Genomic DNA, 56055 nt, shown 5'->3' with positions numbered 1-56055 from the left:
GTACGGGCGGTGGCCGATGGCGCGCCCGGCCAGTGTGGACCTGACCGGGCGCGACGCCGGCTACCGGTACCTGCGGGCCAGGGGGAACTCGATCGAGGGCGGCACGTCGGAGATCCTGCGCACGATCGTGGCGGAACGGGTCCTCGGACTGCCGGCGGAGCCGCGTCCCGACAAGGGCGTGCCGTGGAAGGACCTGGCGAGATGAGCACCGAGCCCGACCTGTTGTACACCGACGTCGAGGACGCCCTGCGGGCCGCCGTCCGCGGGCTGCTGGCCGACCGGTGCGCGCCCGCCGGGGTACTGGCCTGCTTCGACGGCGACCGCGGGCTGGTCGCCGACCTGTGGCCGCGGCTGAGCGCGGAGCTGGGCCTGTCGGCGTTGCTGGTACCGGAGGCGTACGGCGGCGCGGGAGGTCGCGCCCGGGAGGCGGCGGTCGTCCTGGAGGAGCTCGGCCGGGCCGTCGCGCCGGTTCCCTACCTGACCAGCGCGGTCGTGGGGACCACCGCCCTGCTCGCGTCACCCGCCCCCGCGGCGGGCGACCTCCTGTCCGAACTCGCCGCGGGACGCCGTACCGTCGCGCTGGTCCTGCCGCTGGACGCCGGGCCGGGCGCGGCGCGCTTCGACGTCCGCGCGGAGGACGACGGGCTGCGCGGACGGGTCGCCAACGTGGCCGGCGCGGCGGAGGCGGACGTCCTGCTGGTTCCGGTCAGGACGGCAGAAGGGGTCGAGCTTCGGGCGGTGCCGGCGATGGCCGCGCGCGTCGAGCCCGTGTCGTCGCTCGACATGAGCAGACAATTGGCGGACGTCAGTCTGTCCGGTGTCTCCGGTGACCTGGTCGCCCCGGCCGGAGCGGGCCGGAGCGCGATCGGCGACGCCCTGCTCACGGGGGCCGCGCTGCTCGCCTCCGAACAGCTAGGGCTCGCGCAGCGGTGCCTGGACACGACCGTCGAGTACGTCCGGACGCGGCGTCAGTTCGGCCGGGCGATCGGCGGATTCCAGGCCGTCAAGCATCGTCTCGCCGACCTGTACGTGGAGGTCGAGTCGATGAGGGCGGCGGCCAGGCACGCCGCGACCGCGACCCACGACGCGGAACGCCCGGTGGCGGCCCTGGTGGCGCGGGCCTTCTGCGGGACGGCGGCGGTGCGCGTCGCCGAGGAGGCCGTCCAGTTGCACGGTGGCATCGGCATGACGTGGGAGCACCCGCTGCACCTGTACCTCAAGCGGGCCAAGGCCGATCAGGTCACCTTCGGTACGCCGGGGTCGCTGCACGCCGAGCTCGCGCGCCTGATCGCCCTGCCCGCACCGGCCTGATCGGGCCATACGTTCCACTCACTCCATCCGGAGAGGCTTACCGATGAAACTCACCAACGCGGTGGCGCTCGTCACCGGCGGCGCGTCCGGGCTCGGCCTGGCGACGGTACGGGAGCTGCGTGCCGCCGGTGCCGACGTCGTCATCCTCGATCTGCCGTCGTCGGGCGGCGAAGCCGTCGCCGAGGAGATCGGTTCGCACGTCTGTTTCGTTCCCGGCGACGTCACCGACGAGAAGGACGTGGCCGCCGCGGTCGCCGCCTGCGCCGCCCGCGGGCCGTTGCGGGCGGTGGTGAACTGCGCGGGCATCGGCAACGCGGTCAGAACGGTCGGCGCGCGGGGCGCCTTTCCGCTGAACGAGTTCGCCGCCGTCGTCACCGTCAACCTCGTCGGCACGTTCAACGTCGTCCGCCTCGCCGCCGAACAGATCGCGCGAACCGACGCCGTCGACGGCGAACGCGGGGTGATCGTCAACACCGCGTCGGTGGCCGCCTTCGACGGGCAGGTCGGGCAGGCCGCCTACGCGGCGTCCAAGGCCGGGATCGTCGGCATGACGCTGCCGATCGCCCGCGACCTCGCCACGCACCAGATCAGGGTGGCGACCATCGCGCCCGGCCTGTTCCACACACCCCTGTTCGCCACGGTCTCCGACGAGGCGATCGCCTCGCTGAACGCGCAGACACAACACCCGAGGCGGCTCGGGCGGCCCGCCGAGTTCGCCGCCCTCGCGGGCCACATCATCGCCAACCCGATGATCAACGGCGAGACCATCCGTCTCGACGGCGCGATCCGGATGGCCCCCCGCTGAGCGCCCTGGACCACGAGCCCTAGTACGTGGTCCAGGGCGGCCTCATCGCCTCACGCGGAGTTCGTACCGGACGGGTCCTCTTGGTCCAGCAGCGCGTCGATCATCTCTTGGAGCCGGTCGCGCCCGGTGGTGCCGAGCGCGCCGGAGAGGGCCTTCGCGAGGTTGTCGAAGGGGTCGTCCGTCGGCAGCTCCTTCACCTTCTCGGCCAGTTCGGCCACGCTCCACAGCCCGTCCTTGTGGACGTGGCCGCCGATCGACCAGCCGTGGTTGACCGCGACCGAGCCGCCGCGCACCGACAGTACCTGGCCGGTGAGCGGGCAGTCCGCGGCGGCCAGGTAGGCCGCGACCGGCGCGCTGGTGGCCGGGTGCAGGGGGTCGAACCGGTCCGCCGGCGGGTCCTCGCTCATGCCGGGAACGCCGAGGGTGAGCCTGGTGCGGGCCATGGACGGCGAGAGGCAGTTGACCCGCACCCCGTAGCGGCCGAGTTCGAGGGCCGCCACGATGGTCATCGCCGCGACCCCGGCGTTGCCCGCCGCGTACGAGACCTGCGTGGGCAGCGGGTTGAGCAGCCCGGAGCCGGAGGAGGTGTTGACCACGGCGCGGTCGATGCCGTCTCCCGCGCGGAACCGGTCGCGCCAGTGGCGGGCCGCCCAACGCGTCACCGCGAAGCTGCCCTTCAGCTTGACGGCCACGACATCGTCGAAATCCTCCTCCGACAGGTCGGTCAGCCCCATGTTCCGCTCGATGGTCGCGTTGTTGACCACGACGTGCAGGTCACGGAAGTGCTCAAGGGCCGTCTCCACCATGCGGCGGGCGCCCTCCCAGTCGGCGACGCTGTCGGTGCTGGCCACGGCCTGCCCGCCGCGCGCGGTGATCTCCTCGACCACCCGCGCGGCCACTCCGGCGTCGCCGCCCGTGCCGTCGATCGCCACGCCGGGGTCGTTGACGACGACCTTGGCCCCCTCGGCGGCGAAGAGCAGCGCCTCCTCCCGCCCGATGCCGCGTCCCGCTCCGGTGATGAGGACGATGCGCCCGTCCAGGCTTCCCATGATGGCCACCTCCAATTAGTGCAGTCTGTGTAACGCTACACAGTATGCATTAATGCCTAAGGTGAAGTAAAGCGGTAGTATCGCCGACGTAGGGGAGCGGAGGTCGTCAATGATCCCGGGCCCGCGATCGCTCCAGGGGCAAGGCCGTACCAGAGTCCAGAAACAACGAAAGCCGCGCAATGATCACGACAGCGCGACGTCTGATTCCTGCCAGCGGCGCCGGCGGGCACTCGGCCAGACTCTCGGACCATGAACAATCGACTTGACGGAAAAGTAGCCTTCGTGACCGGCGGAAGCCGGGGCATCGGCGCCGCCGTGGCGCTGCGCCTGACGCAGCAGGGCGCCGATGTGGCCTTCACCTATCACAGCAACGAGCGTCGCGCCGAAGAGGTCGTCGACCAGATCAAGGCGGCGGGGCGGCGCGCCCTGGCCATTCAGGCTGACAGCGCCGACCCGGCGGCCCTGGTCGCGGCCATCGACCGGGTCGCCGGCGAGCTGGGCCGGCTCGACATCCTGGTCAGCAACGCCGGCGCGTTCCCCGTCGCGCCGCTGGAGCAGGTGAGCCTGGACGAGTTCGACCAGACGATCGCGGTCAACGTCCGCGCGCCGTTCGTCGCCGCGCAGGCCGCCGTCCCGCACATGCGGGCCGACGGTCGCATCATCACGATCGGCAGCATGGTCGCCGACCGGGTGGTGTTCCCCGGCTTCTCGCTGTACGCGCTGAGCAAGACCGCGCTCACCGGCCTGACCAAGGCGCTCGGACGGGAGCTGGGCGCGCGCGGCATCACGGTCAACCTGGTGAACCCGGGCCCGACCGACACCGAACTGAACCCCGCCTCCGGCCCCAACGCCGAGACGATCAACGGGTTCACCGCGCTCGGCCGCTACGCCGAACCGGCCGACGTGGCCGCGTCCGTGGCGTTCCTCGCCGGCGAGGAGGGACGCTACATCACCGGCGCGACCCTCACCGTCGACGGCGGATTCGTCATCTGATCGCTCCTTGAACGGCCACGATGCCAGACGTCGGGCATCTTGGCAGGAGTCGGCGGACGCTGTTGTCGCCCCCGATCTCTCCGGAACCATTCGGTCTTACGACATGAGAGCGCTCCGGCACGGCCGTGCGTCCGACGCGTGATCCTTCAGCTCGGTCCAGATCGCCGGCCTGGGGCCTCTGTCGCCTGTGCCCGGGGCAATCGGCGCGTCGGCCATCGCGACCGGGACGGCACCGCGGCCGTCGCGGAGGTCTGGTCCTCACCGTCGGCTTCGGCTGCGTCATCCATCGAGACGGTGCGGCCCGGCCTCGCGCAGCACGATGCCCACGACACGGTTCGCCGCCAGGTATCCGCACTGGCGCGAGTCGTAGGAGCGGTCCGCGTTGTCGCCCAGCACGACCAGGTGACCTTGCGGTACCTGTGTGCCTGGGACGGTGCGCAGCGCGGGCCCACGCCGTTCCCGTTCGCGGTCCTACGCGGTCTTACCGATGGGGATGACCTGCTCCGCCGAGCAGGACGACTTGCCCGGTGCGCAGGGCACCGGCCGAGTCCCGCCGGACGATGAGGCGCTCGCCCGGACGGTACGCCGGCGGCGCCGAGGAGCGCGCCGATCACGCGCCGGAGCTTCGCCAGCCGGTCGCCCCGTATTCCATTGGTCGGTCGGTGAAGTCTGCCCTGTGATGGGCGGGCCTGTCGTCAGCGATGAGCGCACTGCTGTACGCATCTCGCGCACTGTCGTCTCTCGCTTCGGCGTGGCCGGTTCGCGGCAAGGTCACGATCTGCGACTGCTGTGGAAGGTCAGGCTCTTGGCCGATTGATCGAAAAGGCGAATTTGGGTTCAGTTTCACTGGCCGGACCCTTATACATTTCCGTATGGTGAGGTCAAGGCTAGACTTGTCGGCATGCGATTGCGGTCTGCGGCTTTCTCTATCGTGACGTACACGGCGGGAGCGGCTTTGATCTGCGCCGCCGCCCTGGGTTGCTCCGGGGTTCTCTACTCCGCTTCCAGGTGTGCATCTGAAGATTTGGCAATTCTGCCCGTACTGCAATCACAGAGAGTTCTAAGCTCGCATCCTCCGACTGTAAGGGCGGTGAGCTCTCGTGCCGGGTGCGACGGGGACGACGAGTATGTCTTTGCGACAGAACAATACGCCTTCCAGGGGGCGGAGCCCGACGTTATTGCGTTCTACGATCGAGTTGCCGGGGAAGACGGATGGAAGTGGGTCAGGCGAACACAGGCCGCTTGCCTCCGTAAGCGGTTGAACAATGTAACCGCCTATCTGCATGTCTCGGCAATCATCGGTACAGATGGTGATCCTTCGGTCGGTGATTACGCGGTCACCGTGTCGGCGGCGCATGGTGCGGACCCTGATGATGGCGGCGTCATGTGTTAGCAGGCCACCGTCCACCGATACCTCTGCCGCGCTCGCCGAGTGGTGAGAAGCGTCGCGCTGGCGTCCGGGGGGCACGTTTGATGGGATCGCTCTATGAACACACAAGGTCATGACATCGAGGTCACGCCCGTATCGGACCAGGTCGTGGTCCGAGTCGGGGACGTGATCGTCGCGACGTCCTCCCGGCCGGTCCTGCTCACCGAGACGGGCTGTCCGCCGCGCTACTACCTGCCGTCGGCGGACGTGCAGATGGACCTGCTCAGATCGTCGGCGACGACGTCGCACTGCCCGTTCAAGGGCGACGCCACCTATTGGTCGGTTCAGGGCGGTGACGCCGTGGCCGAGGATGTGGTCTGGTCCTACACGGAGCCGTTCCCGAGGGTGAAGGAGATCGCCGGCCTGCTCGCCTTCTGGGGTGAGAAGCCGGGTGTCACGATCGAGGTGAATGGGCAGGCCACGTAGGCGCCACGCGCAGGCTGTCGGCCCGAGGGCGCGGTGTCGTCCCGGCGCTGCCCTCGGTGCCTGACAGGCGGACCCCGGCCGATCGGCCAAGTCGAGATGGGCGGCGGAGCCGTCTCTCGCTTCGCCGTCCGTCGCGGTGTAAACGGTTGCGGCGGTCAGTGCCTGGACGTGACCGACCACCGGTACGGCGCGGCGTGCCGGTCGTCTCACAGGTCGGTGGCGGTGGCGAAGTGGACGACGATGACGGGCGGCATCCGCGTGACGTGGGCCGATCGGTGCCGCAGAGGGCTGTCGTCCGGATGGTGACTGTTGGTAAGGCTGCAGGTCATTCGTTGACAATCGATTGCCATCGCCGCTAGCGTCACATCCTGTAACACAGCACGATGCGAGGAGAAGCCGTGAGCGACATTCCCGAGATCCAGTCCGTCGGGCAGTCGGAGATCATTCACCACGAGGGGTACGACCCGGACATCGTCAGCCCCTTTGTCCCGGCCATTCGCGTCGTGTCGTCGGCGCGGCTGGTCTTCATCTCGGGGGTCACCGGGGCGCCGGTCTACCACGATCACCCGCACCGGCCCGAGGTCTTCGACGCCATTCCCGCGGACGGCGCCGCGCAGGCCCGCACCGCGTTCGAGCACCTGGACCAGGCCCTGCGCGCCGCGGGAGCGGAGCGACGTGACGTGGTGAACCTGATCCGGTTCTTCACCAACGTGGCCGAGGACCAGGACGCCGTGAACCGGATCCAGGCGGAGTGGTTCGGCGGGCACATCCCCACGAGCACCACCGTGGAGGTGACGCGGCTGGCGACGGATCCCCGGCTACGCCTGGAGATCCACGTTGTCGCCGCCGCGCCGCCCGCCTGATCCGCCGCGTCGAGCACGTTGCGTGACCGTGGGCATCGAGAGGTGGACATGAACGCATCTCAGACCTCCGAGAGCACGGGCATGCCGGCCCCGCCGGCCGCCGATGGGACCGGTGCCGCCGGTCGGGGGCCGGCCGGATCGGCGCGCGTCGCGGTTCCGTCGGCCGTGGTGATGACCGTTTTGCTCTTCGCCGGCAGCGCGCTGTTCGTTCCCGGGGTGCTGGCGACGGACTCGCTCCTGTCGATGGCGCCCTTCGCGGCGCTGCTGGCCGTCACGGCCATCGGCCAGATGCTCGTGGTCCAGCAGGGCGGGCTGGATCTTTCGGTCGCGGGCGTCATCTCGATGTCCGCGGTGATCGTGACCAAGTATCCGGACGGAGCCGACTCCCGGCTGCTGCCCGCGCTGCTGCTGGTGGCCCTGCTGGCCCTCGCCGTGGGTCTCGTGCACGGCTACCTGGTCACCGTGGTGGGGGTCACACCGCTGGTGGCGACGTTGGGAGGCAACGCGCTGCTGCTGGGCGGTGTCCAGCACTTCACCAACGGGTCGCCGGGCGCGGTGCCGGCCGGCCTGCAGCGGTTCGCCCTGGCCAAGACGCTCGGGGTGCCCAACACCGTGCTCATCGCGGTGGCGGTCGCGGTGATCGTGGCGGTCGTCGTCCACCGGACCGTGGTCGGGCGGCGGTTCCAGGCGGTCGGCGCGAATCCGGCCGCGGCGCGGGCGGCCGCCGTCTCGCTCATCCGGTACGGCATGGGCACGTACGTCTGCGCCGCGCTCTGCCACGCCGCGGCGGGCGTCCTGCTGGCCGGTTTCATCCGGACACCGGCCCTGAACATCGGCGACGGTTACCTGCTCGCCGGCATCGCCGCGGTGGTGGTCGGCGGCACCGCGCTCGCCGGAGGACGTGGAACGGTCCTCGGCACCGTGCTGGGTGCCCTCTTCCTCACCCAGCTCAATCAGATCGTCCTGTCCCTGGGAGCCGGGACGGCGGTGCAGTACCTGATCCAGGGCCTGATCATCGCGCTCGGCGTGATCCTTTACCGAGTCCGTCGGCGCTCGGCCGCGGCCCGGTCCGGCCGTATCGGCCGGGGCGGACGGCGAGGTGAGCAGGCCGTCCAGGGCCTCATGACTCCCAGGAGGGCAGTCAGATGAACAGATCTCCCGTGCGGAGTGTCCGGCCGCGCACCACGAAGCCGCATGCCACGAAGTCGCGTGCCACGAAGTTGTGCGGCGCGGTGGCCGTCGTGGCGCTCGCCCTGAGCGCCTGCGGCACGAACGGCGCCGGCGGCTCCAGCGCCGGCACCGGCGCTGTCGGCAAGGTCAGGGCGGGCGAGCGCGGCACCGTGGCCGAGCTGAAGACCATGGCGGAGGTGTGCGGCGGCAAACCCGTCACGGTCGCGCACATCGACGGCGCGCAGAACTCCTGGCGCAAGGTCGCCCACGCCGAACTGCTGGACGAGGCCGCCAAGTGTCCCAACATCACCAAGGTCACCTACCACAACGCGCAGGGCGACCCCTCCAAGATGATCTCTGAGATCAACGCGGCGGTGGCGAAGGGCGTCGATGTGATCGTCATCCTGCCGGACTCGGGTGACGCGCTGCTGCCCACTCTGCGCCGGGCCATGCAGCGCGGGGTCGCGGTCGTGCCGTGGGCCGTGGGCGCCCTGGGCGGCACCCCCGGTGTGGACTACGTGGACGCGCCGACCTTCGACGGCGAGGCGATGGGCCGGGCGTGGGCCGAATGGATGGTCAAGCGGCTCGACGGGAAGGGCGACATCGTCTTCCTTGGAGGCACGCCGGGAAACCCGGCGAGCCTGAGCGAGGCCGCGGGCATCAAGCAGGTGCTGGCCCGTCATCCGGGGATGAAGCTGCTCGGTGACGGTCCCATCGACACGAACTGGGACCAGGCGCAGGCCCAGAAGGTGATGTCGGGGCTGCTGTCGAAGCACGCGAAGATCGACGGCGTCATCGCAGACTCGGGGCTGGTCTCCGCGGGGGCGATCCGGGCGTTCGTGAACGCCGGCCGTCCGCTCGTGCCGTGGAGCGCGGGCGACATCAACGAGCTGGCCTGTCTGTACAAGGAGCACAAGCCGAAGCAGGAGAACTTCGAGCTGAGCACCATCTCCTCCTACACGTGGATCATCCGGCTCGCGTTGCGCAAGGGCGTGGCCGCGGCGAGCGGCAAGCCGAACGACGAGCCGTCCGTCATCGAGGTCCCTTTCACGGAGGACTCGACGGCGGGAGGCGACCTGGCGCCGAAGTGCGAGCCGGGCCTGCCGCCGGACGCCACGCTGTCCGCGCAGCTCCCCAAGGAGAAGCTCGCCCAGTTGTTCACCAACGGAGGATGACATGACAGGTGCCGGCCCGGTGCTGCGCCTGAGCGGAGTGACCAAACGCTACCCCGGGGTCGTGGCCCTGCGCTCCGCCGAGCTTGAGGTGTTCCCCGGTGAGGTGCACGCGATCGTCGGCGAGAACGGCGCGGGCAAGTCGACGCTGATGTCGATCGCCGCGGGATCGCTGCTCGCCGACACCGGCACCGTGGAGATCTGTCACCAGGTCATGCGGTCTCCGTCGCCGTCGGCGGCGCAGGAGCTCGGCCTGGCCGTCGTCTACCAGCAGCCCGCTCTGCTGCCCGACCTGACGGTGATGGAGAACCTGGTGTTCGCGATGCTGCCGGCCTGGCGTCCGCCGATGAACCGGGCCGCGGCGTGGGCGCGGGAGCGGCTGGACCTCGTCGGCGCGGACGTTGGCCTGCACGAGCGGATCTCCGGCCTCTCGGTCACCGACCGCCAGCTCGTCGAGATCGCCAAGGCGCTGGCGATGGAACCGCGCGTGCTCATCCTCGACGAGCCGACCGAGGCTCTCGTCGCCGAGGACGTGGAGCGGCTGTTCGAGCAGGTGCGCCGCTTCGCCGCGACGGGCACAGCCATCGTCTACATCTCACACCGCCTCCCCGAGGTGCGGCGCATCGCCGACCGGATCACCGTGCTCCGCGACGGGGAGACGCGCGGGACCTTCCGCATGGCCGACGTGACGGAGGAGGACGTGCTGCGCCTCATCGTGGGCCGTCCGATCGACTCCACCTTTCCCGCCAAGGCGACCGGTCAGGGGACGGATCCGGGCGCGGCGCCGGTCCTGGATCTGCGCGCCGTCTCGGGACCCCGGTTCACCGACGTCGACCTGCGCATACGTCCGGGCGAAGTGGTGGGCCTGGCCGGCATGCCGGGCAACGGGCACCACGACCTCGCCCGGTCTCTCGCGGGGTTGCAGCGCCTCGACGGCGAGGTCTCCGTCCGCGGGGTGCCCGTCCGGCCCACCACGCCCAGGCGCGCCCTCGATGCCGGGATCGTGTACGTTCCCGGCGACCGGCCGCGTGAAGGGCTCTTCAAGACCCTGTCGGTGCGGGAGAACACGGCCGTGCTCACCCTCGCCGACCGGGCTACGGCCGGTTTCGTACGGCAGGGCCGGGAGCGGTCGGCGACGGCGGCGCAGACCGGCGCGCTGGCGGTGAAGGCCCCGTCGCTGGAGACCCCCGCGGGCACGCTCTCCGGCGGTAACCAGCAGAAGGTCGTCCTGGCCCGCTCGCTGCTGGCCCGGCCGCGGCTGCTCATCGCGGAGGAGCCGACCCAGGGCGTGGACGTCGGGACGCGCCTGGAGATCTACCGGATCCTGCGTGAGCTGGCCGACGAGGGCAACGCCGTGCTCGTCGTCTCCTCCGACACGCACGAGCTGCAGGGCCTCTGCGACCGGGTGATGATCTTCTCCAGAGGGCGGGTGTGCGCCGACCTGGAGGCCGCCGGGGTGACGGAGGAGGCGATCACCGGAGCGATCCTGACCGGCTCGCCGTCCAGCGGCGCGGCGGCGCAGGGGACCACCGGTCCGCCCGCCACGCCCGGCTCGCCCGCCAAGCGGTGGTCGCCGTCCATGCCGTGGCTGCGAGGACTGATGAGCGGCGACCACGCCCCGGGCATCGTGCTCGCGTTCGCGGCGTTGCTGCTCGTCGGCATCGCCGCCACGCGGAACGATCAACTGCTGAGCCCGCAGAACTTCGAGGGCCTGCTGTACACGATGAGCGCGCTCATCTTCGTCTCCCTGGGACAGATGATCGCCGTCATGCTGGGCGGGATCGACCTGTCAATCGGCCCGCTGACGGGCTTCCTGGTGGTCATCGCGTCGTTCCTGGCCACTTCAGGCGGTGTCGCCGGTACAGTCACCGCGATCGTCGCCATGATCGTGCTGGCAGGGGGCATCGGGGCGCTGAACGGATCCATGATCCGGCTGGCCGGCATGTCGCCGGTGGTCGCCACGCTGGTCACCTTCATCGTCCTGCAGGGGGTGTCGCTGCTGCTGCGGCCCCTTCCCGGCGGGTTCATCCATGACGGCGTCATCACCGCCCTGCACGCCACCATCGGGTTCGTGCCGTGGGTGTTCGTCGTCGCGGTCGTCGTCGCGGTGGCCGGCGAGTGGGTGCTGCGCCGTACCCGCTGGGGAATGCAGTTGCGCGCGGTGGGCTCCGACGAGCCCGCGGCGCACCGGCTGGCCGCGAAGGTCACGCTGACGCACATCCTCGGGTACGGCGCCTGCTCGGTGCTCGCCGCCCTGGGCGCGGTCGTGCTGATGGGACAGAACGGCATCGGCGACGCGACCGCGGGGCTGACGTACACCTTCAGCAGCATCACCGCGGTCATCCTGGCCGGTGCCAGCATCTACGGCGGCCGGGGTTCCTTCCTCAGCGCCGCCCTGGGCGCGGTGCTGATCGAGGTGACGATCAACGTGAGCGCGTTCCTGGACCTGAACGACGCCTGGCGGCAATGGCTGCTCGGCATCCTGACGCTGGTCGCCGCGGCGGTGTTCTGCGGGTTCAGGGGCGGGCGCCTGGCCGGGAAGGCCGCGGGCACATGAGCGCGAGGGAAGCAACCGGCATCACATCTGACGATCGAACCACGAGGAACAGGTGAACACGATGGATCCCTCTTCGACAGAGACCTCGCCCGCCGGGCGGCGGCACGCCGCCGACGTGGCCGCGGGCCGCGAGCCCGCCGACCTGGTCATCACCGGTGGCCGCATCGTCGACGTCCTGTCGGGCCGCATCTACCGGGGCGATGTGGCGGTGGCGGGCGCCCGGATCGCGGCGGTCGGCGACGTCGCGCACTGCGTCGGCGACGGTACGGCGGAAGTCGACGCCACGGGCCTGTTCGTGCTGCCCGGGTTCATCGACCCGCACTTCCACGTGGGCTTCTCGCAGGTGACCGTCGAACGGCTGGCCGAGTTGCTCGTGCCCATGGGCACCGTCGCGCTGAGCAGTTGCTTCTCCGAGTCCGGCTACATCGCGGGCCGCCGCGCGGTGGAGACACAGCTTGAGAGGGGAGCGGGCACCGGCCTGGACGCCCTGCTCTCGCCCTTCCACGCCGCGGCCCTGGGGCTGGGCGAGTTCGGCTGCCTGAACCGGTTCTCCATCGACGACCTGCGGGCGCTGGTCGAGCACGAGCAGTGCGTCGAGCTGCGTGAGTGGAACGACGACGTGAGCCGGCTGCCGGTACCCGGTCTTGCCGGGGTGTGGGCCGAGGCGCTCAAGCGCGGCAGGGTGATCGCCGGGCATATGGAGGGGTTGTCCGGCCCGGCCGTACAGGCCGCTGTGGCGCAGGGCGTGGCCTCCGACCATGAGGTCACCACGGTGGAGGAGGCGCTGGAGCGCGTCCGGCTCGGCGTGACCGTGCAGCTGCGCGAGGGATCCTCGGCCCAGGACCTGCTCAACGTCCTGCCCGCCATCACCGAGTTCGGCGCCGATCCCTCGATGTTCAGCGCGTGCAGCGACGAGCAGGAACTGCACAGTCTCGCCGAACTCGGGCACCAGGACCACAAGCTGCGCGTGCTGGTTCGCAACGGGGTCGCCCCGGTGGACGCCGTCCGCATGGTGACGCTGAACGCGGCCCGGTCCCTGGGGCTGGAGCGGCACTACGGCGCGGTGCTGCCCGGCCGGCTGGCCTCGCTCGCGCTGGTCGAGGACCTCGCCTCGTTCCGGGTCGTGCGCACGTTCAGCCGCGGCCGGCTCTGCGCGGAGAACGGCGAGTACCTGCTGCCCAGCAGGCTGGAGGACTACCCGGCCGAGTGGAACCACATGGTGCGGCTGGGCCGCGCCCTCACGCGGGACGACTTCCGGCTGCCCGTGGCGGACGGAACCCGGACCCTCAGGGTGATCGGGATCACCCCCGGCTCGCTGCGCACGGACGAGCGGTCGCTCGATCTGCCGGTCCGCGACGGCGGGCCGGTCGCGGACGACGGGCTGGACATCGCCAAGATCGCCGTCGCGGACCGGCACGAGGCGACCGGCCGTCTCGCCACGGCGCTGATCAGCGGGCTCGGCGTACGGCGGGGCGCGATCGCGGCGACCATCAACGCCGGGGTGATGAACCTCATGGTGGTGGGGGTGGACGACGCGGACATGGCGCTCGCGGCCAACCGCTGCGCCGAGCTGGAGGGCGGGATCGTGGTGGTCCGTGACGGCGTGGTGCGGGCCGAGGTGGCGTTGCCGACCTTCGGCATCGTCTCGCACGCGCCCCTCGCCGAGACGCTCGCGAGTTCCCAGCGTGTCGCACAGGCCATCAGGGGCGAGCTCGGCTCGCCGCTGCCCGGTCTGGTGCCCAGTGCGGGATTCGCCTGCCTGGCCGTGAGCATTCCCGGACTCAAGATGACCGAGTACGGGCTGGTGCGGGTCTCACGCGGTGGCCACCGGGAAAGGGTCCCGATCACCGGGTGACCACCCGCACCGATTGAGCAGAACTCTTTTAGCATAGCTCGGCAAACGATTGCACAGAATGGAACAACGATGACCAAGACGACTCCCGAGGCCGCTCTCAGTGTCGGCTGGATCGGCACCGGCCGGATGGGCGCCGCGATGGCCGAGCGCCTGGCGAAGGCGGGCGTGGACCTGGCCGTGTGGAACCGTACGAGCGCCAAGGCCGCTCCGCTCAAGGAGCACGGCGCCACCGTGAGCGAGACCATCGCCGGTCTGCGTGACCGAGACGTGGTGTTCACCATGGTCTCCACCTCCGACGACCTGGAGCGGGTGCTCCTGGGCCAGGACGGCCTGCTCGCCGGCGAACGGCGGCCCGCCATCGTCGTCGACTGCTCGACCGTCGCCACCGACGCCTCCGAGGCGCTGCGGAAGGAGTGCGCGGATCGTGGCGTCGACTTCCTCGCCGCGCCCGTCAGCGGCAACGGCAAGGTCGTCCGGGCCGGCGCCCTCAGCATCGTGGCGTCCGGGCCGGAAGCGACGTACGCCAGGGTCGAGCACCTGCTCGGGTACATCGGCGCGTCGGTCACCTACGTCGGAGAAGGCGACATCGCGCGGCTGGTGAAGATCGCGCACAACCTGCTGCTCGGAGTGGTGACCCAGTCGCTGGCCGAGATCACCGTGCTGGCCGAGAAGGGCGGGGTCTCCCGCCACGCCTTCCTGTCCTTCCTGAACGACAGCGTCATGGGTTCGGTCTTCACCCGCTACAAGTCGCCCGCCTTCGTCAACCTCGACTACACGCCGACCTTCACCCCGATCCTGCTCCGCAAGGACTTCGACCTCGGGCTCGCCGCGGCGCGCCGCCTCGATGTCCCCATGCCCGTCACGGCCGCCACCGCGCAGCTCGTGCAGGCCAGCATCGGCAGCGGCCGGGTGGACGAGGACTTCGCGATCCTGCTCGACCTGCAGGCCGCCGCCTCCGGGATCACGCTCCGGCCGGAAGGCGTGTTCGTGGACGACGGGCTCGGAGCCGCCGATGAGGCGGCCCGGTCATGACCGGGGCACCGCTGCCCGCGCCGGGGCACATGGGAGTCGACTACGAGCAGCGCGTCGACTTCGACCGGCTGCGGCGTCATCGGCTGCAGCGTGCGCTCGCCTCGCTGGAGGCGAGCGAATGCGGGGCCTTCCTGCTGTTCGACTTCTACAACATCCGCTACACCACCCAGACCTGGATCGGCGGGGCCCTCGGCGACAAGATGACCCGTTACGCTCTGCTCACCCGGGGCGGCGAGCCGATGCTGTGGGACTTCGGGTCGGCGGCCCGCCACCACCGGCTGTTCAGCCCGTGGCTCGACCCGGCCAACTGTCACGCCGGGATGCTCGGCCTGAGGGGCGCCATCGCTCCCACGGCGGGCCTCATGCGGGACGCGGTACGCCAGATCAAGGGCCTGCTGGAGGACGCGGGGGTGGCGGACGCCCCCGTGGGCGTGGACATCGTCGAGCCGCCGTTCCTCTTCGAGATGCAGCGCCAGGGGCTGACAGTGGTGGACGCCCAGCAGTCCATGCTCGACGCCAGGCAGATCAAGTCGAGCGACGAGATCATGCTGCTCACCCAGGCCGCGGCGATGGTCGACGGCGTCTACCAGGACATCCTGGAGGCGCTCAAGCCGGGGATCAGGGAGAACGAGATCGTCGCGCTCGCCAGCAAGCGCCTGTACGAGATGGGCTCCGACCAGGTCGAGGCGATCAACGCGGTCAGCGGCGAGCGCTGCAACCCGCACCCGCACAACTTCTCCGATCGCCTGATCAGGCCGGGCGACCAGGCGTTCTTCGACATCATCCACTCCTACAACGGTTACCGGACGTGCTACTACCGGACGTTCGGCGTGGGCAGCGCGACGCCGTCCCAGCGCGACGCCTACACCCGGGCACGGGAGTGGATGGACGCCTCCATCGACGCCGTCAAGCCGGGCGTGAGCACGGCGGACGTGGCGTCCGTGTGGCCGGCGGCCACCGAGTTCGGTTTCGAGAACGAGATGGCCGCCTTCGGCCTCCAGTTCGGCCACGGCCTCGGGCTCGGCCTGCACGAACGGCCGATCATCTCGCGGCTCAACAGCATGCGGGAACCGGTCGAACTGCGGCCCGGGATGGTCTTCGCGCTGGAGACCTACTGCCCCGCCAGTGATGGCTTCTCCGCCGCACGGATCGAGGAGGAGGTCGTCGTCACCGAGGACGGCGCCCGAATTCTCACGCTCTTCCCCGCCCGTGAACTCGTCATCGCCAACCCCTACTGAGCCCGTTGAGCACCGAAAGGCAGATGCCATGGCAGACGACACCCTGACAGCCGGGCTCCACCTGCTTACCGACCTCTATCTCGGTGGCAAGGCCGTACCGGCCGCCGACGGCGCGCGCTTCCCGGTGATTGATCCCGCGACCGGCGAGGTGATCGCCTCGGTCGCGGACGGCGGCATCAGCGACGCGATCGCCGCCGTGGACGCCGCGGAACGCGCCGCGGCGTCCTGGGCGGCGACGTCGCCCCGGAGCCGGGCGGAGATCCTGCGCACGGCTTTCGAGCTGACGGTCGAGCGTGCGTCCGAACTCGCCCGGCTCATCTCCCTGGAGAACGGCAAGTCCCGGGGAGACGCGCTGGCCGAAGTGGCCTACGCCGCGGAGTTCTTCCGCTGGTACTCCGAGGAGGCCGTACGGGGGACCGGCATGGTGACCACCGCTCCTGGTGGGACGAACCGGATCCTGGTGCAGCATCGGCCGGTCGGCATCTGTGTGCTGGTGACCCCGTGGAACTTCCCCGCCGCGATGGCCACCAGGAAGATCGGCCCGGCGCTGGCGGCGGGCTGCACCATGATCCTCAAACCGGCCAGCGACACGCCGCTCACCGCGCTGGCGATCGCCCAGATCCTGGAGGCGGCGGGCGTGCCCGAGGGGGTGGTCGGCGTCCTGCCGAGCCGCCGCTCCGGCCCGGTGGTGTCGGCGATGCTGCACGACCCCCGGGTGCGGAAGCTGTCCTTCACCGGCTCCACCGAGGTCGGTCGCGCGCTGCTGCGCGAGGCCGCGGACCAGGTGGTCAACACGTCGATGGAGCTGGGCGGGAACGCGCCGTTCCTGGTGTTCGCCGACGCCGACCTCGACGCGGCGATCGACGGCGCGATGGTGGCCAAGATGCGCAACGCGGGGGAGGCGTGCACCGCCGCCAACCGGTTCTACGTCGAGTCACCGATCGCCGGCGAGTTCGGCAGACGGCTGGCGAAGCGGATGGCGGAGCTGAGGGTCGGCCCGCCCGCAGCCGAGGACACCGAGGTCGGGCCGCTGGTCAACCGGGACGCGGTCGACAAGGTCGACGACCTGGTGCGCGGCGCCGTCGCCGAGGGCGCCACGGTGCTCACCGGGGGCGGACGGCCCGCCGGCGCGGGCTTCTACTACGAGCCGACCGTGCTGGCGGACGTCCGTCCGGGCGCGGCCATCCTGACCGAGGAGATCTTCGGCCCGGTGGCCCCCATCGTCACGTTCGACGGGGAGGAGGAGGCGATCCGGCTCGCCAACTCGACGGAGTACGGGCTGGCCGCCTACGTCTACACCGGTGACCTGGCCCGGGGGCTGCGCGTGAGCGAGCGGATCGAGTCGGGCATGGTCGCGATCAACCGCGGCCTGGTCAGTGATCCGGCGGCGCCGTTCGGGGGAGTGAAGCAGAGCGGCCTCGGCCGCGAGGGCGGCCACGAGGGCCTGCTGGACTACATGGAGGAACAGTACGTCGCGGTCCAGTGGTGACCTGCCGCCCGGAGTGGTGAAGCCGGCCTGCCCGCCGTCCGGCGGGCAGGCCGTTTCACGGCGTCGGGCCGAACACCTCGGGGTGGCGGGCGAGCTCGACGCGGGTCCGCCGGATGTGCCCGCCGAGGTGCAGTTCCGCGTCGACGGCGTCGCGCCGTTCGATCGCGTCGAGGAGCAGGCGGTGCTCGGCGTTGACCACCCATCGCCGCCCGGATCCGCTCAGGCGCATGAACTCCCTGCGGTAGTGCTGGGTGGCGTTCCACAGCCGGACCACCATCGTGGAGAGCCACTCGACCCGGCATCCGGTGTACGTCAGCAGGTGGAACTCGCGGTCGAGGGCGAGGAACTCGGCGATGCCGGGGTTCGCCTCGATGCGGTCCTGGATCCGGCCGAGCCGGAGAAGGTCGTCATCCGTGAGATGCGGGAGGCTCTCGGCCAGCGCCAGCGGTTCGAGCCGCCGGCGCATCTCGTAGATCACCTGCACCTCGTGCGCGTCCAGACGGAGGACTCTGGCGCCCTTGTGGGCCCGCTGCTCGATGAGCCCTTCGGCCTCCAGGATCCGCAGCGCCTCCCGTACCGGCAGCCTGCTGGCGCCCAGGCGCGCGGCGACGTCCTCCTGCCGGATGCGCTCGCCGGGGGCGATCTCACCGCGGAGGATCGCCTCGCGCAGGTGGTCGGCGACGCGCCGGCTCACCGCGTCGCCGCGGGCGGCGTCGGCGGCCGGGCGTACCGGGTCGTTCATGAACGAGGCGGTCATCCGGCCGCTGTCCGCCGGTCGAAGGCCTTGCCCCCGGGGTAGGACACCAGCTCGAACTGCATGCCCCACGGGGCGAGGAAGTAGATCCAGCGCTGTCCCTCGCTGGGGCCGCGGCTGGTGGTCGGGCCGCTCAGGACCGTCACCCCCTGCTCCCGCAGGTAGGTGATCGCGGTGTCCAGGTCCTCGACGTACAGCGCGACGTGGTGCCCGCCGACGCTGCTGTTCCTCGGCACCGCGCGGTCCTGGTCGGGGGCGGTGTACTGGAAGACCTCGAAGATGGCCTGCTCGCCGCAGCGGAAGAAGTGCAGCCGCTCCATGACGGCGCGCGGGTGGACGTTGAGGTGCTCGGACATCCAGTCGCCTTCGTCCTGGTACGGGCCCAGCGAGTACATGTACTCGCAGCCGAGCACGTCGACGAGGAAGCGACGGGCCTGTTCGAGATCGGGGACCGTGAAGCCGATGTGGTCCACGCGGGTCAGCCCGGGGAGTCCAGCCTTCATCCTTGTGCTCCTCAAAGCGGAATGGATCCAAAACGAGCAGATTGCCGGTTAGTTCGCCTGGATTGTCCATCTCATATCTACAGATTGGATCCATGATGTGCAACACTGGAGCTCGGCAAACGATTGCACGGAGATGACATGACCCAGGATAACCGGCTCGAACCTGCGGCTCCGTGGGTGGAGGTGGTGGCCACCGACGCCGACTGGGACGCCGCCGACCCGGCGCTGCTCACGAACATGCTCAGCCACCTCGTCCTCATCCGGGCCTTCGAGGAATACGTCCTGGAGCTCGCGCGCGACGGGCTGATCCACGGGCCGGCGCACTCCAGCATCGGGCAGGAGGGCGGAGCCGTCGGCTCGGTCCTCGCCCTCACCTCGGCGGACACCGTCAACGGCTCACACCGCGGGCATCACCAGTTCCTGGCCAAGGTGCTCGCACACGTCGCGCCCAAGGGGATCGACCCCACCCTCGACCTCCCCGCCGAGGTGCGCGCCGTACTGCTCCGCGGCCTGGCCGAGATATGCGGCCTCGACCGGGGCTTCAGCCACGGCCGGGGCGGCTCCATGCACCTGCAGTGGAAGGAGGCCGGAGCGATCGGCACGAACGCCATCGTCGGCGGCGGCGTACCGCTCGCCGCCGGATCCGCGTGGGCGCACCGGCAGGCCGGGACCGACGCGGTGGCCGTGACGTACTTCGGCGACGGTGCGATCAACATCGGCTCCACGCTTGAGACCTTCAACCTGGCGGCCGCCTGGCGCCTGCCGCTGTGCTTCTTCGTGGAGAACAACCTGTACGCGGTCTCGACGCACGTGGCGGAGGTGACCGGCGAGCCGAGGCTGTCCGGCCGGGGGCCGGGCTTCGGGATCCCGAGCTGGAAGGTCGACGGCATGGACCCGCTGGCCGTCCACCTCACCATGCTGCGTGCGCTGACCCACCTGCGATCCGGCGGAGGGCCCGCACTGATCGAAGCCGACGTCTACCGCTACTTCCACCAGAACGGCCCGTTCCCCGGGAGCGCCTTCGGCTACCGCTCCAAGGAGGAGGAGAAGGCCTGGCGCGACCGGGATCCGATCAGGCGGGTCGCGTCCCACCTCACCCGCCGCGGCATCCTCACCGAGGAGCAGATCGAGGCGGCGACCGTCCGCGCCGCGAAACTCATGTCGAGCCTGGGGGAGGAGCTCCTCGAACCGTTGCCCGGCGGCAAGCCCGGGCAACGACGGATCAGGCCGCAGGAGTGGCCCGACCCCGCCTTCGCCGACGTCGGGGTGCGGGGCGACCTCAGCGAGTTCGCCGACGCGCCGATCGCGGACCGAGACTCCTTCTCCGGCGCGCTGGCCGAGCAGAGGTTCATCGACGCGGTCGCCGGGGTGATGGCCCGCCGGATGGAGACCGACGAGAGCGTCGTCGTGATGGGGGAGGACGTACACCGCCTCAACGGCGGCACCAACGGCGCCACCCGGGGACTGCCGGAGCGGTTCCCCGGACGTATCCTCGCGACACCGATCAGCGAGAACGCCTTCACCGGGCTCGGCGGCGGCATCGCGCTCGACGGCCGTTTCCTGCCCGTGGTCGAGTTCATGTACGCCGACTTCATGTGGGTCGCCGCCGACCAGCTCTTCAACCAGATCGGCAAGGCCAGGCACATGTTCGGCGGCGACGGCGACGTGCCGTTCGTGCTGCGCAGCAAGGTCGCGATGGGCACCGGCTACGGTTCCCAGCACTCCATGGACCCCGCGGGCGTCTTCGCGACCGCCCCCGGCTGGCGGATCGTCGCGCCCTCCACGCCGTTCGACTACGTCGGTCTGATGAACAGCGCCCTTCGCTGCAAGGACCCCGTGGTCGTGCTCGAACACGTGGACCTCTACACCTCGGTCGGGGAGGGACCGGTCGACGACCTGGACTACTGCATCCCGGTCGGCAAGGCCGCCGTACGGCGCGGCGGATCGAAGCTCACCGTCATCTCCTATCTGGCCATGACCAACCACGTGCTCAACGCGATCGACTCCCTCGGCGACGTCGACGCCGAGGTCATCGACCTGCGCTGGCTGGACCGGGCGAGCATCGACTGGGACACCATCGGCGCGAGCATCAAGAAGACGAACATGGCGCTCATCGCCGAACAGGGCCCCGTGGGCACCTCGTACGGCGGCTGGCTGGCGGACGAGATCAACCGCCGCTTCTTCGACTGGCTGGACCATCCGGTGGAGCGGGTGACGGGCGGCGAGGCGTCCCCGAGCATCTCCAAGGTCCTGGAGCGCGCGGCCATCGCCGGAAGCGAGGAAGTGGCCGCCAAACTCACCGAGATCGCGGGGTACTGACATGGCGAGACTGCTGCACATGCCGGAGGTGGCCGCGAGCGCGGCCGAGGCCGTCCTTGCGAGCTGGCCCGTCGCGGAGAACACCTCCTACGCCGCCCAGGACGTGATCGCCACCATCGAGACCGAGAAGGCCGTGGTGGACGTGGAGGCCGACAGCGACGGCGTCATCCTCAAGGCGCTGGTGCCCGAAGGCGCCCGTGTCGACGTGGGCGCGCCCATCGCGCTCATCGGCACGCCCGGGGAACAGGTGGCGGACCTCGGCGCCCTGCTGATCCGGCTCGGTGTGACGGCTCCCGGGCCACCGGACGCCGCCGCCCCGGACGCGGCGGCCGTCTCCCAGTCACCGGCCGGCGCCGTCCCGGAAGGCACCGTCCTGAAAGGCACCGGGCAGCGGATCTTCACCAGCCCGCTCGCCCGCCGGCTGGCCGCCGAGGCGGGCATCCCCATCGAGGAGATCACCGGCACGGGCCCGCACGGCCGGATCGTCCGAAGGGACGTCGAGGCGGCCGTCGCGGCCCGTCGGCCCCTCGACACACCGGAACCTCCCCGCCCCGCGGTGAGCGCGCCCGCCGCGTCACCGGCTCCAGCTCAGGAGCGGGCGTTCACCGAGGTCCCGCACACGCGCATGCGCCGTGCCATCGCCACGCGCACGGCGGAGAGCAAACGGTCCGTCCCGCACTTCTACCTGCGCGGCACGGCCCGGGCCGACGCCCTGCTGGAGCTGCGCCGCGGGCTCAACGACGACGGCCCGATCCGCGTCTCGGTCAACGACCTGGTGGTCAAGGCCGTGGCCCGTGCGCACACGCTGGTCCCGGCGATGAACGTGATCTGGACCGAGGACGCGGTGCGGTCCTTCTCCTCGGTGGACGTCTCGGTCGCGGTCGCCACCGAACGAGGGCTCGCCACACCTGTGGTGAGGTCGGCCGAACAGTTGAGCGTGTCGTCCATCTCCTCGACCCTGAGGGACTTCGCGGAGCGGGCGAAGAACGGCAGGCTCGGGCAGGCCGAGCTGGAGGGGGGCACGATCACGGTGTCCAACCTCGGGATGTACGGGACGGAAGAGTTCGCCGCGATCATCAACCCGCCGCAGTCGGCCATCCTCGCGGTCGGCGCCGCCCGCCGGGAGCCGGTGGTGGGGATGGACTCGATCGAGGTCGGGACGGTGATGAGGGTGACGCTGTCGGTCGACCACCGGCCCGTGGACGGAGCGGTCGCGGCCGAGTGGATGAAGGCGTTTCTCGCCCTGATCGAGAACCCGCTCCGCATCCTGGCCTGACGCCCGGACGACCCTGTCCGGGAGCCCGGCATCCCCGGGCTCCCGGCTTCCGGCGGCGGTCACAGACCGAACAGACCGGTGCCCGGAAGCGGCGGGGGAGCAGTGGAGTCGCGGATCATCAAGGTGACGGGCAGGGTCACCGTCGAGATCTCCCGCCCGGAATAGATCATGTCGAGGAGCAGCTCGGCGCCCCGCGCCCCCAGCTCGTACTTCGGCACCCGGACCGTGGTGAGGGCAGGCGACAGACGCTCGGCGAAGTCGATGTCGTTGAAGCCGACCACCGAGACCCGCTCGGGGCAGGGAATCCGGTTCTCCTTCAGCGCGTCGAGCGCGCCGAGCGCCAGCAGGTCGTTCCCGGCCACCACGGCCGTGAACGGGTTGCCGCGCTTGAGCAGCTCCCGTAGGCACCGGGTGCCGGCCGCGATGGTGTAGGCCTCCGCCCGCACCACCAGCTCGGAGCGGTGCTGCAGCCCGTACCGGTCCAGTGCCGCTTCGAACGCCTTCAGGCGGGCCTGTCCGGTGCTGGTGTCACCGGGGCCGGCCAGATGCGCGATGCGCTCGTGCCCCAGGGCCACCAGGTGTGCCATCACGTCGGCGATGCCCTGCGAATCGTCGGCGATCACGGCCGAGGCCCGGGCGTCGGCGCTGGTCCGGTTGATCACCACCACGGGGACGCCCTCCTCCGTGATCTCCTTCAGCGCCTGGTCGTCCAGCCGGGCGCTCGCGATCAGGAACCCGTCGACCTGCCGGCTGGTCAGCGCCGCGATCATCCTGCGCTCGCGCTGCGCGTCGTTGTCGGTGTTCGTGATCAGCGCCGTGTATCCGGCCTTCTCCAGGCTGTCCTCGACCCCCCGGACGATGCGCGGGAAGAGGGGGTTGGTGAGGTCGGGAATCAGCGCGCCAACGGTCTGGGTGCGCTGGGTGCGTAACGCGCGGCCGGTGATGTTCACCTCGTAGCCCAGCCGCTGCGCCACCTCGATGATGCGGGCCGCCGTCTCGGCGTTGACGCGTGACCGGGTGGCGGGATTGAGTGCCCGCGACACAGTGCCGACGTGCACGCCGGCTTCCAACGCCACGTCCGCCAACTTCGCCCCAGCCATGCTGCAAACGATAGCACTCCTAAGCAAACGATCTTGCCTCTTCGGGTCGTCCCGCCGGCCGGCTTCGCGACGCCGCCGGGGGTGGTGATCCGCTGGTGCGCGAGGCGGTGTCCGAAGGCTCGGTCGACCGCTGGCTCTTCGTCCGGTACGCCGATCCCGACCCGCACCTGCGGTTGCGCCTGCACGGCGATCCCGGACGCCTGATGGGCGAGGTGCTGCCCGCGCTGCTCGGCGCCGACGCCGCCTTCGCCCACCGGCTCGGCGCCCGCTACCGGCGGGAACGGGCGATGCTGGAGCCACTCCTCGCCTCGGCGGCGGATTCCCCGCCCGGGGCGGCGCCGTACCGGGCACGTTCCGAGGCGTTGCGCCCCATCTGCGATGACCTGACGGCCCGCGCGGCCGCCGACCGGCTCACCCGCCATCCGACGGCTCTCGCCGGCGCGCTGGTGTCCGATGTGGTGCCGGGCAGCCCCGCCGACAAGGCCGGGATCCGGCCCGGTGACGTCATCGTCTCGTTCAATGGCAAGACCATCACCAACGCCAGGGAGCAGAGCGCCGCCCGCATCGGAGTGCTGCGCGCGGGGGCCGCCGTCCCGGCGGCTACCGCAGGCCCGACGGCAGTGTGCGAAGCGTCGAGGTCACCCTGGTCGACGCGCTGTGATCAGCGCCGAAGGGACGGGCACCACCGAGGGGTGGTGCCCGTCGGGGGTCAGGCGGTGGCGAGGATCAGGGCGAAGTCGCCCGTCGGGTCGGTGTAGAGGTGGGCCGGGGTGAAGCCGGCCGCCTCCAGTTCCGCCATCAGCGGGCCTGGGCGGAACTTGGCGCTGATCTCGGTGCGGAGTTCCTCGTCCTGGTCGAATTCGACGTCGAGGTCGAGGGCGGTGACGCGGGCCCGCATCGGGCGGGTGGCGCGGAGCCGCATCTCGATCCAGTCGTCGCCCTCGTCGTAGATCGCGACGTGGTCGAAGGCGTCGGGGTCGAAGTCGGCGTTCAGTTCGCGGTTGAGCACGTGCAGCACGTTGCGGTTGAAGGCGGCCGTGATGCCGGCCGGGTCGTCGTAGGCGGCGATCAGCCGGTCGGTGTCCTTGACCAGGTCGGCGCCGAGGAGCAGGGACTCGCCGGGTTCGAGCGTGGCGCGCAGGCTCTTGAGGAAGACCTCGCGGGCGGCGGGTTCCAGGTTGCCGATGGTGCCGCCGAGGAAGGCGACCATGCGCCTGCCGGTGCGGGGCAGGAGGCCGAGGTGGCGTTCGAAGTCGGCGCACACGGCGTGGACCTCGACGCCGGGGTAGCGGGCGGCCAGCCGGTCGGCGGCCTCGCGCAGGGTCACGGCGTCGACGTCGACCGGCAGGTAGGCCCGGAGGCCGCGGGCGGCCAGCGCGTCGAGCAGCAGGACGGTCTTCTCGCTGGTGCCGGAGCCCAGTTCGACGAGCGTGTCGGCGCCGCTGCGCGCGGCGATGTCGGCCGCGTGCTCGCGCAGGATGGCCAGTTCACGGCGGGTCGGGTAGTACTCGGGCAGGCGGGTGATCTGCGAGAACAGGTCGCTGCCCACGGCGTCGTAGAACCATTTGGGCGGCAGCCACTTGGGGCGGGCGCCCAGCCCGGCGCGGACGTCGTGTTCCAGGGCCTGGCGCAGGTAGCCCGCGTCGAGGTGGTCGGTCAGGCGGACGTGGGAGCCGCCGCCGGTCGTCGAAGTCGTGGGTTCGGGCACGGAGCCTCCTGGGTCGGTGGGTCAGAAGGGCTGGACGCGGACGCCGCCGCCCGTCGCGAGGACGAGGTGGCGGTCGGGCACGGCCTGCCAGGCGGGCCGGTCGTCCAGCGGCTCGCTGGCGATCAGCACGCCGTCGTCGCCGGTGTCGAGGAAGAGCGTGTCTCCCCAGGTGGTGGCGGCGACGGCGGAGCCGTCGGTGGCGAGCAGGTTGAGGCGGGCCTCGGGGTCCTTGGTTCCGGCGTGCGTGACGACCTCGGTGAGCGCGTCGCCGAGCGGCACGCCGTCACGCAGGCGCGCGAAGACGGCGGCGGCCACCCACGCGGCGTCGCAGGTGCTCTCCGCCGAGTCGACGAGCGAGCGGACGGCCTCGCCGCGCACCCGCCCGTTGTGGCTGAGCAGCCACCGGCCGTCGGCGAACGGCGCGGTGGCGCTCTCCTCGACGGGCATGCCGACGGTGGCCGACCGGACGGCGGCCAGCAGGCAACCGGACCGGGCCGCCCCGGCCAGGCCGGGCAGGTTGGCGTCGGTCCAGATCGGGATCGTACGGCGGTAGCGCACCGGCCCCCCGGAGACCGGGTCGTACCAGCCCACCCCGAAACCGTCGGCGTTGATCATGCCGTGCCGCTGCATCCGGGGCGCGTACGACTGCCTGATCAGGCCGTACTCGGGCTCGCCGAGCAGCGTCGTAAGGCTGCGCGGAGGGCCCAGCCAGGCCGCGTGGCGGCACATCAGCCGGCCTCTTCCGGCGCGGCGGAGCGGGCGCAGCGGAAGCCGGTGAAGATCTGCCGCCTGATCGGGTAGTCCCAGTTGCGGAAGGTGGTGCGGACCGCCGCCGGGTCGGCGGCCCAGGAGCCGCCGCGCAGCACGCGGTAGTCGTCGCCGAAGAAGACCTCGCTGTACTCGCGGTAGGGGAAGCTGCGGAAGCCCGGGTAGCCGGTGAAGGACGAGCTCGTCCACTCCCACACCTCGCCGATCATCTGTTCCACGCCGTAGGCGCTGGCGCCCGCCGGGTAGGCGCCGAGCGGCGCGGGCCTGGCGGCGCGGTGGCCGAGGTTGGCCAGGCCGGGGGTCGGGTCGTCGTCGCCCCAGGGGTAACGCCTGGCCCGCCCGGCCACGGGATCCCAGCCGCACGCCTTCTCCCACTCGGCCTCGGTGGGCAGCCGCCCGCCCGCCCAGCGGGCGTAGGCGTCGGCTTCGTACCAGCTCACGTGCTGTACCGGTTCGTCGCCGGGAACCGGCTCGTTGCGGCCAAAGCGGTTGCGCCACCAGGCGCCGCCGTCGCGGGTCCAGAACAGCGGCGCGGTGATGTCGTGCTCGCGCCGCCACCGCCAGCCCGCCGGATGCCACCAGCGCTCGTCGTCGTAGCCGCCGTCGTCGATGAACGCGGTGTAGGCGGCGTTGCCCACCGGCAGCCGGTCGATGAAGAAGGCGGGCACGTCGACCGGATGGCCGGGGCGTTCGTTGTCGTAGGCCCAGGGGAGGGTGCTGGTGCCCATGGTGAACCGGCCGGCGGGGACCAGGACCTCGGCGGGGGCGTCGCGTCGCGGCGTGGCGGGCAGGACGCCCTCGCGGACCAGGCCGGGCCGTCCGGACAGTTGCAGGGTGGCCAGCATCGTCTCGTCGTGCTGGTGCTCGTGCTGGATGACCAGGCCGAAGACGAAACCGGCGTGGTGCAGCGGGTCGGGGGCGGTGAAGTCGAGCGAGTCGAGCACGTCGAGGGTGCGGCCGCGGACGCCCGAGATGTACTGCCTGGCCTCGCCGGGGCCGAGGATCGGCAGGGACGGCCGGTCTCTGCGGGGGTGTTTGAACGCGTCGTAGAGGTCGTCGATCTCGGGGCGCAGCGGCGTGATGCCGCCCGCCTCGCGCAGCACCCACAGTTCCTCGTAGTTGCCCACGTGCGCGAGGTCCCACACCAGTGGCGACATCAGCGCGGAGTGCTGGCGCACCAGCACGTCGTCGTCGGCCTCGGTGTAGGCCAGCGAACGGTCGCGCACCGCGACGAGCTGCGTCGCGATCCGCTCCTTCAGACGATCCGCGTCGAAGTCGTTGTTCATCGTCCTCCTCTTTCCTTTCGCGGGCCGGTCATGCGGGGACGGCGGCCCGTGCTCCGTCGAGCAGGTCGGTGGCCGGGGAGCGGCCGGGGGTGACGTGGCGGTCGGCGAATCCCGCCACCCGCGCGGTCAGCTCCGCGGAGGCGCCCAGCCTGGGCAGCGCCTCCAGGGCCGCGGTGAAACACGCCTCGGCGGCGGCCCGGATCTCCGGGTCGCCCAGCCCGTCGCGGGCCGCCCGGCGCCATTGGGCGCGGCACGGCTCCGCCGCGTCGAGGGCGATGTCGGCGGCCCGGTCGTCGGCGATCAGCGCGTGTGTCACCGCCACGCAGACCGGCCAGTCGGCGGCGTGCTGGGCGTCGAGGTAGCGGATCTCCAGCCAGCCCCTTGGCCGGACCGGCGGGAACACGGTGGTGGCGTGGCAGGCCAGGTCGGCGACCGTCGGCGGCGCGCCGGGGGAGGCCAGCCAGTCGGCGAAGGTCGAGCCGTCGGCGACGGCCTGCGGGCTGCCCCTGCGGAGCATGACCCTGGCGCCGAGCAGGTAGTCGGTCCATGCCCGGACCGGGTCGGCGCCCTCTGAGACGGGCGCGGTGCGGGTGTTGTCCAGGTGCTCCCACACCGCCTGGCGGCCGGACATCCACCCGCAGGGCCGCCCGCCGCTGAGCGGCGAGTTGGCGAACGCCGCCGTCAGCACCGGGCCCAGCCGGTGCGCGCGGTCCCAGCGGATCTCGGGACGCCTCCCGAGATCCAGGTTGACCTGCACGGACGCGGTGCTGCACATCATCAGCGCGCCGTAGGGCACGCCGAAGAACTCCGCCATCGCGTCGTAGCGCGGCTGGTGGAGCTGACGCCTGGCCTGGCGCACCGGGTCGAGCCCGACCTCGCCGAGCACCAGCCCGGCCTCGCCCAGGGCGGCCCTGGCGACCGCGACGTCGGCGCCGATCCGGCCGATCGCCTCGTGGAGTGTGCCCGGGGGGCCGGACAGCTCAAGCTGCCCGCCGGGCTCGAAGGTCACCCGGCTGCCGCCGGGCAGGACGGCGCCGCCGTGCGGCAGCGCCAGCGCGTCGGCCACGCGTGCGATCGGCACGTGCGAGCCGGTGTGCTCCCGGTCGAAGACCAGGAACTCCAACTCGACGCCGATCCGGCCGTCCTCAGTGCCGCCGTCGAAGCAGCGGTGTGCGAATTCCTCGACGTCGGAGGTGTCGTGGAGGGGTATGTCGTCGATAGCGGGAGCCGTCATGCCTTCCCCCTTCGCCCGGTGGTCACGGATCTACAGATCCGCGAACCCGCCCAGCGTTACAGGGGAAGGCGCGGGCGAATCAGCGTCGGCTCAGCGGCGGCGTGATTCGCGGAAGGCGGCGAGCAGCCGCCGCCGGGTACCGGGGGAGAGGTCTTGCCGGGGCGAGGAGGCGGAGAAGTCGTGCAGGGCGCCCACCGTGGCGCGGAACTGGATCAGGTAGCGCGCGCAGCCCTCGCATCCGGCGGTGTGGTCGTCGAAAGCGTGCCGGGTCTCGTCGCCGAGGTCGTCGTCGAGGTACGCGGTGACGCGTTCGACGACCTCCGCACAGCTTAACCGTTTCACGAAAGCGACCGCCTTACCCATCTACGTGTGAACCGCTTCATCTACGACTACCGTCTAATCGTTCCTAGACCAAACCGATTCGTTACCGCCGTATTACATCTAGCGTCTCATCGCGTCGAAGTAGTCTTCCAGTCGCCTGCGCACCGCCGTACGGGCCCGGTGGAGCAGCACCCGCTGGTTGGCGGAGGAGATCTCCAGGATCGAGCAGACCTCATCGGAGCTGCACCCTTCGACGTCACGCAGGATGATCACATTGCGCTGGCGCGCGGGCAGCGTGGCCAGCGCCGCCGCTATCTGGCCGCGGACCTCGGAGGCGAGGACCTCGCCCTCGGGGGCGGGCCAGGCGAGCGGGAAGTCCTTCCAGCTACCGGGGAAGGGGTCGTCGGGGCCCTGGAAGCGCCGGCCGTCGGGGGACGGCTCGCCGTCGCGCTCGAAGGCGCTGCTCCACGGCACGGTGCGGCTCTCCCGCGCCCCGCGCTTCTTGGCCGTGTTGACCAGGATCCGGTACACCCAGGTCTTGACCGAGGACCGGCCCTCGAACCCGTCGATCCCGCGGATCACCGCCAGCCAGGTGTCCTGGACGACCTCCTCGGCCGAGTCGCTGGTGGACACGTATGACCTGGCCAGCCGCAACATGCCGCGCGACCAGGTGTCCAGCAGCGCCGCGAACATCGTTTCGTCCCCGGCCCGCAAGGCAGCCGCGACGATGTCGTCCGGGGGCAACCCCACGATCTCTCCTCCCGGTCGGGACGTATGCAGCCATCATGACACTGCCGTCCGACATTTCCCCGGGCCGGTTCGGGGGATTCGAAGATCGGTGCGGGACTGACCAGGGGGTTGCGGGGTAGCCGGGAGAGGAGCGTCGAGGGATGGGGTGAGGACATGCACGGGCACGACGGCGCAGCCCGGGCGGAGCCGTACGAGCCGTATGACGAGACCGACCTACTGGGGCAGTATCTGCTCCAGATCGGCAGGACGCCCCTGCTGAGCGCGCAGCAGGAGGTGGAGCTGTCCCGGCGGATCGAGGCCGGTCTGTACGCCCGCCACCTGCTGGACGAGGGGGTGCCGGACGGGCCGCGCGCCGAGGAGCTGGAGTCGCTGGTCCGCGACGGCGAGGCCGCCAAGGACCACATGCTGCGCGCCAACCTGCGCCTGGTGGTCTCGACCGCCAAGAAGTACGGGCACCGGGGCTGGCCGATGCTGGACGTCATCCAGGAGGGCAACCTGGGCCTGATCAGGGCGGTGGAGAAGTTCGACTACGCGAAGGGCTTCAAGTTCTCCACCTACGCGATGTGGTGGATCCGCCAGGCCATCGAGCGGGGCCTCGCCGACAAGACCAGGACGGTGCGCCTGCCCGTGCACATCATGGACCGCCTGTCCAAGGTGCATCGGATGGAACGGCAGCTCCTGACCCGCCTGAACCGCGAGCCGACCGACCAGGAGGTGGCCAGGGCGTCGGGGCTGAGCCTGGAGGAACTCCTCGAACTCCGGCGCATCGGCCACGACACGGTCAGCCTGGACACCCCTGTGGGCGACGGCGAGGAGACCCGGGTGGGCGACCTGATCGCCGACACCGAGGTCGTGCCGGTCTCGGACCTCCTGGAGTACCAGGCGCTCGCCGAGGAACTGCGGGCACTGGTGGACACGCTGCCCGAACGCGAGGCGTTCATCGTCAGCCTGCGCTACGGGCTCACCGACGGCAAGACCCACACCTACCAGGAGATCGGCGAACGGCTGGGCCTGACCAGGGAGCGCATCCGGCAGCTCGAACGCCAGGCGCTCCGCTCGCTGCGCTCACCCGAACACGTCCAGCCACTGCTCGACTGGGCGAGCTGACCAGATGGGCTGGCCGGGCCGATCGGATGAGCCGAGGTCTTTGCCGGTCCTTTCGCATAGTCGCCGCGCCTCGGGTACTGGCCGGTAATGCCTCGAATAGCTGCGGAATCCCTGGTCGAGCGGCTCGCCGAGTGGGGAGTCGACACCGTGTTCGGCCTGCCGGGCGACGGCATCAACGGCATCATGGAGGGGCTGCGCCGGCAGCGCGACAAGGTGCGCTTCGTGCTCGTGCACCACGAGGAGGCCGCCGCCTTCATGGCCACCGGCTACGCGAAGTCCACCGGACGCCTCGGGGTGTGCCTGGCCACTTCGGGCCCCGGCGGGGTGCACCTGATGAACGGCCTCTACGACGCCAAGCTCGACCACGTCCCGGTGCTGGCGATCACCGGGATGCAGGAGACCGCAGTGCTGGGCACCGGCTACCAGCAGGAGGTCCATCTCGAACGGCTGTACGCCGACGTGGCCGAGTACAACGAGATGATCGTCAACCCGGTGCAGCTCCCGGCGCTCGTGGACGCCGCCGTGCGGCACGCCTTCGCCCGGCGCGGCGTCGCCCACCTGACCTTGCCCAACGACGTGCAGGTGGCCGACGCCGACGCCGATCCCTGGCGGAACGTCGCCCCGGCGCGGCCGCCGCAGTCCGCGCCCGTCTACCTGTCCCCGCCGGGGCGTCCCCGGCAGGAGGACCTGGAGCGGGCGGCGGCCGTGCTCAACTCCGCCGAGCGGCCCGCGCTCCTCGTCGGCGCGGGCGCGCTGCACGCGCGGGACGAGGTGCTGGCGGTGGCCGAGCGGATGGCGGCCCCGGTGATCAAGACGCTGCCCGGCAAGGCCGTGATCCCGGACGACTCGCCGTACACGACCGGTGGCATCGGGCTGCTCGGCACCAGGCCCAGCGAGGACCTGGTGGACGACGTGGACGTGCTGTTCATGGTGGGGACGAACTTCCCCTACACCAAGCATCTGCCCGAGCCGGGCAAGGCGCGGGTGGTGCAACTGGAGGCCGATCCCACCCGGGCGGGCGCGCGCGTCCCGACCGAGGTGCCGATGGTCGGCGACGCGAAGGAGGGGCTGCGGGCGCTGCTGCCACTGCTCGACGCCCGGCGCGACACCAGCCACCTGGCCAAATATCAGGAGAAGATGGATGCCTGGCAGTCGGACATGCGCGCCATGGAGTCGCCGGACCGCGACCCGGTCGCGCCGCAGTACCTCGTCTCCGTGCTCGACCGGCTCTGCGCCGACGACGCGATCCTGACCTGCGACAGCGGCACCGTGGCCACCTGGGCCGCGCGGCACTGGACGATCCGCGGCGGCCGGGAGTTCTACCTGTCGGGCAACCTGGCCAGCATGGCGCCGGGCCTGCCGTACGCGATCGCCATGCAGTACGCCTTCCCGGGCCGCCAAGTCGTCGCCTTCGTCGGCGACGGCGGGTTCGCCATGCTCATGGCCGAGTTCCTGACCGCCGCCCAGCACGGCCTGCCGGTCAAGGTGGTGGTGAACAACAACAACGCCCTCGGCCAGATCCTCTGGGAGCAGATGGTCCTCGGCTACCCGGAGCACGGCGTGCGCTTCGACGAGCCGTGGTCGGACTTCTCCGGCTGGGCGCGGTCCTGCCGGGGCTTCGGGGCGAAGATCGGCAAGGCCGCCGACGTCGAACGGGCGGTCGCGGAGGCGCTGGCCTTCGACGGCCCCGCCCTGGTGGACGTGGACGTCGATCCCGACGAGCCGCCGATGCCCGGCAAGGTGACCTACGAGCAGGCCAAGCGGTTCGCCCAGGCGTTCCTGAAGGGCCGGCCGCGCCGCGCGTCGATCGCCACGACCCTGTTCAAGGACCGCCTGCGCCGGCTCGGGGACTGACCCGCCGGAAATCCGGTGGCGGGCACCGCCGCCTCGCTGGCACCGTTTGCCGCGGGGGTCGGTCACGGCCGTCGTGCGCGGCGGCGACGCCCCACTGAAGGACCTGCGCGCCCCCGAACGCCTCACCCGGGTGCTGCGGGCCTGCCCGCGCCGAGCCGGGCGGAACTGCTCGCCTCCTCGGCGCGGGGTCAGGCTGACTTGTCGCGGCGCTCGCGCTCCAGGTCGAGCTGGTCGCGGGGCACCAGGGTGGGGTTGACGTTGTCGAGCACGGTGTCCCGGGTGACCACGACCCGCGCGACGTCGTCGCGGCTCGGCACCTCGTACATCACGTTGAGCAGGACCTCCTCGACGATGGCGCGGGTGGCCCTGGCACCCGTACGGCGCAGCAGGGCCTGGTCGGCGATCGCGCCGATCGCGTCCTCGGCGAACTCCAGCTCCACCCCGTCGAGCTCGAACAGCTTCTTGAACTGCTTGATCAGCGCGTTGCGCGGCTCGGTGAGGATGCGCATCAGCGCAGTGCGGTCGAGCGGCTGGAAGGTCGAGATCACCGGCAGCCGGCCGACCAGCTCGGGGATCAGCCCGAACTTCAGCAGGTCCTGCGGCATGACCCCGGCATAGGGATGGCCCTCGCGTTCCTGCCCGGCCCGCAGCGCGGCCCCGAACCCGGCGCCCTTGCGCCCGGAGCGCTGTTCGATGATCTGGTCGAGCCCGGCGAACGCGCCGCCCACGATGAACAGCACGTTGGCCGTGTCGATCTGGATGAACTCCTGGTTGGGGTGCTTGCGCCCGCCCTGCGGAGGCACCGAGGCGGTGGTGCCCTCCAGGATCTTGAGCAGCGCCTGCTGCACGCCCTCGCCGGAGACGTCGCGCGTGATCGACGGGTTCTCGCTCTTGCGGGCGATCTTGTCGATCTCGTCGATGTAGATGATGCCGGTCTCGGCCTTCTTGACGTCGTAGTCGGCCGCCTGGATGAGCTTGAGCAGGATGTTCTCGACGTCCTCGCCGACGTAGCCCGCCTCGGTCAGCGCCGTGGCGTCCACGATCGCGAACGGCACGTCGAGCATCCTGGCGAGGGTTTGGGCGAGGTAGGTCTTGCCGCAGCCGGTCGGCCCGATCAGCAGGATGTTGGACTTGCCGAGCTCCACCGGCTCCTCGCCGGAGGCGTCGCGGCGAGATCTGACGGCCCCGGCGCGGATGCGTTTGTAGTGGTTGTACACCGCGACCGACAGCGCCTTCTTGGCGTCGTCCTGGCCGACGACATAACCCTGCAGGAACTCGTAGATCTCCTTGGGCCGGGGCAGTTCGCGCAGGCCGGTGTCGGGAGACTCCTCAAGCTCCTCCTCGATGAGTTCGTTGCAGAGCTCGACGCATTCGTCACAGATGTAGACGCCACCCGGACCCGCGATGAGCTTGCGGACCTCTTTCTGGCTCTTCCCGCAGAACGTGCACTTCAGCAGGTCGCCGCGGTCACCTATGCGTGCCACTCGGAACGTCTCCTCTATGGGGGTCAGAGGTCACGGGTCGCGCCTGACGACGGCGGGTGCCCGAGTCGGGGGCGCGGTCCCCGCCTTCCGATGGTACGGCGAGCGCGGCTCCGGGGAAGCGACCCGGACGAATCGCGAGCGTCGTTTCGGTCCGCGCTCCGGCCTGGGGCGGGCCGGCACGGAATGGCGTGAGCGGGGGACGCCGCAGGTGACGGCCGCCTGGTTCGTCCTGCGCGTAACGCCGCATTCGGGCCTCCGCGGGTCTCTGGATGTCTGGATCAGATGATGCCATCATCTCGAACGTCCACGGTATGTTTTGCCGTGATATACGGCCACATCGGAATTAGGGAGGACGATGGCCCCGCTCAGCAGGGCCGAGACCCAGGAGCGAACCCGGGCCAGGGTGCTGGCGGCGGCCAGGGCGGAATTCGCCGAACGCGGCTTCAGGGAGGCGCGGATCGACGGCATCGCCGAGCGCGCCCGGCTGACCAGAGGCGCGGTCTACTCCAACTTCCCGGGCAAGCGGGCGCTCTACTTCACGGTGCTGGCCGATCTCGCCGAACGGGCCGCCGTCCCGGCCGCGCCCGCCGCCCCTGCCACGGTCGAGCGGGTCCTCGGCGCCCTCGCGCGCGCCTGGCTCGCCCGGCTGCCCCTGGTCAGCGACGACCGGCAGGAGACCAGGCTCGGCCTGGACCTGATCCCCGAGATCCTCGCCGACGCGCGCACCAGGAAGCCCTTCGCGCAGCTCATGAAGCTGGACGCGATCGTGCTCGGGCTCGCCCTGGAAAGCCTGCGGCCGCCCGGCGGGCCCGGCGGCCGGATGGTGCGGCTGGCCGAGGCCGCGCTCACCACCCTGCACGGCGCGAGCCAGATGGCCGCGGCGGCGCCGGGCTTCGCCGAGCCGTTCGACATCGTCGCCGCCGTCGAGCGGCTCGCCGGGATCGACCTCGGCGACCGGTGGCCGCCCAGGACCATGGTCCCGCCGGTCCTGGCGGTGCGGGAGGCGTGGCGCCCGCCGTCCGCCGACGACGTGCTCCGCGACCGCCCCGCGCGGCTCTCGGATGACGGCGTGGTCGCGTTCCTCGGGCTGCACCGGCTGTCGGCGGCCGAGGAGGCGGTGCGCGCCGCCGCGCCCGGGGCCGGGGTCACCGTGGTCACGGTCACCGGCGATCCGGGCGAACTGGCGCCGCTGGCCCGGCTGGTCCTCGTCTCCCTCCGGGAGCGCCTGCGCCGGGCGGTGCCCGCCAGGGCCTGGCCCGGACTCCAGATCGTGGTCGACGAGCGCGGTACGGTCGCCGCCGCCGCGGGGGTGCACGCGGTCAGCGACGCCACCGAGACCGCCGTCCGCGTCGAGGCGGGACGGATCGTGGCCAGGGCCGAGGGGACCGGGGCCTGTCACGCGGTGGCGTCCGTCACCGGCTGACTCGCACCGGGGAATGACGGGTCCGACGGCTCCGGCGAGTACGCCCGCGCCGATCACCGTAGATCTGCTTCATCACTCACCGAACGCGGCCGAGTTCGACGTCTGGCGCGACTACAGCAGGCGGCTGCGCGAGGACTGCCGCGCCCGTGCTGTCCAGCACGTGGGCGCGGATGCGGCCCGGGTACTGCTCGGCGTACTTCTGCCCCATGAGCGTGCCGTACGAGATGCCGTAGTACGTCCACCTACGAGGGCTGGGGACACGGTATCTACGGAGTCAGCGAGTGCACCACGGCGCCGATCGACCGTTACCCGCTCGCGCTGGCGCCGCCCAGGCACGGCACCAGGTGCGCGGCCGCAGCCGCCGCAGCCGCCGTCGGCCAGGAGCGCCCCGGACCGCAGGCCCGAACCGGCGCCCGCGCTGCTGCCCACCGTTTCGCGCTGGCGGCCCCCGCTTCGCTAGAAGCCCCGGAAGACGACCGATGAACCCGAAGGCGCGGGCCGCATCCGGCGGCCCGCGCCTTCGCGTGAAATCGCCCATATGAATTGGTGGCGTTCCTTTCGCATTGACGTCGCCGGCTCGGCCCTTTAGTATTGTGGTCACCAAGGACGACGACGGCAGGAGCCAGGCGATGAACGGGAAGGCGGAGGTCGAACCGACCCGCTGCACCTGTGCGCCGGATGCCTCGTCCTTCCGAGAGTCCTGTTGTCGCGCCTGACGAGCGCGTTCTTCTCTCTCCTCTTCGTTCACCCCCAGCCTGCGGACCGTTTTCCGCAGGCCCGTGAAAAGGTGCCCAAATAATGGCTGACACGTTTTCTGTTATTCACGGATTTCGCACGCTCATTTGTGACGCGGACGGGCCGGTAATTCGCGACGAGCGCTCGGCCACCGATGTGATGGGCGACGCTTTCGGCCGGCGGGCCGAGGTCGTGGTCGTTCCCGTCCAGCGGCTCACCGACGACTTCTTCGTGCTCCGCACCCGCGTGGCCGGCGAGATCGCCCAGAAGTTCACCAACTACCGGCTGCTGCTGGTGGTCGTGGGCGACATCGCCGGCCACCTCGCGGCCAGCGCGCCGTTGCGTGACTTCGTCCGCGAGACCAACCAGGGCGACCACCTGTGGTTCCTGGAGGACCTTGGGGCGGTGACCGAGCGCCTCGCCGTACGGCGGGCCGCCTGAGCCCGTCCCCGGCCGTGTGCCCGAGTGGTTGAGGGAACCGCCTGCAAAGCGGTGTACACCGGTTCGATTCCGGTCACGGCCTCTGATCGCCACCCACGTCGCCAGGTACTCGAGCAGCGCGACGAGGGCCTGCCGCGGGCTCCCGGCGTGGGTGGCCTCCAGCGGGGCGTCGAAACCGGCGAAACGGACCTGTTCCGAGGACGGCAGGCCGTCGTCGCGCGCGCATCCAGCGGACCGGCTCGCGATTGGCCGCCGACGCGCCGAACCCGTGGCTGAAGCCGCGCGCCATCACCTCGTCGAGGGTGCCCTTGCCCGAGGTGACGTAGTCGTCGACGGTCAGGCCCATCAGGCAGTCGCTCTCGATCGCGATCGCCCGCAGGCCCTCCTGCTCGACGAGCTGCCGGAAGAGGTCGTTGCGCAGGTCGAGCAGGAGGTCTTCGCCGTGGGTGGGCTCGCCCAGGGCGAGCAGGCGCGGCCGGGCCGGGAGCAGTCTCATGACGACGGCGGCCTCGACGGCATGGGCGGTGTCCTTGCAAACCAGGTCGCCGCCGGCGCCCGGACAGCCGGATTTCACCGCCGGAGGGGGGAGCGCCGCCCGGCGGATTTGTCGGTACGCCCCGTCACCATGATCCACATGACGACGACCACCCCCCGGGCACCAGAACCACGAGACTCCGCTCGCTCCTCTGATTCGTGGGACGAACCACCAGCTCAGCCCGCGTTCCGGGCATCGAAAACTGTCGGTGGCAGAAGAGATGATGAACATATGAGCGAAGCCCCCGCGATCACCGCACTCGCCGACGAGACCGCCTACGCCGAGGCCGTCCGGCTCGCACTTGATGCGTCGGCGGCCTACTACGGCGACGGCACCTCCACTCTCGACGACGACGCCTACGACCGGCTGGTGCGCGGCATCGCGGCCTACGAGGAGGCGCACCCCGACCAGGTGTCGGCCATCTCGCCCACCGGCAAGGTGGCCGGCGGCGCGGTGGTGGGCGACGTTCCGCACACCGTGCCCATGCTGTCGCTCGACAACGTCTTCGGCGCGGGCCAGCTCGCCGACTGGGCGGCCTCGCTGGAGCGCAGGCTGGGCAGGCCGGTCGAGGTGTGGAGCGTCGAGCCCAAGCTCGACGGCCTGGCGGTGTCCGCGCGCTACCGCAGGGGACGGCTGGCCCAGCTCGTCACCAGGGGCGACGGCCTCGCGGGCGAAGACGTCTCGCACGCGATCGGCACCATCGCCGGGCTGCCCGGCGAGCTGGCCGAGCCGCTCACGGTCGAGGTGCGCGGCGAGGTGATGATGACCACCGAGCAGTTCGAGGCCGCGTGCGCCAAACGCGCAGCGCACGACGGCACCACCTTCGCCAACCCGCGCAGCGCCGCGGCGGGCACCCTGCGCGCCCAGGACCGGCCCTACGTCTGCGAGATGACCTTCTTCGCGTACGGCGTGCTGCCCCCGCCCGCCGAGGAGTCGGAGTTCGCCTCCACGCTGCGCGGTCTCCCGCACAGCGAGGCGATGCGGTGGGTCGCCGCCCAGGGCGTGCAGACCACCGCCGCCACCCCGGTCGCCGGAGTCGTCGCCGCCACCCTCGACGAGGTCGTCGTGCGGGTCGAGCACATCGCCGGAGCCCGCGCCGGGCTGGCCTTCGCGATCGACGGCATCGTGGTCCGCTGCGACCTGCCCGCCGACCAGGCGCAGGCGGGGTTCAGCTCACGGGCCCCGCGCTGGGCCGTCGCCTACAAGCTCCCCGCCACCGAGAAGATCACCAAGCTGCTCGCCGTCGAGTGGAACACCGGCCGCACCGGCGTCATCGCGCCCCGGGCCGTGCTCGAACCGGTCGAGCTCGACGGCAGCCTGGTCACCTACGCCACCCTGCACAACGTCGCCGACATCGCCCGCCGCGGCCTGATGCTGGGCGACAGCGTGGTGGTCTACAAGGCGGGCGACGTGATCCCCCGGGTCGAGGCGCCGGTCGTGCACCTGCGCACCGGCGAGGAGCGGCCGATCGAGATCCCCGAGGTCTGCCCGTCCTGCGGCGACGCGATCGACGCCTCCCAGGAGCGGTGGCGCTGCGTGCGGGGCCGCGAGTGCCGGGCGATCGCCTCGATCGGCTACGCGGTCGGCCGCGACACGCTCGACATCGCGGGCCTGGCCGAGAGCCGGATCAAGCAGATGCTCGACACCGGCCTGATCGCCGACTTCGGCGACCTGTTCTACCTCACCAAGGAGCAGTTGCTGGGCCTGGAGCGGATGGGCGAGGTCAGCACCGCCAACCTGCTGGCCGCCATCGAGGAGGCCAAGTCCAAGCCGCTCAGCCGGGTGCTGTGCGCGCTCGGGGTGCGCGGCACCGGCCGCTCGATGAGCAGGCGGATGGCCCAGTACTTCGGCACGATGGACGCGCTGCGCGCGGCCGACGCCGAGGCGATCCAGGAGGTCGAGGGGCTGGGGCCGGAGAAGGCACCGGTCGTGGTGGCCGAACTGGCCGAGCTGGGGCCGCTCATCGACAAGCTGGTGCGGGCCGGGGTCAACATGACCGAGCCCGGTATCACCCCCCGCCCGGAGCGGGCGGCCGAGGCTGACGCGGAGCGCGAATCCGGCACCGAGACCGAGGTCGAGGCCGAAGAGGCGGCGCCTCCCCTGGCGGGCAAGTCCGTCGTGGTCACCGGGGCGATGAGCGGGCCGCTCGCCACCTACTCGCGCAATGAGATGAACGAGCTGGTCGAGCGCGCCGGCGGCCGGGCCTCGTCCAGCGTGTCGGCCCGCACCGACTTCCTGGTCGCCGGTGAGAAGGCGGGCTCCAAGCGGACGAAGGCCGAGAGCCTGGGCGTGCGGATCCTCACCCCTGAGGAGTTCGCCGGCCTGCTGGCCGACCTGCTGTGAGGGTCACGAATCCGGCCCGGCACGCTTCGAGCTGCGCGGCGAATTGTCGCCGAAGGTGCCGTTGTGCTCGGTGTAGAGGGCCAGGGCGAGGGTGAACAGTGTCCACAGGGCCAGGGCCGCGAGCGCGCCGAAGGCGAGCCAGGTGTGCCCGGGCTGCCTACGCCTGGGGGAGGCCCGGAACAGCGCGGTGAAGCCGGTGATCATGCAGACGCCGGAGGTCAGCGCCAGGACGGCGGCCCTGGTGTACTTGCGGTGGCAGGGCCGGTCCCGTTCGACGCCGTAGATCCGGTTGGCCCCGCGCCGCTCATGGTGCGCGTCTGGGGGACGATGATCGTGGATCCCACGGCGAGGATTGTCCCCAAATCACGAAAAAGTAGGAAGTGTTATCCGTGTCATCCGGCTCGGCTCGCCGGTCCCGGCTGATCGGTACGTTGCCAGGGCCACCGTCCTTCCAGCTCGACCTGGAGTGACATGCTCAGGAAGGTCCTGACCGCGACGAGGGCGGCCAGCACGCCGACCCCCTCGAAGGTGGGCTTGACGGCGACCGTCCGGACGATGTCCGCGCCCACCAGGATCTCCAGGCCCAGCAGGATGGACCGGCCCACGCCCTCGCGGTAGGTGCGGTACAGACCGCCGTCGAGCCGGCGGGATCCTGTCGCGCGCACCGCGAACGCGGCCGTGGCGGCGAGCATCCCCACCGCGATGACGACGACGCCCGCGACGTCGAGCGCCCCGCCGACGACCTCGATGACGTGCTTGTGGTCCACTTCGCCCCCGGCCCTGCTCCCCGATTCGTAGGGGTTCATACCCCGATCCTTGGGAGAATTCGGCGGAAGATCCTGTCTAGACTGTTTACTGTTAGGAAACTTTCCTTTATATTTGGGCCACCCCTCAGCCAGAAGGAAGCGTGACATGCGCAAACTGATCACGTTCTTGGCCACGGCGGTGGTCACCGCCGCCACGGTGGTGTTCATCGCGCCACCGGCGTCCGCCCATGGATATGTTTCCAGCCCGCCGAGCCGCCAGGCCAACTGTGCCTCCGGCAAGGTCCGCAACTGCGGCGACATCATCTACGAGCCGCAGAGCGTGGAAGGCCGCAAGGGCCAGCGCAACTGCAGCGCCGGTGACCGCCGGTGGGCCCCGCTGGACGACGACTCCAAGGCATGGCCCGCCGCGAACGTCGGCGACACGGTCAGCTTCAAGTGGTCCATTCCGGTGCGCCACGCCACCAGCACCTGGGAGTACTACGTCGGCGGCACCCGGCTCGCGGTCTTCAACGACGGCGGCAGGCAGCCGTCATCGACGGTCACCCACTCGGTGAGCCTGGGCGGCCGTACCGGCCGGATCAAGCTGCTCGCCATCTGGAACATCGCCGACACGGCCATGGCGTTCTACAGCTGTGTCGACCTCCAGGTCGGCCCTGGTGGACCCGACCCCACTCCCACCCCGACCCCCACGATCTCTCAGACCCCTACCCCCACGCCCACCGTGACCCCGACCTCGGGCCCCGTCACCAACTGGGCGGCGGGCACCTCCTACGCGGCCGGTGACCGCGTCACCTACAACGGCGTCACCTACCGGTGCAGCCAGGCGCACACCGCCATGTCCGGCTGGGAGCCGCCCAACGTACCGGCCCTCTGGCAGCGCCAGTAACCCCACGAACCACCTGACACTCATCACACCGGCGGGGCCGGGCCCGCGACACCCTGGGTCCCCGCCACAGTGATGACACGCGGGCCGGCCTCGTAGAGGCCGGCCCGCGTTCGTTCCCCCGGAAGCGCCGACGTCCAATGCGAGGATCACGGGATCGGGTAGACCATGGTGGGCACGAACGTCTCGTCGGCAACGCTTTCGCCACCGCGCATCGGCAGCAGGATGTCGACCGCGACCTGGGCCATCCGGCTGGTCTCCTGCACGATGGTGGCCCGCAGCGGCGAGGGCCCGGCGTCCACGACGGCGATGGCCTCGTTTGTCCCGTCCACACCGATGATCACGAGATCGTGGTACGAGCCCACGGCCACCGCGTGCCGCCGCACCGCGTCCATAGCGCCCAGCGCCATCTGACAGAACTCGACGAGATCGTTCTGGATGCCGTTGACCGAAGTGGGCACGATGAAGCCGCCGACGTAGCCGTGCCGCTTCTTGCGGCGCGAGGTCGGGTGACCGTGTTGGTTCCTGCCGCGATGGTCGAACGGGGGGACGGCGCCTGCGGGCCAGCAGGAACGCCGCCGGGAAGGCGATCATCGCCGCCGCCGAGGTCGTCGCGACGAGCAGCCACGTGGGCACCGGGCGGTCCAGGTCGGCGATGGTGATCAAGGGCGTACCGCGAATCGCGGCTCCTGCCCAGCCCCCTGAGCGTCACTTCCGCCGGTACGGCGGTGAATGGTGGTGGGCGATACTGGGATTGAACCAGTGGCCTCTACCGTGTCAAGGTAGCGCTCTCCCACTGAGCTAATCGCCCGAGGTCTTGTCTTGCTTTTCGAGGTGGAGACGGGATTTGAACCCGTGTACGCGGCTTTGCAGGCCGCTGCCTCGCCTCTCGGCCACTCCACCGAGCGAGGTCGTTGACAGACCTCTTCGAGCGGACGACGGGATTCGAACCCGCGACCCTCACCTTGGCAAGGTGATGCTCTACCAGCTGAGCCACGTCCGCAGCGTCGCCGTTTTCCGGCGACGAGAGAACTCTAGCGGGTTTTCCGGGCCGGTGCGTAACCGGGAAGGTCGGCGCACGCCCGGCATGGGGTAGAAATGACCGGTGGAGGCGTTGAAGGTCGGACCGCTGCGGGTGTGGCCCCCCGTGGTGCTCGCGCCGATGGCCGGCATCACGAACATGGCCTTCCGTACGCTGTGCCGTGAGCAGGGCGGCGGTCTCTACGTGTCCGAGATGATCACCACGCGGGCGCTGGTGGAGCGCAACCGCAAGACGCTGACGATGATCCGGTTCGAGCCGGAGGAGACGCCGCGCAGTGTGCAGCTCTACGGCGTCGATCCGCAGACCGTCGGGCGGGCGGCGCGCATGATCGCCGAGGAGGACCTCGCCGACCACATCGACCTCAACTTCGGCTGCCCGGTGCCCAAGGTGACCAGGCGCGGCGGCGGGTCGGCGCTGCCGTACAAGCGCAACCTGCTGCGCGCGATCCTGCGGGAGGCGGTCAGCGGGGCGGGCAGCCTGCCGGTCACGGTGAAGATGCGCAAGGGCATCGACGACGACCATCTGACCTACCTCGACGCCGGGCGCATCGCGGCCGGTGAGGGGGTGGCGGCCGTCGCCCTGCACGCGCGCACGGCCGTGCAGCACTATGGCGGCGAGGCCGACTGGACGGCCATCGCCCGGCTGAAGGAGGCCGTGACCGAGATCCCGGTGCTCGGCAACGGCGACATCTGGAGTGCCGCCGACGCGCTGCGGATGATGGCCTCCACCGGCTGTGACGGCGTCGTGGTGGGCCGCGGCTGCCTGGGCCGTCCGTGGCTGTTCCGCGACCTCTCCGAGGCCATGACGGGCGACGGCACGGCGCCCCCCGTGCGTCCCGCGCTCGGTGAGGTCACCGCCGTGATGGCCAGGCATGCCGCCCTGCTCGTGGACTGCTTCGGCAGCGAGCCGCACGCGATCGCCGACTTCCGCAAGCACATCGGCTGGTACCTGAAGGGGTTCGAGGTGGGCGCCGAGACCCGGCGGGCGCTCGCCACCGCCGAGTCCCTCTCGGGGCTGCGCGAGCGCCTGGGCGAGCTCGACCCGGACCAGCCGTGGCCGGCTGGGGCCGAGGGCCCGAGAGGCAAGTCCGCGCCGCGTGAGCGGGTGCACCTGCCCGAGGGCTGGCTCGACGACCCCGACGACGGCGTGGTGCCGGGTGACGCCGAGCTGGAGACCTCAGGCGGCTGAGCCGGAGGGATCACGGGCAGAGCCAGCTCATGATCCGCTCGGACGGCTTGGGCAGGGAGAAGTAGGCGCTGTGGTGGACGGCCTCGCGCGGGGTGAGGATGAGCGTGTTGCGGGAGGCGATGCTGCCCGAGGAACCCAGTTCCCCGACCCCCTCCGAGGGCACGATGAGGTCGTTCCCCGAGGGGAAGATCAGGTCGGCCGCGAGGTCCTGGGCCAGCATCTCGGCGCCGGAGGGCTCGAAGTCGGAGCCGAGGGCGTGGTAGGTGACGCCGGGTGACGGCCTGGCCGTGTTGAGCCCGCGCAGGTATTCGCCGCGAGGGTCCATGGAGGTGAGGCCGGGCAACTCGGCCGAGGCCCCGGCGGCGGCCAGTTTGACCAGTTCGAGCACCAGCGCGAGGGCCTCGGTGGCCGCCGACCCGCCGCCGAGGACGGACAGCAGGGTCGTCATCCGGTCGAGCAGGTCGTCCCGGTGCTGCGCGTCGGCCAGGATGGTGCCACCGTTGGGGGTGCCGACGAAGATCACGTTGCCGACCCGCAGCCGTCTGCGGCCGAGGTGGGCGGTGGTGGCGTGGCGGACCAGCTCACGCGCCACGAGCCCGCCACGGGAGTGGGTCAGGACGTCGAGGTGCAGGTCGGAGCCGTCGGGGATCATCCCGACGAGCCTGCGGACGTTCTCCGCAGGGTCATGGACCAGCGTGTAGTGATCGAAGGCGAAGACGCGCCCGCCGTAGGCGCGGTGCAGCCGGGCGAACTGGGCCGGTGGCAGGCCGCCGAAGGCGGTGTGGGACCGGCCGAAGGCCCCGTGCAGGAGCAGCAGCGCGCGGCGGTCGGCCGCGCCGCCGGTCACCAGGTCGGCCCACATCGCGCCGGGCATGTCGTCGGGGACGTCGGCGGCGTAGGAGGCGGGCAGGCAGGCCCGCAGCCGGTAGCGGTGCGAGCGTTCCTCCATGGCGGTGACGAGGTGTTCGGCGACGGCCGCGCCGAGCCCTTCCACCGCGAAGCCGAAGATCTTGACCAGGAGCTTGCCCGCCCAGCCGAGTGGAGCGTTCCAAGAGGTGCGCTCCACCGCGAAGCGGCCCTTGGCGTCCATCCGGTGCCAGGTCAGCATGCCGTACCCGTCGTCGCCGACCGTCGCGGCGAGTGCGACCCGGCATTCGCCGGGCGGCGGCGCGTCGTGCTCGAACAGCACCTTGGGACGGCCCGCGGCGCGCGCGGTGCTCTCGATCGTCACCTCGCGGTCCAGTTCGAGGTCGCGCATGCCGGCGTTGGCGATGGCGGCGGCGAGGTGATCGGGAGGCCGCAGGGCGTTCGCCCGCGCCCCGTTTCCCGGCGCTCCGGTAAGTTTCGCGACGCTGCCGTTCACGCCCGTGCTCTTGAGGCTCGCCCGGTCCCCGATCCGGACGGTGTCGCCTGCTCGGAAGTCCACCATGCAACCAGGATTCCCGGTTTTCCCGGGCACGCATGAGTAACCGGCTACTCATTAGCCGGTAAATCCCGACTTATCGCGAACGGCGGTCGAGCCGCGCTCGACCGTGCCTCGACCGCCGCTGGGATCAGAGGCGGTTCAGGCCGATGACGTGCAGCACGGCGCGGCCCTCGGAGTCGGAGGAGGCCAGGTCGACCTGCGCCTCGATGCCCCAGTCGTGGTCGCCCGCCGGGTCGTGCACGACCTGGCGCACCCGCCAGAACTCCTTCTCCTCGGTGATCTGGAGCAGCGCGGGCCCACGGGCGTCGGCGTCGGTGCGGATGTCGTCGTGGTCGGCGAAGTAGCCGTCGAGCGCCGCCGCCCAGTCGACGTCGGGGGCCAGTTCGGCCAGTTCCTCCTCGCGCTCCAGCGCGGCCAGCTCCACCAGCCGGAACATCGCGTTGCGCACCAGCACCCGGAACGCCCGGGGGTTGCCGGTGACCGGGCGCGGCTTGGCCTCCAGCTCGTGCCCGGCGTCCAGGGCGGCCTGCGGGTTGGTCAGCGCCTCCCATTCGTCCAGCAGGCTGGAGTCGACCTGCCTGACCAGTTCGCCCAGCCACTCGATGAGATCGACCAGGTCTTCCGTCTTCAGGTGCTCGGGGATGGTGCGCGAGAGCGTGCGGTAGGCGTCGGCCAGGTAGCGCAGCACCGTGCCCTCGGACCTGGCCAGCTCGTAGAACGCCACGTACTCGGTGAAGGTCATCGCCCGCTCGAACATGTCGCGGATGACCGACTTGGGGCTGACGGTGTAGTCGCCCACCCAGGGGTGGCCGCGCCGGTAGGTCTCGTAGGCGCCCAGCAGCAGGTCGGCGAGCGGCATCGGGTACATGACCTCGGTCAGCCGCTCCATCCGTTCCTCGTACTCCACGCCGTCGGCCTTCATCTGCGCGACGGCCTCCGCCCGCGCCTTGTTGAGCTGCGCCGACAGGATCTGGCGGGGGTCGTCGAGGATGGACTCCACGATGGAGACCATGTCCAGCGCGTACGCCGGGGACTCGCGGTCCAGCAGCTCGAACGCGGCCAGCGCGAACGTGGACAACGCCTGGTTCAGCGCGAAGTCGTCCTGCAGTTCGATGGTGAGCCGCGCCCTGCGGCCCTGCTCGTCGGGCTCGGCGAGCTGCTCGACCACGCCGCCCGCCAGCAGCGAGCGGTAGATCGCGATGGCCTGGCTGATATGCCGCCGCTGCCACCTGCGGTCCTCGTGGTTGTCGGTGAGCAGGTGCTTCATCGCCGCGAAGCAGTCGCCAGGACGGTTGATCACCGCGAGCAGCATCGCGTTGCTCACCTTGAAGCGAGAGCCCAGCGGCTCCGGCTCGGCCGTCTGCAGCTTCTCGAAGGTCTCGTCGCTCCAGCCGACGAACCCCTCCGGGGGCTTCTTGCGGGCGTAGCCGCGCCGCCGCTTCGGGTCGTCGCCGATCTTGGCGAGCGCGCGCTCGTTCTCGATCACGTGCTCGGGGGCCTGGCAGGCGACGTAGCCGATGGTGTCGAAGCCGGCGCGCCCCGCCCGCCCGGCGATCTGGTGGAACTCGCGGGCGCGCAGCCGTCGCACCTTGTTGCCGTCGTACTTCGACAGTGCGGTGAACAGCACCGTGCGGATCGGCACGTTGACGCCGACGCCGAGGGTGTCGGTGCCGCAGATGACCTTCAGCAGCCCGGCCTGGGCCAGCCGTTCGACGAGCCTGCGGTACTTCGGCAGCATTCCGGCGTGGTGGACCCCGATGCCGTGCCTGACCAGGCGGGAGAGCGCGCGGCCGAACTTGGTGGTGAACCGGAAGTTGCCGATCAGCGCGGCGATCGACTCCTTCTCCGCCTTGGTCGACATGTTGATGCTCATCAGCGACTGCGCCCGCTCCATGGCCGCGGCCTGGGTGAAGTGGACGACGTAGACCGGGGCCTGCCCGGTGGTGAGCATCTCCTCAAGGGTCTCGTGCAGCGCCGTGAGGCGGTAGGTGTAGACGAGGGGCACGGGACGCTCGGCGTTCTTCACCACGGCCGTCGGGCGGCCGGTGCGCCGGGTGAGGTCTTCCTCGAAGAGCCGCACGTCGCCCAGAGTGGCCGACATCAGGATGAACTGCGCCTTAGGCAGCTCCAGCAGCGGCACCTGCCACGCCCAGCCACGGTCGGGCTCGGCGTAGAAGTGGAACTCGTCCATCACCACCTGGCCGATGTCGGCGGACGCGCCGTCGCGCAGGGCCACGTTGGCCAGGATCTCGGCGGTGCAGCAGATGATGGGGGCGCCGGGGTTGACGCTGGCGTCGCCGGTCATCATGCCGACGTTCTCGGTGCCGAACACCGCGCACAGGTCGAAGAACTTCTCGGAGACCAGCGCCTTGATCGGCGCGGTGTAGAAGGTGCGCTGGTCGCGCGTCAAGGCGGCGAAGTGGGCTCCCGCCGCGACCAGGCTCTTGCCCGACCCCGTCGGGGTGGACAGGATCAGGTTGCCGCCGGAGACCACCTCGATGAGGGCCTCCTCCTGATGGGGGTAGAGCGTGAGCCCCCGGTCGGTGTTCCACCGCACGAAGGCGTCATAGATCGCGTCGGGGTCGGCGTCGATGTCGTCAGGCAGATAATCGATGAGGCTCACACCTCCCATACTGCCGAAGCTCGCGCACTGTTCGGACCACCTCGGCCGGGCGCGGCTCGATCCGGTCAGGGGTTCGCGGTGGGCGCGGTGCGGAGAAGCCCGCCGACGATGGCCACGACGGCCAGGATCGGGGCGAATCCGGTGGCGAATCCGGCCACGGTGAGGGTCAGCACGCCCGCCGCGACGAGCCCGGCCGAGACCAGCGCGCCGCTCCAGCGAGGCCGTCCGTACGGCAGGGCCGGAGCGCGCTCGAACCGGGCCACGCACCGCAGCAACAGGTAGAGCACAGCGCCGAGGACGGCGAGCCAGAGCGGCCACCCGGCCAGCCAGCCGAGGCTGCCGGGAACCGGGGTGTCGATCCCCAGCCCGACCACGACCACGCCGGTGACCAGCACCAGCGCCGGCATGTGCCACAGGTAGACGCTCATGATCCGGGGACCGGCCCAGTCGAGCACGCGCCCCCACGGCAGCCGCACGATCCACGGCCTCAGCAGCACGGCCAGCCCGACCTGACCGGCGGCCACGGCGAGCAGGGCGAGCGTGGGCGGGGCCATGTTGGACACCGGGGCGCCCGGCATGCCGATCATGCTGCCCGGATAGGGGCCGTAGGCGACCAGCAGCGCGGCGGCGCCGAAGCCGCCTGCGGCGAGCAGGGCGGGCCTGGTGAGACGTCCGGAGGCGTATAGCACGCCGAACTGGTGGACGGCGATCCAGACGAACACGACGTTGGGGTAGCCGAGCCACTCCACGCCGCCGGCGAACCGCACGGCGTCGGTCGCCCCGGCGGCGAGCGCGAAGGCGACGGGCACCAGCGCGCCGTACCGGTCGTGGGCGCGGAGCATCAGCGGCGTCAGCATCACCGCCACCAGGTAGGCGGCCAGGAACCACAGCAACTGGCCCACCAGCCGCGCTCCCAGATCGACCGGCTGCGCGGGCACGCCCAGGCTGAGCAGCACGTGGGGCAGCGGGATCCACACCGCGGCAAGGGCCAGGACGGGCCACGCCAGCCGCCGCAGGCGGACGGCGGGCCAGGCCGCCGCCGGACGCCCCCCGCGCCGGAAGCTGATCGCGTTCGCCGCGCCGCCCGCGAAGAACACCAGCGGCATCACCTGGATGAGCCAGGTCAGCGCCCACGCGCCGGGCGCGCTCAGCGCGTTGCCCGCGGTGATCCGCCCGCCGTCGTAGGACAGCACCGGCATGCTCCAGTGTTCGAGCACCACCACGGAGATCCCGATGACGCGCAGCGCGTCGATGAACAGGTCGCGCCGGTCGGCAGTCGGCGCGGGCGCACGGACGGGCGTACGGATCGGAGCGGTGACGGGAGTGGGCGGGTGTTCCAGGAGGGCGGTCATGTGACGCTCGATTCATCCACTAGGGGAGTGGCCGAAGGTGAATCGAGCCTCTCGTCCGGGGGCTGGCCGGCGCAGTCATGCCATCTGCCCACTCTCGCTGCGCGCCGCACTACCGGCGGGGGTAGGGCTGGCCCTACCTTGAATGGGCGGTCGCCCGGATCGCCACGGCTCGCGGGTACTCGTAGCGTGGTGGCATGCGCTCCCTCACCAAGCAGATCGGCGTCGACACCCGATATCTGCTCATCGGGCTCCCCGTCGCCGTCGTCGGGTTCTGCCTTTTGATCACCGGTTTCGCCGCCGGGGTCGGCAGCGTCGTCGTCTGGGTCGGTCTGCCCATCCTCTCCGTCACGCTGCTGATGGCCAGGACGGTCGCCGACATCGAGCGCCACTGGCTCCCCGATGTGCTCGGACGGCCGGTCGCACGCCCCAGATACCCTCGGGCCCCCGAGGGCGCGGGCGCGTTCCGCCGCCTGGTGAACCCGCTGACCAACGGCCAGTCCTGGCTCGACCTGGTGTTCGGGATCGTCGCCTTCCCGTTCGCGATCCTGGGGTTCGTGTTCGCCGTGGTGTGGTGGGCCATCGCCATCGCGGGCCTCACCTACCCCCTTTACGGCTGGATCCTCTACAACATCCCTGGCAACAGCGGAGGTCTGGCCAACCTGCTGAACCTGCCCCGCCTGTACTTCGTGGACGCCGGGCTGAACTTCGTCATCGGCCTGGTCGCGGCCATCACCCTGCCGTTCGTGCTGCGTCTGGTGGCGCTGCTCAAGGGCGGGCTGGCCAGGGTCCTGCTGACCGGCGTGGCCGAGCTGCAGGAGCGCATCGACGATCTCGCCGAGGGCCGCGCGGCGGCCGTCTCGGCCGAGGCCACGGCGCTGCGCAGGCTGGAGCGCGACATCCACGACGGCCCGCAGCAGCGGCTGGTGCACCTGGCCATGGAGCTGTCCCGCGCGCAGCGGGAGATGGTCAAGAACCCGGGGGCGGCGCATTCCACCCTCACCGACGCAATCCTGGCCACCAGGGAGACCCTGGACGAACTGCGCGCGCTGTCGCGGGGGATCGCCCCGCCGATCCTCTCCGACCGCGGGCTCGCCCCGGCGCTGGCGGCGCTGGCCGGCCGTTGCACCGTCCAGGTCGAGATCGACGTCCAGACCACCGAACGCTATCCGGCGGCTCTGGAGAACACCATCTACTTCGTCGTCGCCGAGAGCCTGACCAACGTGGCCAAGCACAGCCGGGCCACGCTGTGCACGGTGACCCTGGTCCGCACCGGTGACGTGCTGCTGCTGACGATCGGGGATGATGGTGTCGGCGGCGCACACGTCGCCAAGGGACACGGCCTGTCCGGTCTGGCCGACCGGCTGCGCGCGGTGGACGGCGAGCTGGCCGTCGAGTCGCCGTCCGGCGGGCCGACGCTGATCGTCGCGGAGGTGCCGTGCGGGTAGTGGTGGCCGACGACGCGGTCCTGATCAGGGAGGGCCTGATCAGGCTGCTCGAAGAGTTCGGCTGCGAGGTCGTCGAGGCGGTGAGCGACGGCGAGGCGCTGGTCAAGGCCGTCGTCGAACACCGCCCCGACGTCTCCGTCGTGGACGTTCGGATGCCGCCGAGCTTCAGCGACGAGGGCCTGCGCGCCGCCGTCGAGGCCCGCAGGCGGGTGCCGGGCGCGCCCGTGCTGATCCTGTCCCAGTATGTCGAGGTGTCCTATGCCGACGACCTTCTCGCCGACGCCCGCGGAGCGGTCGGCTACCTGCTCAAGGACCGTGTCATCGACGTCGAGGAGTTCCTCTCCGGCCTGCGCAGGGTCGCGGCGGGCGGCACGGTCTTCGACCCCGAAGTCGTGGCGCAGCTGATGGTGCGCCGCAGACGCGACGACCCGCTCGCGCAGCTCACTCCGCGCGAGCGCGAGGTGCTCGGCCTGATGGCCGAGGGCAGGTCGAACCCCGCGATCGGGCGTCAGCTCGTGATCAGCGACGGCGCGGTGGAGAAGCACATCCGCAGCATCTTCGCCAAGCTCGACCTGCACGCCGAGGACACCGACCAGCACCGCAGGGTGCTGGCCGTGCTCGCCTACCTGCGCTCCTGAGCGGCGCGGGGGCGGTCAGGCCAGCGCGTCGACCAGCTTGCGGCGCTGCTGCGCGCCGAGCCCGCCGATCCTGCGGTTGGGGTCGACGCCGGCGGATTCCATCAGGGCGCTGGCCCTGGCCGGGCCGACGCCCTTGACGGCCCGCAGCGCCTGGGCGACCTTCGTCTTCCTGGTGACCTCGTCCTCGCGGTCGAGGAGGTCGGCGAAGGACATCTCGCCTTTCTTGATCTTCGAGAGCAGCGCCGCGCGCGCGGCGCGGGCCTCCGCCGCCTTGTCCAGCGCCGCCTGGCGCTGTTCGGGGGTGAGTACGGGAAGGGCCATGAGTTTTCTTCCTCCTCGGCGTCCTGGATCGGGTGTGTGTTACCCGTGGTGCCGGATCTATTCGTGGCGGACACGAGTTTTCCGGCTGGAAGGCCGCAAGGGAAGGGGTTCGCGACGGCGGGAACCGGCGTGCGCCTCAGATGTACCGTCCGTTCCGGGCGCCGGAGCCCGCGACCTCCGTCAGGCCGGGGAAGCCGTCGGCGCGCAGCAGGCCCTCCCGGGCGTACAGGTCGCGGGTGTCGCGGATCAGCGCGGCGGTGAGCGGGCAGCCCCTGGCGTCCAGCCAGGCCGCCAGGGCGGTCAGCCCGCCCTCGGTGGAGCGGTGCGGGCACAGCGCGTCGCGCACGCGCCCGGTCTCCGGCCAGGGCAGCCGGGCCAGTTCGGCGGTACGGCGCAGCGCGGCGGCCAGGGCGGGGTTGCCGTGCTCGGCCGCGATGATCGCCTGGCGTTCCAGCTCGTCCGGGCGCGGACGGGCGTCCGGCAGGCTCACGACGTCTCCCACAGCGCGGCGGCGGCCTCGGCGCACGCCACGTCCTGGTCCACCGTCCCGCCGCTGACGCCGACGCCGCCCACGACCCGCTCGCCGTCGCCGTGCTCGGCCCATAGCGGGATCCCGCCGCCGAAACAGACGTAGTCGCCCGCGGAGGCGAGGCCGTACAGCTCGCCGCCGGGCTGCACGAGCGGGGCGAGGTCGGCGGTCGCGATCCGGTGGGCCACGGCGGTGTACGCCTTGCCTGGCGCGAGCGCCGGACCGGCGATCTCCGCGCCGTCCATCCGCTGGAAGGCCATCAGGTGCCCCCCAGAGTCCACCACGGCGACGGACACCACCGCACCGGTGCGGGCGGCCTCCTTGATCGCCGCCTCGCACATCCGCAGAGCAAGCTCCAGGTTCACGTTCGCGCGTCCTCCGCCCTGCCGCTCCGCTCGTTGATCGGCTTGGTTCGTTCGTACCTCTCCGGGTCGCCCCCCCGCAAGATCGGAATTCGCCCTGGTATGGGCTGCTGATAGAAGAGGGTCATGCAACTTCACGATCTGTCCGCGGGGGACGGCGTACTGGGCCGGATGGCCGAGGTCGCGCGGGCCGCGCTGGGCCGCTACCGGCTGTCGCCGGGGGCCGCCGTGGAGCTGATCAACGTCTCGGAGAACGCCACCTTCCGGGTGGACGATCCGGCGACCGGCGAGCGCGCCGTGCTGCGCGTGCACCGCCTGGGCTACCACTCCCGCGCGGCGATCGAGTCCGAGCTCGACTGGCTGTCCGCGCTGCGCGCCGACGAGGGGATCAGCACGCCGCGCGTGCTCCCGGCCGCCGACGGCAGCCGCACCGTGATCGTGCCCGACCCGCACGGCGGGCACCCCCGCACCTGCGTGATGTTCGAGTTCCTGCCCGGCGCCGAACCGGGCGAAGACCGCCTCGTCGCCGGCTTCGAGCGGCTGGGCGAGGTCACCTCGCGGATGCACCGCCACGTCAGGCGGTGGCGCGGCCCCGCCGGGTTCACCCGCTTCCACTGGGACTACGACGCCGCGCTCGGCCGCGTCTCCCGCTGGGGACGCTGGCAGGACGGGCCGGGGATGACCGGGGAGGCGCTCGCCCTGCTCGGCCGCCTGGACACCGAGCTGCGCGGGCGCCTGGCCGCGCTCGGCACGGCCCCCGACCGCTACGGCCTGATCCACGCTGACCTGCGCCTGGCCAACCTGCTGGTGGACGGCGACGCCCCGCCCAGCGTGATCGACTTCGACGACTGCGGCTTCGGCTGGTTCCTCTACGACCTGGCCGCCGCCGTCAGCTTCATCGAGCACCACCCGCAGGTCCCCGCCATGATAGACGCCTGGCTGCGCGGCTACCGGGCCGTGGGCCCGCCCCCGGTCGCGCCGGAGGAGATCTGGACCTTCATCCTGTTCCGCCGCCTGCTGCTGGTGGCCTGGATCGGCTCGCATCCGGGCGTGGACACGGCTCGCGAACTGGGCGCACACTACACGTGGCAGAGCTGTGAGCTGGCCGAGCGCTACCTGACAGGCGAGCTGCGCGGCACCGGGGCCTGACCGCCGGGAGAAGTCCCCGCAAAACGACATCCGGCGGCGGTCGGCGGACGAACATCCGGTCGGGAAGGTCGTTGTTGGCCGCCCGCCGGAGGGGGGTGGGCGGCCACGCACGACGGGGTCAGCCAGGCGCGGCCGTACCGGGAGATCGGCTGGGTGCGCGTGGACACGCCGGACCCCGGGCCGGGGGAGCCGAGCACCGTTCGGCAGGGCATCGCCGGGGGCGGGGCGGCTTCGCCCGCCTGGAGGGGGCCTGGTACCACGACCACAAGGTCTACGTGGTCAGCACCAGCGGCGGCCCCATGGGCCAGGGGCAGGTGTTCGAGTACGACCTGCGGCACGACCGGATCAAGGTGCTGTTCGCCTCGCCGGACGCCTCGGTGCTGAACAACCCGGACAACATCTGCGTGAGCCCGCGCGGCGGGATCGTGCTGTGCGAGGACGGCTCGGGCGTGGAGTACCTGCACGGGCTGACCGAGGACGGCAGGATCTTCCCGTTCGCCGCCAACAACGTGGTCGTCCCGTCCGGCGGGATCCCCGGCAAGACGGTCGCCCCCGGCGACTACACCGGCTCCGAGTGGTGCGGGGCGACGTTCGACACGCGAAACGGCGACTGGCTGTTCGTGAACATCCAGTCGCCGGGAATCACGTTCGCGATCACCGGGCCCTGGCGGCGCGGCTCGCTGTGACGCGGTGAGACGGTCCGGGCCGGGGAGGCGCGCTCCCCGGCCCGGAGGCAGGCCTAGTTGAGGCCGTTCTTCATCGCGGTGATCAGCTCACCGTTGGTGGTGTCACCGCTGAGCTCCCAGAAGAACGAGCCGCCGAGGCCCTGGTTCTTCGTCCAGCCCATCTTGCTGCCGATGGTGGCGGGGGTGTCGTAGCTCCACCAGTTGTTGCCACAGAAGGCGTAGGCGGTGCCGGCCACGGTTCCGTTGGAGGGGCAGCGGGTCTTGAGGACCTTGTAGTCCTCGATGCCCTGCTCGTAGGTGCCCTGCGCCGGACCGGTGGCGGTGCCACCCGGCTCCTTCTGGGTGACGCCGGTCCAGCCACGGCCGTAGAAGCCGATGCCGGAGAGGAGCTTGCTGGCAGGGATGCCCTTGCCCTTCAGCTTGTTGATCGCCTGCTCGGTGTGGTAGCCCTCGATCGGGATACCGGTGTAGCTGTTGAGCGGGGAGTGCGGAGCCGTCGGGCCCTTGGCCTCCCAGGCGCCGAAGAAGTCGTAGGTCATCACGTTGTACCAGTCGACGTACTGCGCGGCGCCCGCGTAGTCGGCGGCGTCCATCTTGCCGCCGTCGGTGCCGTCGGCGGTGATGGCCGCGGTGATCAGGTAGTTCTGGCCGAACTTGTTGCGCAGGGCCTGCATCAGGTTCTTGAGCGAGGCCGGGCCGCTGGTGTCACAGGTGAGACCACAGGCGTTCGGGTACTCCCAGTCGATGTCGATGCCATCGAAGACGTCGGCCCAGCGCGGGTCCTCGACCAGGTTGTAGCAGGACTCGGCGAACGCGGCCGGGTTGGCCGCGGCCTGGCCGAAGCCGCCGGACCAGGTCCAGCCGCCGAAGGAGAACAGCACCTTCAGGTTCGGGTACTTGGCCTTGAGCTTGCGGAGCTGGTTGAAGTTGCCGCGCAGCGCGCCGTTGTCCCAGGTGTCGGCCTGGCCGTCCACGCTCTCGCCCGCCTGGTAGAAGCGGTCGTAGTCGGCGTAGGAGTCGCCGATGGTGCACCGGCCGCCCTGGACGTTGCCGAAGGCGTAGTTGATATGGGTCAGCTTGCTCGCGGAACCGCTGGTGTCGATGTTCTTGACGTGGTAGCCGCGCTGGTAGATGCCCCACTGCACGAAGTAGCCCAGCAGCTTGTTGCCGCCCTGGCCGCCGGTCGTGGACGCGCTGATCTGGTTGCTCGCGTTGGAGCGGTTGCCCGCGGCGTCACGCGCCCTGACCGTGTACTGGTAGGTCGTGTTGGCGGTCAGGCCGGTGTCGGTGTAGGCGGTGCCGGTGCCGTTGGTCGTGGTGACCAGGGTGCCGCCACGGTAGACCTCGTAGCCGGTGACGGCGACGTTGTCGGTGGAGGCGTTCCAGGCTAGGCCGATGCTGCTGTTGGAGGAACCGGTGCTGCGCAGGTTGCCCGGCACGCTCGGCGGGGTCCTGTCGTCGCCGCCGCCGTCCTCGGAGGTGGTGGCGCTGATCTGGTTGCTGGCCTCCGACCGGTTGCCCGCGGCGTCACGCGCTCTGACCGTGTACTGGTAGGTCGTGGCGGCGGTCAGGCCGGTGTCGGTGTAGGTCGTGGTGGTGCCGTTGGTCGTGGTGACCAGGGTGGTACCGCGGTAGACCTCGTAGCCGGTGACGGCGACGTTGTCGGTGGAGGCGTTCCAGGCCAGGCTGACGCTGGTGGCCGTCACACCGGTGCTGCGCAGGTTGCCCGGCACGCTCGGCGCGGTGGGGTCGCCGCCGCCGGTGGTGGTGGCGCTGATCTGGTTGCTCGCGTTGGAGCGGTTGCCCGCGGCGTCACGCGCTCTGACCGTGTACTGGTACGTGGTGCCGGCGGTCAGGCCGGTGTCGGTGTAGGTCGTGGTGGTGCCGTTGGTCGTGGTGACCAGCGTGGTGCCCCGGTAGACCTCGTAGCCGGTGACGGCGACGTTGTCGGTGGAGGCGTTCCAGGCCAGGCTGACGCTGTTGCCGGTCACGCCGGTGCTGCGCAGGCTACCGGGGACGCTGGGCGCGGTCTGGTCCTGGCCGCCGCCGCCCGACACCTTCCACAGGGCCGGAACGTTGGCCGGTTCCCAGCCGGGCAGTGAGGTGTGGCCCTGCCGGCACTCATAGTCGACACCGTTGTAGGTCACCACGGCGCCCGTGGCGTAGGCGGTGTACGGCGCCCACGCCGGGGCCAGCGCGGCCGCGGACTTGGCCGCGGGCGCCGCCGCCGACGCGCTCGGCGCGACGGCGAAGGCCGTGCCGAGCGGTATCACCAGCGCGACCGCTGCCGCCGCCAGGCGTGTGAGGTTCTTTC

The 56055-nt window shown here is 71.1% G+C and carries 51 protein-coding genes, 4 tRNA genes and 1 pseudogene (2 of these 56 only partly in view); 29 read left to right on the top strand and 27 right to left on the bottom strand.

Annotated elements, in window-relative coordinates; genetic code table 11:
- The 3 genes in view from P3X83_RS05975 to P3X83_RS05965 are tightly spaced (at most 43 nt apart) and all read left to right on the top strand, a layout consistent with a single transcriptional unit that may run on beyond the window.
- Nucleotides 1-205, top strand: the end of a protein-coding gene (locus P3X83_RS05975; RefSeq protein ID WP_277303846.1) for an acyl-CoA dehydrogenase family protein. Its footprint begins 983 nt before the window's first position; 205 of the gene's 1188 nt are visible here — the last part of the coding sequence; its start codon lies beyond the left edge, outside the window; the stop codon is at nucleotides 203-205.
- On the top strand, nucleotides 202-1311 hold the full coding sequence (locus tag P3X83_RS05970) for an acyl-CoA dehydrogenase family protein (RefSeq protein WP_277303845.1): 1110 nt from the start codon (nucleotides 202-204) through the stop codon (nucleotides 1309-1311). The genes P3X83_RS05975 and P3X83_RS05970 overlap by 4 nt, the downstream gene beginning before the upstream one ends.
- Nucleotides 1312-1354: 43 nt before the next feature.
- A complete protein-coding gene (locus tag P3X83_RS05965) occupies nucleotides 1355-2116 on the top strand; it encodes an SDR family NAD(P)-dependent oxidoreductase (protein WP_277303844.1) in 762 nt (253 codons plus the stop codon).
- 50 nt (nucleotides 2117-2166) lie between these two features.
- On the opposite strand, the gene P3X83_RS05960 is transcribed toward P3X83_RS05965, so the two are convergent.
- Nucleotides 2167-3165 carry an SDR family NAD(P)-dependent oxidoreductase gene (locus tag P3X83_RS05960; RefSeq protein ID WP_277303843.1) on the bottom strand — a complete coding sequence of 333 codons (999 nt, stop codon included), beginning with the start codon at nucleotides 3163-3165 and terminating at the stop codon, nucleotides 2167-2169.
- A gap of 282 nt (nucleotides 3166-3447) precedes the next feature.
- Here P3X83_RS05960 and P3X83_RS05955 point away from each other — a divergent pair, with 282 nt between their 5' ends.
- Nucleotides 3448-4158, top strand: coding sequence for a 3-oxoacyl-ACP reductase family protein (locus P3X83_RS05955; protein WP_346742683.1), 711 nt, complete (start codon nucleotides 3448-3450; stop codon nucleotides 4156-4158).
- Nucleotides 4159-4437: 279 nt separating this feature from the next.
- On the opposite strand, the gene P3X83_RS05950 is transcribed toward P3X83_RS05955, so the two are convergent.
- Nucleotides 4438-4599: a S26 family signal peptidase gene (locus P3X83_RS05950; protein ID WP_277304112.1), complete on the bottom strand. Its 162-nt coding sequence runs from the start codon at nucleotides 4597-4599 to the stop codon at nucleotides 4438-4440.
- Nucleotides 4600-5248: 649 nt separating this feature from the next.
- Between P3X83_RS05950 and P3X83_RS05945 the strand changes: the two genes are divergently transcribed.
- Both P3X83_RS05945 and P3X83_RS05940 read left to right on the top strand, forming a co-directional pair.
- Nucleotides 5249-5551: a hypothetical protein gene (locus P3X83_RS05945; RefSeq protein ID WP_277303841.1), complete on the top strand. Its 303-nt coding sequence runs from the start codon at nucleotides 5249-5251 to the stop codon at nucleotides 5549-5551.
- Between the two features lie 93 nt (nucleotides 5552-5644).
- Nucleotides 5645-6013, top strand: coding sequence for a DUF427 domain-containing protein (locus P3X83_RS05940; protein ID WP_277303840.1), 369 nt, complete (start codon nucleotides 5645-5647; stop codon nucleotides 6011-6013).
- Nucleotides 6014-6219: 206 nt separating this feature from the next.
- Here the strand turns inward: P3X83_RS05940 and P3X83_RS05935 are convergent, their stop codons facing one another.
- A complete protein-coding gene (locus P3X83_RS05935; RefSeq protein ID WP_277303839.1) occupies nucleotides 6220-6342 on the bottom strand; it encodes a hypothetical protein in 123 nt (40 codons plus the stop codon).
- A gap of 69 nt (nucleotides 6343-6411) precedes the next feature.
- Between P3X83_RS05935 and P3X83_RS05930 the strand changes: the two genes are divergently transcribed.
- From P3X83_RS05930 to P3X83_RS05895, 8 genes are all read left to right on the top strand, one after another.
- The gene (locus P3X83_RS05930) at nucleotides 6412-6876 is read left to right on the top strand and encodes a RidA family protein (RefSeq protein ID WP_277303838.1); all 465 of its coding nucleotides are present in this window, start codon (nucleotides 6412-6414) and stop codon (nucleotides 6874-6876) included.
- A 171-nt stretch (nucleotides 6877-7047) separates the two neighbouring features.
- Entirely contained in the window at nucleotides 7048-8025 is a 978-nt protein-coding gene (locus P3X83_RS05925) for an ABC transporter permease (RefSeq protein ID WP_277303837.1), read from the top strand.
- Nucleotides 8022-9221, top strand: coding sequence for a substrate-binding domain-containing protein (locus P3X83_RS05920; protein ID WP_277303836.1), 1200 nt, complete (start codon nucleotides 8022-8024; stop codon nucleotides 9219-9221). The genes P3X83_RS05925 and P3X83_RS05920 overlap by 4 nt, the downstream gene beginning before the upstream one ends.
- 1 nt (nucleotide 9222) lies before the next feature.
- Nucleotides 9223-11775, top strand: coding sequence for an ATP-binding cassette domain-containing protein (locus tag P3X83_RS05915; protein ID WP_277303835.1), 2553 nt, complete (start codon nucleotides 9223-9225; stop codon nucleotides 11773-11775).
- Nucleotides 11776-11836: 61 nt separating this feature from the next.
- Entirely contained in the window at nucleotides 11837-13630 is a 1794-nt protein-coding gene (locus P3X83_RS05910; protein ID WP_277303834.1) for an adenine deaminase C-terminal domain-containing protein, read from the top strand.
- 69 nt (nucleotides 13631-13699) lie between these two features.
- On the top strand, nucleotides 13700-14662 hold the full coding sequence (locus P3X83_RS05905; protein WP_277303833.1) for an NAD(P)-dependent oxidoreductase: 963 nt from the start codon (nucleotides 13700-13702) through the stop codon (nucleotides 14660-14662).
- Complete coding sequence (locus P3X83_RS05900) at nucleotides 14659-15900, top strand: Xaa-Pro peptidase family protein (RefSeq protein ID WP_277303832.1); 1242 nt, start codon at nucleotides 14659-14661, stop codon at nucleotides 15898-15900. The genes P3X83_RS05905 and P3X83_RS05900 overlap by 4 nt, the downstream gene beginning before the upstream one ends.
- Nucleotides 15901-15928: 28 nt before the next feature.
- Entirely contained in the window at nucleotides 15929-17389 is a 1461-nt protein-coding gene (locus P3X83_RS05895) for an NAD-dependent succinate-semialdehyde dehydrogenase (protein ID WP_277303831.1), read from the top strand.
- Between the two features lie 55 nt (nucleotides 17390-17444).
- Here P3X83_RS05895 and P3X83_RS05890 read toward each other — a convergent pair whose 3' ends face one another.
- Together P3X83_RS05890 and P3X83_RS05885 are read right to left on the bottom strand one after the other, a co-directional pair.
- Nucleotides 17445-18146, bottom strand: coding sequence for a GntR family transcriptional regulator (locus P3X83_RS05890; protein ID WP_277303830.1), 702 nt, complete (start codon nucleotides 18144-18146; stop codon nucleotides 17445-17447).
- Nucleotides 18143-18646 carry a VOC family protein gene (locus P3X83_RS05885; protein WP_277303829.1) on the bottom strand — a complete coding sequence of 168 codons (504 nt, stop codon included), beginning with the start codon at nucleotides 18644-18646 and terminating at the stop codon, nucleotides 18143-18145. The genes P3X83_RS05890 and P3X83_RS05885 overlap by 4 nt, the downstream gene beginning before the upstream one ends.
- A gap of 138 nt (nucleotides 18647-18784) precedes the next feature.
- Here P3X83_RS05885 and P3X83_RS05880 point away from each other — a divergent pair, with 138 nt between their 5' ends.
- Both P3X83_RS05880 and P3X83_RS05875 read left to right on the top strand, forming a co-directional pair.
- Nucleotides 18785-20965, top strand: a complete 2181-nt coding sequence (locus P3X83_RS05880) for an alpha-ketoacid dehydrogenase subunit alpha/beta (RefSeq protein ID WP_277303828.1) — start codon at nucleotides 18785-18787, stop codon at nucleotides 20963-20965.
- Between the two features lies 1 nt (nucleotide 20966).
- Entirely contained in the window at nucleotides 20967-22241 is a 1275-nt protein-coding gene (locus tag P3X83_RS05875) for a 2-oxo acid dehydrogenase subunit E2 (protein ID WP_277303827.1), read from the top strand.
- 59 nt (nucleotides 22242-22300) lie between these two features.
- Here P3X83_RS05875 and P3X83_RS05870 read toward each other — a convergent pair whose 3' ends face one another.
- Nucleotides 22301-23341 (bottom strand): LacI family DNA-binding transcriptional regulator, encoded by a 1041-nt coding sequence (locus P3X83_RS05870; RefSeq protein WP_277303826.1) that lies wholly within the window; start codon nucleotides 23339-23341, stop codon nucleotides 22301-22303.
- Between the two features lie 95 nt (nucleotides 23342-23436).
- Between P3X83_RS05870 and P3X83_RS05865 the strand changes: the two genes are divergently transcribed.
- Complete coding sequence (locus tag P3X83_RS05865) at nucleotides 23437-24099, top strand: PDZ domain-containing protein (protein ID WP_277303825.1); 663 nt, start codon at nucleotides 23437-23439, stop codon at nucleotides 24097-24099.
- Here the strand turns inward: P3X83_RS05865 and egtD are convergent.
- The 6 genes from egtD to P3X83_RS05835 form a co-directional block, all read right to left on the bottom strand.
- A complete protein-coding gene (gene egtD / locus P3X83_RS05860) occupies nucleotides 24051-25001 on the bottom strand; it encodes an L-histidine N(alpha)-methyltransferase (protein WP_277304111.1) in 951 nt (316 codons plus the stop codon). The two genes, P3X83_RS05865 and egtD, sit on opposite strands and share 49 nt — an antisense overlap.
- Before the next feature lie 69 nt (nucleotides 25002-25070).
- The gene (gene egtC / locus P3X83_RS05855) at nucleotides 25071-25778 is read right to left on the bottom strand and encodes an ergothioneine biosynthesis protein EgtC (protein ID WP_277303824.1); all 708 of its coding nucleotides are present in this window, start codon (nucleotides 25776-25778) and stop codon (nucleotides 25071-25073) included.
- Nucleotides 25778-27103: an ergothioneine biosynthesis protein EgtB gene (gene egtB / locus P3X83_RS05850; protein ID WP_277303823.1), complete on the bottom strand. Its 1326-nt coding sequence runs from the start codon at nucleotides 27101-27103 to the stop codon at nucleotides 25778-25780. The genes egtC and egtB overlap by 1 nt, the downstream gene beginning before the upstream one ends.
- A gap of 28 nt (nucleotides 27104-27131) precedes the next feature.
- The gene (gene egtA, locus P3X83_RS05845) at nucleotides 27132-28337 is read right to left on the bottom strand and encodes an ergothioneine biosynthesis glutamate--cysteine ligase EgtA (protein WP_277303822.1); all 1206 of its coding nucleotides are present in this window, start codon (nucleotides 28335-28337) and stop codon (nucleotides 27132-27134) included.
- A gap of 90 nt (nucleotides 28338-28427) precedes the next feature.
- Complete coding sequence (locus P3X83_RS05840; protein WP_277303821.1) at nucleotides 28428-28679, bottom strand: zf-HC2 domain-containing protein; 252 nt, start codon at nucleotides 28677-28679, stop codon at nucleotides 28428-28430.
- Nucleotides 28680-28778: 99 nt separating this feature from the next.
- The gene (locus P3X83_RS05835) at nucleotides 28779-29408 is read right to left on the bottom strand and encodes a sigma-70 family RNA polymerase sigma factor (RefSeq protein ID WP_277303820.1); all 630 of its coding nucleotides are present in this window, start codon (nucleotides 29406-29408) and stop codon (nucleotides 28779-28781) included.
- Nucleotides 29409-29561: 153 nt separating this feature from the next.
- On the opposite strand from P3X83_RS05835, the gene P3X83_RS05830 reads away from it, so the two are divergent.
- Both P3X83_RS05830 and P3X83_RS05825 read left to right on the top strand, forming a co-directional pair.
- Nucleotides 29562-30515 (top strand): sigma-70 family RNA polymerase sigma factor, encoded by a 954-nt coding sequence (locus tag P3X83_RS05830; protein ID WP_277303819.1) that lies wholly within the window; start codon nucleotides 29562-29564, stop codon nucleotides 30513-30515.
- Nucleotides 30516-30602: 87 nt separating this feature from the next.
- On the top strand, nucleotides 30603-32369 hold the full coding sequence (locus P3X83_RS05825) for a thiamine pyrophosphate-binding protein (protein ID WP_277303818.1): 1767 nt from the start codon (nucleotides 30603-30605) through the stop codon (nucleotides 32367-32369).
- Between the two features lie 188 nt (nucleotides 32370-32557).
- Here P3X83_RS05825 and clpX read toward each other — a convergent pair whose 3' ends face one another.
- Nucleotides 32558-33853, bottom strand: a complete 1296-nt coding sequence (gene clpX / locus P3X83_RS05820; RefSeq protein ID WP_277303817.1) for an ATP-dependent Clp protease ATP-binding subunit ClpX — start codon at nucleotides 33851-33853, stop codon at nucleotides 32558-32560.
- A gap of 355 nt (nucleotides 33854-34208) precedes the next feature.
- Between clpX and P3X83_RS05815 the strand changes: the two genes are divergently transcribed.
- The 3 genes from P3X83_RS05815 to P3X83_RS05800 all read left to right on the top strand — a co-directional run bounded on the left by P3X83_RS05815 (nucleotide 34209) and on the right by P3X83_RS05800 (nucleotide 36534).
- Nucleotides 34209-35276, top strand: coding sequence for a TetR/AcrR family transcriptional regulator (locus P3X83_RS05815; RefSeq protein ID WP_277303816.1), 1068 nt, complete (start codon nucleotides 34209-34211; stop codon nucleotides 35274-35276).
- 798 nt (nucleotides 35277-36074) lie between these two features.
- Nucleotides 36075-36452: a DUF4180 domain-containing protein gene (locus P3X83_RS05805; protein ID WP_277303815.1), complete on the top strand. Its 378-nt coding sequence runs from the start codon at nucleotides 36075-36077 to the stop codon at nucleotides 36450-36452.
- Between the two features lie 10 nt (nucleotides 36453-36462).
- A tRNA-Cys gene (locus P3X83_RS05800) sits at nucleotides 36463-36534 on the top strand.
- Between the two features lie 8 nt (nucleotides 36535-36542).
- Here P3X83_RS05800 and P3X83_RS05795 read toward each other — a convergent pair.
- Nucleotides 36543-36948: pseudogene (locus P3X83_RS05795) on the bottom strand (erythromycin esterase family protein); the annotation flags it as partial.
- Nucleotides 36949-37218: 270 nt separating this feature from the next.
- Between P3X83_RS05795 and ligA the strand changes: the two are divergent.
- Nucleotides 37219-39330: an NAD-dependent DNA ligase LigA gene (gene ligA / locus P3X83_RS05790; protein ID WP_277303814.1), complete on the top strand. Its 2112-nt coding sequence runs from the start codon at nucleotides 37219-37221 to the stop codon at nucleotides 39328-39330.
- 3 nt (nucleotides 39331-39333) lie between these two features.
- On the opposite strand, the gene P3X83_RS05785 is transcribed toward ligA, so the two are convergent.
- Both P3X83_RS05785 and P3X83_RS05780 read right to left on the bottom strand, forming a co-directional pair.
- On the bottom strand, nucleotides 39334-39534 hold the full coding sequence (locus tag P3X83_RS05785) for a hypothetical protein (protein WP_277303813.1): 201 nt from the start codon (nucleotides 39532-39534) through the stop codon (nucleotides 39334-39336).
- Nucleotides 39535-39722: 188 nt separating this feature from the next.
- A complete protein-coding gene (locus tag P3X83_RS05780; RefSeq protein WP_277303812.1) occupies nucleotides 39723-40136 on the bottom strand; it encodes a DUF1622 domain-containing protein in 414 nt (137 codons plus the stop codon).
- Nucleotides 40137-40242: 106 nt separating this feature from the next.
- On the opposite strand from P3X83_RS05780, the gene P3X83_RS05775 reads away from it, so the two are divergent.
- The gene (locus tag P3X83_RS05775; RefSeq protein ID WP_277303811.1) at nucleotides 40243-40983 is read left to right on the top strand and encodes a lytic polysaccharide monooxygenase; all 741 of its coding nucleotides are present in this window, start codon (nucleotides 40243-40245) and stop codon (nucleotides 40981-40983) included.
- 146 nt (nucleotides 40984-41129) lie between these two features.
- On the opposite strand, the gene P3X83_RS05770 is transcribed toward P3X83_RS05775, so the two are convergent.
- From P3X83_RS05770 to P3X83_RS05755, 4 genes are all read right to left on the bottom strand, one after another.
- Nucleotides 41130-41441 carry a hypothetical protein gene (locus P3X83_RS05770; protein ID WP_277303810.1) on the bottom strand — a complete coding sequence of 104 codons (312 nt, stop codon included), beginning with the start codon at nucleotides 41439-41441 and terminating at the stop codon, nucleotides 41130-41132.
- Between the two features lie 275 nt (nucleotides 41442-41716).
- Nucleotides 41717-41791, bottom strand: a tRNA-Val gene (locus P3X83_RS05765).
- A 21-nt stretch (nucleotides 41792-41812) separates the two neighbouring features.
- Nucleotides 41813-41883: transfer RNA gene (locus P3X83_RS05760), tRNA-Cys, on the bottom strand.
- A gap of 27 nt (nucleotides 41884-41910) precedes the next feature.
- Nucleotides 41911-41983, bottom strand: a tRNA-Gly gene (locus P3X83_RS05755).
- 102 nt (nucleotides 41984-42085) lie between these two features.
- On the opposite strand from P3X83_RS05755, the gene dusB reads away from it, so the two are divergent.
- Entirely contained in the window at nucleotides 42086-43210 is a 1125-nt protein-coding gene (dusB, locus tag P3X83_RS05750; RefSeq protein ID WP_277303809.1) for a tRNA dihydrouridine synthase DusB, read from the top strand.
- Between the two features lie 10 nt (nucleotides 43211-43220).
- Here the strand turns inward: dusB and P3X83_RS05745 are convergent, their stop codons facing one another.
- The 3 genes from P3X83_RS05745 to P3X83_RS05735 all read right to left on the bottom strand — a co-directional run bounded on the left by P3X83_RS05745 (nucleotide 43221) and on the right by P3X83_RS05735 (nucleotide 48611).
- Nucleotides 43221-44639 (bottom strand): hypothetical protein, encoded by a 1419-nt coding sequence (locus tag P3X83_RS05745; RefSeq protein WP_277303808.1) that lies wholly within the window; start codon nucleotides 44637-44639, stop codon nucleotides 43221-43223.
- A 124-nt stretch (nucleotides 44640-44763) separates the two neighbouring features.
- Nucleotides 44764-47268 (bottom strand): DEAD/DEAH box helicase, encoded by a 2505-nt coding sequence (locus P3X83_RS05740; protein WP_277303807.1) that lies wholly within the window; start codon nucleotides 47266-47268, stop codon nucleotides 44764-44766.
- Nucleotides 47269-47324: 56 nt separating this feature from the next.
- Nucleotides 47325-48611 carry an acyltransferase gene (locus P3X83_RS05735; protein WP_277303806.1) on the bottom strand — a complete coding sequence of 429 codons (1287 nt, stop codon included), beginning with the start codon at nucleotides 48609-48611 and terminating at the stop codon, nucleotides 47325-47327.
- Between the two features lie 194 nt (nucleotides 48612-48805).
- On the opposite strand from P3X83_RS05735, the gene P3X83_RS05730 reads away from it, so the two are divergent.
- Nucleotides 48806-50056, top strand: a complete 1251-nt coding sequence (locus P3X83_RS05730; RefSeq protein WP_277303805.1) for a sensor domain-containing protein — start codon at nucleotides 48806-48808, stop codon at nucleotides 50054-50056.
- Nucleotides 50047-50694, top strand: a complete 648-nt coding sequence (locus tag P3X83_RS05725; protein WP_277303804.1) for a response regulator transcription factor — start codon at nucleotides 50047-50049, stop codon at nucleotides 50692-50694. The genes P3X83_RS05730 and P3X83_RS05725 overlap by 10 nt, the downstream gene beginning before the upstream one ends.
- A gap of 15 nt (nucleotides 50695-50709) precedes the next feature.
- On the opposite strand, the gene mihF is transcribed toward P3X83_RS05725, so the two are convergent.
- From mihF to P3X83_RS05710, 3 genes are all read right to left on the bottom strand, one after another.
- Nucleotides 50710-51015: an integration host factor, actinobacterial type gene (mihF, locus tag P3X83_RS05720; RefSeq protein ID WP_277303803.1), complete on the bottom strand. Its 306-nt coding sequence runs from the start codon at nucleotides 51013-51015 to the stop codon at nucleotides 50710-50712.
- A gap of 136 nt (nucleotides 51016-51151) precedes the next feature.
- Nucleotides 51152-51505, bottom strand: a complete 354-nt coding sequence (locus P3X83_RS05715; protein ID WP_277303802.1) for a diol dehydratase small subunit — start codon at nucleotides 51503-51505, stop codon at nucleotides 51152-51154.
- Nucleotides 51502-51909 (bottom strand): heme-binding protein, encoded by a 408-nt coding sequence (locus tag P3X83_RS05710; RefSeq protein WP_277303801.1) that lies wholly within the window; start codon nucleotides 51907-51909, stop codon nucleotides 51502-51504. The genes P3X83_RS05715 and P3X83_RS05710 overlap by 4 nt, the downstream gene beginning before the upstream one ends.
- A 123-nt stretch (nucleotides 51910-52032) precedes the next feature.
- On the opposite strand from P3X83_RS05710, the gene P3X83_RS05705 reads away from it, so the two are divergent.
- Nucleotides 52033-53055: a phosphotransferase gene (locus P3X83_RS05705; RefSeq protein WP_277303800.1), complete on the top strand. Its 1023-nt coding sequence runs from the start codon at nucleotides 52033-52035 to the stop codon at nucleotides 53053-53055.
- A gap of 95 nt (nucleotides 53056-53150) precedes the next feature.
- The gene (locus tag P3X83_RS05700; protein ID WP_277303799.1) at nucleotides 53151-53741 is read left to right on the top strand and encodes an alkaline phosphatase PhoX; all 591 of its coding nucleotides are present in this window, start codon (nucleotides 53151-53153) and stop codon (nucleotides 53739-53741) included.
- A gap of 53 nt (nucleotides 53742-53794) precedes the next feature.
- On the opposite strand, the gene P3X83_RS05695 is transcribed toward P3X83_RS05700, so the two are convergent.
- Nucleotides 53795-56055: the 3' portion of a glycosyl hydrolase family 18 protein gene (locus P3X83_RS05695; RefSeq protein ID WP_277303798.1), read on the bottom strand. Its footprint extends 7 nt past the window's final position; the window shows 2261 of its 2268 coding nt (coding positions 8-2268); its start codon lies beyond the right edge, outside the window — the gene reads right to left on this strand; it ends in the stop codon at nucleotides 53795-53797.

It is taken from the genome of Spongiactinospora sp. TRM90649 (assembly GCF_029382225.1).
Lineage (GTDB): Bacteria > Actinomycetota > Actinomycetes > Streptosporangiales > Streptosporangiaceae > Spongiactinospora.
Note: the sequence above shows the minus strand (reverse complement) of the source record. Positions and strands in the feature narration are given on the sequence as shown.

Bases quoted from the DNA above. Each gene is read 5' to 3' on its own strand.
- P3X83_RS05970 (WP_277303845.1), top strand. From the start codon at position 202: ATGAGCACCGAGCCCGACCTGTTGTACACCGACGTCGAGGACGCCCTG.
- P3X83_RS05965 (WP_277303844.1), top strand. From the start codon at position 1,355: ATGAAACTCACCAACGCGGTGGCGCTCGTCACCGGCGGCGCGTCCGGG.
- P3X83_RS05960 (WP_277303843.1), bottom strand. From the start codon at position 3,165: ATGGGAAGCCTGGACGGGCGCATCGTCCTCATCACCGGAGCGGGACGC.
- P3X83_RS05940 (WP_277303840.1), top strand. From the start codon at position 5,645: ATGAACACACAAGGTCATGACATCGAGGTCACGCCCGTATCGGACCAG.
- P3X83_RS05935 (WP_277303839.1), bottom strand. From the start codon at position 6,342: ATGACCTGCAGCCTTACCAACAGTCACCATCCGGACGACAGCCCTCTG.
- P3X83_RS05925 (WP_277303837.1), top strand. From the start codon at position 7,048: ATGACCGTTTTGCTCTTCGCCGGCAGCGCGCTGTTCGTTCCCGGGGTG.
- P3X83_RS05920 (WP_277303836.1), top strand. From the start codon at position 8,022: ATGAACAGATCTCCCGTGCGGAGTGTCCGGCCGCGCACCACGAAGCCG.
- P3X83_RS05915 (WP_277303835.1), top strand. From the start codon at position 9,223: ATGACAGGTGCCGGCCCGGTGCTGCGCCTGAGCGGAGTGACCAAACGC.
- P3X83_RS05910 (WP_277303834.1), top strand. From the start codon at position 11,837: ATGGATCCCTCTTCGACAGAGACCTCGCCCGCCGGGCGGCGGCACGCC.
- P3X83_RS05905 (WP_277303833.1), top strand. From the start codon at position 13,700: ATGACCAAGACGACTCCCGAGGCCGCTCTCAGTGTCGGCTGGATCGGC.
- P3X83_RS05900 (WP_277303832.1), top strand. From the start codon at position 14,659: ATGACCGGGGCACCGCTGCCCGCGCCGGGGCACATGGGAGTCGACTAC.
- P3X83_RS05895 (WP_277303831.1), top strand. From the start codon at position 15,929: ATGGCAGACGACACCCTGACAGCCGGGCTCCACCTGCTTACCGACCTC.
- P3X83_RS05890 (WP_277303830.1), bottom strand. From the start codon at position 18,146: ATGACCGCCTCGTTCATGAACGACCCGGTACGCCCGGCCGCCGACGCC.
- P3X83_RS05885 (WP_277303829.1), bottom strand. From the start codon at position 18,646: ATGAAGGCTGGACTCCCCGGGCTGACCCGCGTGGACCACATCGGCTTC.
- P3X83_RS05880 (WP_277303828.1), top strand. From the start codon at position 18,785: ATGACCCAGGATAACCGGCTCGAACCTGCGGCTCCGTGGGTGGAGGTG.
- P3X83_RS05875 (WP_277303827.1), top strand. From the start codon at position 20,967: ATGGCGAGACTGCTGCACATGCCGGAGGTGGCCGCGAGCGCGGCCGAG.
- P3X83_RS05870 (WP_277303826.1), bottom strand. From the start codon at position 23,341: ATGGCTGGGGCGAAGTTGGCGGACGTGGCGTTGGAAGCCGGCGTGCAC.
- egtC (WP_277303824.1), bottom strand. From the start codon at position 25,778: ATGTGCCGCCACGCGGCCTGGCTGGGCCCTCCGCGCAGCCTTACGACG.
- egtB (WP_277303823.1), bottom strand. From the start codon at position 27,103: ATGAACAACGACTTCGACGCGGATCGTCTGAAGGAGCGGATCGCGACG.
- egtA (WP_277303822.1), bottom strand. From the start codon at position 28,337: ATGACGGCTCCCGCTATCGACGACATACCCCTCCACGACACCTCCGAC.
- P3X83_RS05830 (WP_277303819.1), top strand. From the start codon at position 29,562: ATGCACGGGCACGACGGCGCAGCCCGGGCGGAGCCGTACGAGCCGTAT.
- P3X83_RS05825 (WP_277303818.1), top strand. From the start codon at position 30,603: ATGCCTCGAATAGCTGCGGAATCCCTGGTCGAGCGGCTCGCCGAGTGG.
- P3X83_RS05815 (WP_277303816.1), top strand. From the start codon at position 34,209: ATGGCCCCGCTCAGCAGGGCCGAGACCCAGGAGCGAACCCGGGCCAGG.
- P3X83_RS05805 (WP_277303815.1), top strand. From the start codon at position 36,075: ATGGCTGACACGTTTTCTGTTATTCACGGATTTCGCACGCTCATTTGT.
- ligA (WP_277303814.1), top strand. From the start codon at position 37,219: ATGAGCGAAGCCCCCGCGATCACCGCACTCGCCGACGAGACCGCCTAC.
- P3X83_RS05785 (WP_277303813.1), bottom strand. From the start codon at position 39,534: ATGATCACCGGCTTCACCGCGCTGTTCCGGGCCTCCCCCAGGCGTAGG.
- P3X83_RS05780 (WP_277303812.1), bottom strand. From the start codon at position 40,136: ATGAACCCCTACGAATCGGGGAGCAGGGCCGGGGGCGAAGTGGACCAC.
- P3X83_RS05775 (WP_277303811.1), top strand. From the start codon at position 40,243: ATGCGCAAACTGATCACGTTCTTGGCCACGGCGGTGGTCACCGCCGCC.
- P3X83_RS05745 (WP_277303808.1), bottom strand. From the start codon at position 44,639: ATGGTGGACTTCCGAGCAGGCGACACCGTCCGGATCGGGGACCGGGCG.
- P3X83_RS05740 (WP_277303807.1), bottom strand. From the start codon at position 47,268: ATGGGAGGTGTGAGCCTCATCGATTATCTGCCTGACGACATCGACGCC.
- P3X83_RS05735 (WP_277303806.1), bottom strand. From the start codon at position 48,611: ATGACCGCCCTCCTGGAACACCCGCCCACTCCCGTCACCGCTCCGATC.
- P3X83_RS05730 (WP_277303805.1), top strand. From the start codon at position 48,806: ATGCGCTCCCTCACCAAGCAGATCGGCGTCGACACCCGATATCTGCTC.
- mihF (WP_277303803.1), bottom strand. From the start codon at position 51,015: ATGGCCCTTCCCGTACTCACCCCCGAACAGCGCCAGGCGGCGCTGGAC.
- P3X83_RS05705 (WP_277303800.1), top strand. From the start codon at position 52,033: ATGCAACTTCACGATCTGTCCGCGGGGGACGGCGTACTGGGCCGGATG.